Origin of the sequence: Oscillibacter sp. (assembly GCF_028693505.1) — a bacterium.
Classification (GTDB): Bacteria; Bacillota; Clostridia; order Oscillospirales; family Oscillospiraceae; genus Oscillibacter.
Map to the genome: position 1 here is coordinate 1 of NZ_JAQUVF010000015.1, position 57671 is coordinate 57671.

Annotated in this window: 47 protein-coding genes (1 of these 47 running past the window's edge); 25 read left to right on the forward strand and 22 right to left on the reverse strand. The window is 61.4% G+C overall.

Going from position 1 to position 57671, the window contains the following annotated elements; all coding sequences use genetic code 11:
* Window positions 1–175: 175 nt before the first annotated feature.
* From PHI30_RS06050 to PHI30_RS06090, 9 genes are all read right to left on the reverse strand, one after another.
* Entirely contained in the window at window positions 176–2521 is a 2346-nt protein-coding gene (locus PHI30_RS06050; RefSeq protein ID WP_300025307.1) for an S-layer homology domain-containing protein, read from the reverse strand.
* Between the two features lie 13 nt (window positions 2522–2534).
* A complete protein-coding gene (locus PHI30_RS06055; protein ID WP_300025310.1) occupies window positions 2535–3791 on the reverse strand; it encodes an ABC transporter permease in 1257 nt (418 codons plus the stop codon).
* Window positions 3788–4483: an ABC transporter ATP-binding protein gene (locus PHI30_RS06060; RefSeq protein ID WP_300025312.1), complete on the reverse strand. Its 696-nt coding sequence runs from the start codon at window positions 4481–4483 to the stop codon at window positions 3788–3790. The genes PHI30_RS06055 and PHI30_RS06060 overlap by 4 nt, the downstream gene beginning before the upstream one ends.
* Before the next feature lies 1 nt (window position 4484).
* Window positions 4485–5750 carry an efflux RND transporter periplasmic adaptor subunit gene (locus PHI30_RS06065; RefSeq protein ID WP_300025314.1) on the reverse strand — a complete coding sequence of 422 codons (1266 nt, stop codon included), beginning with the start codon at window positions 5748–5750 and terminating at the stop codon, window positions 4485–4487.
* Between the two features lie 211 nt (window positions 5751–5961).
* A complete protein-coding gene (locus PHI30_RS06070; protein WP_300025316.1) occupies window positions 5962–7929 on the reverse strand; it encodes a TRAP transporter permease in 1968 nt (655 codons plus the stop codon).
* A gap of 159 nt (window positions 7930–8088) precedes the next feature.
* Window positions 8089–9117: a TAXI family TRAP transporter solute-binding subunit gene (locus PHI30_RS06075; protein ID WP_300025319.1), complete on the reverse strand. Its 1029-nt coding sequence runs from the start codon at window positions 9115–9117 to the stop codon at window positions 8089–8091.
* Window positions 9118–9368: 251 nt separating this feature from the next.
* Window positions 9369–12785 (reverse strand): pyruvate carboxylase, encoded by a 3417-nt coding sequence (locus PHI30_RS06080; protein WP_300025322.1) that lies wholly within the window; start codon window positions 12783–12785, stop codon window positions 9369–9371.
* 278 nt (window positions 12786–13063) lie between these two features.
* The gene (gene thrS / locus PHI30_RS06085; protein WP_300025325.1) at window positions 13064–14824 is read right to left on the reverse strand and encodes a threonine--tRNA ligase; all 1761 of its coding nucleotides are present in this window, start codon (window positions 14822–14824) and stop codon (window positions 13064–13066) included.
* Between the two features lie 369 nt (window positions 14825–15193).
* On the reverse strand, window positions 15194–15562 hold the full coding sequence (locus tag PHI30_RS06090) for a DUF1294 domain-containing protein (RefSeq protein WP_300025328.1): 369 nt from the start codon (window positions 15560–15562) through the stop codon (window positions 15194–15196).
* A 189-nt stretch (window positions 15563–15751) separates the two neighbouring features.
* Between PHI30_RS06090 and PHI30_RS06095 the strand changes: the two genes are divergently transcribed.
* From PHI30_RS06095 to PHI30_RS06105, 3 genes are all read left to right on the forward strand, one after another.
* Window positions 15752–16570 (forward strand): hypothetical protein, encoded by an 819-nt coding sequence (locus tag PHI30_RS06095; protein ID WP_300025331.1) that lies wholly within the window; start codon window positions 15752–15754, stop codon window positions 16568–16570.
* 121 nt (window positions 16571–16691) lie between these two features.
* Window positions 16692–18086, forward strand: coding sequence for an asparagine--tRNA ligase (gene asnS, locus PHI30_RS06100; RefSeq protein WP_300025334.1), 1395 nt, complete (start codon window positions 16692–16694; stop codon window positions 18084–18086).
* Between the two features lie 221 nt (window positions 18087–18307).
* Window positions 18308–19981 (forward strand): formate--tetrahydrofolate ligase, encoded by a 1674-nt coding sequence (locus PHI30_RS06105; protein WP_300025337.1) that lies wholly within the window; start codon window positions 18308–18310, stop codon window positions 19979–19981.
* A gap of 96 nt (window positions 19982–20077) precedes the next feature.
* Here PHI30_RS06105 and pyk read toward each other — a convergent pair whose 3' ends face one another.
* Window positions 20078–21820, reverse strand: coding sequence for a pyruvate kinase (gene pyk / locus PHI30_RS06110; protein WP_300025340.1), 1743 nt, complete (start codon window positions 21818–21820; stop codon window positions 20078–20080).
* Window positions 21821–21944: 124 nt separating this feature from the next.
* Between pyk and PHI30_RS06115 the strand changes: the two genes are divergently transcribed.
* Window positions 21945–22124 (forward strand): hypothetical protein, encoded by a 180-nt coding sequence (locus PHI30_RS06115; protein WP_300025343.1) that lies wholly within the window; start codon window positions 21945–21947, stop codon window positions 22122–22124.
* A gap of 50 nt (window positions 22125–22174) precedes the next feature.
* On the opposite strand, the gene PHI30_RS06120 is transcribed toward PHI30_RS06115, so the two are convergent.
* The 6 genes from PHI30_RS06120 to PHI30_RS06145 all read right to left on the reverse strand — a co-directional run bounded on the left by PHI30_RS06120 (window position 22175) and on the right by PHI30_RS06145 (window position 29256).
* Complete coding sequence (locus PHI30_RS06120) at window positions 22175–23218, reverse strand: glycosyltransferase family 4 protein (RefSeq protein ID WP_300025345.1); 1044 nt, start codon at window positions 23216–23218, stop codon at window positions 22175–22177.
* 14 nt (window positions 23219–23232) lie between these two features.
* The gene (locus tag PHI30_RS06125) at window positions 23233–23820 is read right to left on the reverse strand and encodes a VTT domain-containing protein (protein ID WP_300025348.1); all 588 of its coding nucleotides are present in this window, start codon (window positions 23818–23820) and stop codon (window positions 23233–23235) included.
* Window positions 23817–24989, reverse strand: coding sequence for a glycosyltransferase family 4 protein (locus tag PHI30_RS06130; RefSeq protein ID WP_300025350.1), 1173 nt, complete (start codon window positions 24987–24989; stop codon window positions 23817–23819). The genes PHI30_RS06125 and PHI30_RS06130 overlap by 4 nt, the downstream gene beginning before the upstream one ends.
* A 296-nt stretch (window positions 24990–25285) precedes the next feature.
* Window positions 25286–26074, reverse strand: coding sequence for an aldolase/citrate lyase family protein (locus PHI30_RS06135; RefSeq protein ID WP_300025352.1), 789 nt, complete (start codon window positions 26072–26074; stop codon window positions 25286–25288).
* 105 nt (window positions 26075–26179) lie between these two features.
* On the reverse strand, window positions 26180–26605 hold the full coding sequence (locus PHI30_RS06140) for a signal peptidase II (RefSeq protein WP_300025355.1): 426 nt from the start codon (window positions 26603–26605) through the stop codon (window positions 26180–26182).
* A 2-nt stretch (window positions 26606–26607) separates the two neighbouring features.
* Window positions 26608–29256: a translation factor GTPase family protein gene (locus PHI30_RS06145; RefSeq protein ID WP_300025358.1), complete on the reverse strand. Its 2649-nt coding sequence runs from the start codon at window positions 29254–29256 to the stop codon at window positions 26608–26610.
* A 265-nt stretch (window positions 29257–29521) separates the two neighbouring features.
* On the opposite strand from PHI30_RS06145, the gene PHI30_RS06150 reads away from it, so the two are divergent.
* The gene (locus PHI30_RS06150) at window positions 29522–30532 is read left to right on the forward strand and encodes an ATP-dependent 6-phosphofructokinase (RefSeq protein WP_300025361.1); all 1011 of its coding nucleotides are present in this window, start codon (window positions 29522–29524) and stop codon (window positions 30530–30532) included.
* A 145-nt stretch (window positions 30533–30677) separates the two neighbouring features.
* On the opposite strand, the gene PHI30_RS06155 is transcribed toward PHI30_RS06150, so the two are convergent.
* From PHI30_RS06155 to trkA, 4 genes are all read right to left on the reverse strand, one after another.
* Entirely contained in the window at window positions 30678–31718 is a 1041-nt protein-coding gene (locus PHI30_RS06155; protein ID WP_300025364.1) for a hypothetical protein, read from the reverse strand.
* A 134-nt stretch (window positions 31719–31852) separates the two neighbouring features.
* Complete coding sequence (locus tag PHI30_RS06160) at window positions 31853–32527, reverse strand: class II aldolase/adducin family protein (protein WP_300025366.1); 675 nt, start codon at window positions 32525–32527, stop codon at window positions 31853–31855.
* Between the two features lie 57 nt (window positions 32528–32584).
* Window positions 32585–34048, reverse strand: coding sequence for a TrkH family potassium uptake protein (locus PHI30_RS06165; RefSeq protein WP_300025369.1), 1464 nt, complete (start codon window positions 34046–34048; stop codon window positions 32585–32587).
* Window positions 34049–34064: 16 nt separating this feature from the next.
* Window positions 34065–35426, reverse strand: coding sequence for a Trk system potassium transporter TrkA (gene trkA / locus PHI30_RS06170; protein ID WP_300025372.1), 1362 nt, complete (start codon window positions 35424–35426; stop codon window positions 34065–34067).
* A gap of 271 nt (window positions 35427–35697) precedes the next feature.
* Between trkA and acpP the strand changes: the two genes are divergently transcribed.
* The 13 genes from acpP (at window position 35698) to PHI30_RS06235 (ending at window position 46370) form a co-directional block, all read left to right on the forward strand.
* Window positions 35698–35928 carry an acyl carrier protein gene (gene acpP, locus PHI30_RS06175; RefSeq protein ID WP_300025375.1) on the forward strand — a complete coding sequence of 77 codons (231 nt, stop codon included), beginning with the start codon at window positions 35698–35700 and terminating at the stop codon, window positions 35926–35928.
* Window positions 35929–35997: 69 nt separating this feature from the next.
* Window positions 35998–36411: a biotin/lipoyl-containing protein gene (locus PHI30_RS06180; RefSeq protein ID WP_300025378.1), complete on the forward strand. Its 414-nt coding sequence runs from the start codon at window positions 35998–36000 to the stop codon at window positions 36409–36411.
* Complete coding sequence (accC, locus tag PHI30_RS06185; RefSeq protein WP_300025380.1) at window positions 36405–37796, forward strand: acetyl-CoA carboxylase biotin carboxylase subunit; 1392 nt, start codon at window positions 36405–36407, stop codon at window positions 37794–37796. Before PHI30_RS06180 ends, accC begins: the two co-directional genes overlap by 7 nt.
* Window positions 37793–38647: an acetyl-CoA carboxylase, carboxyltransferase subunit beta gene (accD, locus tag PHI30_RS06190; RefSeq protein ID WP_300025382.1), complete on the forward strand. Its 855-nt coding sequence runs from the start codon at window positions 37793–37795 to the stop codon at window positions 38645–38647. The genes accC and accD overlap by 4 nt, the downstream gene beginning before the upstream one ends.
* Entirely contained in the window at window positions 38644–39462 is an 819-nt protein-coding gene (locus PHI30_RS06195) for an acetyl-CoA carboxylase carboxyltransferase subunit alpha (protein ID WP_300025384.1), read from the forward strand. The genes accD and PHI30_RS06195 overlap by 4 nt, the downstream gene beginning before the upstream one ends.
* Window positions 39459–40406, forward strand: a complete 948-nt coding sequence (locus PHI30_RS06200) for a beta-ketoacyl-ACP synthase III (protein ID WP_300025386.1) — start codon at window positions 39459–39461, stop codon at window positions 40404–40406. Before PHI30_RS06195 ends, PHI30_RS06200 begins: the two co-directional genes overlap by 4 nt.
* A 13-nt stretch (window positions 40407–40419) precedes the next feature.
* Complete coding sequence (locus tag PHI30_RS06205) at window positions 40420–41361, forward strand: nitronate monooxygenase (protein WP_300025389.1); 942 nt, start codon at window positions 40420–40422, stop codon at window positions 41359–41361.
* Window positions 41352–42440, forward strand: coding sequence for a nitronate monooxygenase family protein (locus PHI30_RS06210; protein ID WP_300025392.1), 1089 nt, complete (start codon window positions 41352–41354; stop codon window positions 42438–42440). Before PHI30_RS06205 ends, PHI30_RS06210 begins: the two co-directional genes overlap by 10 nt.
* A complete protein-coding gene (gene fabD, locus PHI30_RS06215) occupies window positions 42437–43372 on the forward strand; it encodes an ACP S-malonyltransferase (protein ID WP_300025395.1) in 936 nt (311 codons plus the stop codon). Before PHI30_RS06210 ends, fabD begins: the two co-directional genes overlap by 4 nt.
* Entirely contained in the window at window positions 43369–44112 is a 744-nt protein-coding gene (fabG, locus tag PHI30_RS06220; protein ID WP_300025397.1) for a 3-oxoacyl-[acyl-carrier-protein] reductase, read from the forward strand. Before fabD ends, fabG begins: the two co-directional genes overlap by 4 nt.
* A gap of 45 nt (window positions 44113–44157) precedes the next feature.
* Window positions 44158–45399, forward strand: a complete 1242-nt coding sequence (gene fabF, locus PHI30_RS06225) for a beta-ketoacyl-ACP synthase II (protein WP_300025399.1) — start codon at window positions 44158–44160, stop codon at window positions 45397–45399.
* Window position 45400: 1 nt separating this feature from the next.
* A complete protein-coding gene (gene fabZ / locus PHI30_RS06230) occupies window positions 45401–45832 on the forward strand; it encodes a 3-hydroxyacyl-ACP dehydratase FabZ (protein WP_300025402.1) in 432 nt (143 codons plus the stop codon).
* Window positions 45833–45896: 64 nt separating this feature from the next.
* Window positions 45897–46370 carry a MarR family transcriptional regulator gene (locus tag PHI30_RS06235; protein ID WP_300025405.1) on the forward strand — a complete coding sequence of 158 codons (474 nt, stop codon included), beginning with the start codon at window positions 45897–45899 and terminating at the stop codon, window positions 46368–46370.
* Between the two features lie 195 nt (window positions 46371–46565).
* On the opposite strand, the gene PHI30_RS06240 is transcribed toward PHI30_RS06235, so the two are convergent.
* Together PHI30_RS06240 and gluQRS are read right to left on the reverse strand one after the other, a co-directional pair.
* Window positions 46566–47153: a hypothetical protein gene (locus PHI30_RS06240; RefSeq protein ID WP_300025408.1), complete on the reverse strand. Its 588-nt coding sequence runs from the start codon at window positions 47151–47153 to the stop codon at window positions 46566–46568.
* Window positions 47154–47754: 601 nt separating this feature from the next.
* The gene (gene gluQRS / locus PHI30_RS06245) at window positions 47755–48699 is read right to left on the reverse strand and encodes a tRNA glutamyl-Q(34) synthetase GluQRS (RefSeq protein WP_300025410.1); all 945 of its coding nucleotides are present in this window, start codon (window positions 48697–48699) and stop codon (window positions 47755–47757) included.
* A 270-nt stretch (window positions 48700–48969) separates the two neighbouring features.
* Between gluQRS and PHI30_RS06250 the strand changes: the two genes are divergently transcribed.
* From PHI30_RS06250 to gltB, 7 genes are all read left to right on the forward strand, one after another.
* Entirely contained in the window at window positions 48970–49572 is a 603-nt protein-coding gene (locus tag PHI30_RS06250; protein ID WP_300025413.1) for a hypothetical protein, read from the forward strand.
* A 149-nt stretch (window positions 49573–49721) separates the two neighbouring features.
* Window positions 49722–50918 (forward strand): Na+/H+ antiporter NhaC family protein, encoded by a 1197-nt coding sequence (locus PHI30_RS06255; RefSeq protein ID WP_367186343.1) that lies wholly within the window; start codon window positions 49722–49724, stop codon window positions 50916–50918.
* Window positions 50915–52078, forward strand: a complete 1164-nt coding sequence (locus tag PHI30_RS06260; protein WP_300025416.1) for a cation diffusion facilitator family transporter — start codon at window positions 50915–50917, stop codon at window positions 52076–52078. The genes PHI30_RS06255 and PHI30_RS06260 overlap by 4 nt, the downstream gene beginning before the upstream one ends.
* Window positions 52079–52175: 97 nt before the next feature.
* Complete coding sequence (gene spoVAD / locus PHI30_RS06265; protein ID WP_300025419.1) at window positions 52176–53192, forward strand: stage V sporulation protein AD; 1017 nt, start codon at window positions 52176–52178, stop codon at window positions 53190–53192.
* A 272-nt stretch (window positions 53193–53464) separates the two neighbouring features.
* Window positions 53465–54796: a type I glutamate--ammonia ligase gene (gene glnA, locus PHI30_RS06270; RefSeq protein WP_300025422.1), complete on the forward strand. Its 1332-nt coding sequence runs from the start codon at window positions 53465–53467 to the stop codon at window positions 54794–54796.
* Between the two features lie 61 nt (window positions 54797–54857).
* Entirely contained in the window at window positions 54858–55397 is a 540-nt protein-coding gene (locus PHI30_RS06275) for an ANTAR domain-containing response regulator (protein ID WP_300025425.1), read from the forward strand.
* Window positions 55398–55446: 49 nt separating this feature from the next.
* A protein-coding gene (gene gltB / locus PHI30_RS06280; protein WP_300025428.1) for a glutamate synthase large subunit crosses the window boundary here: on the forward strand, window positions 55447–57671 show its beginning. It continues 2308 nt past the right edge of the window; 2225 of the gene's 4533 nt are visible here — the first part of the coding sequence; the start codon lies at window positions 55447–55449; its stop codon lies beyond the right edge, outside the window.

The following is a 57671-nucleotide window of genomic DNA, read 5'->3' on the forward strand; positions in this document are numbered from 1 at the left end:
CGACCTGTGCGTAGGAGAAAACACTTTGCGCGAAGCGAGCGTCGAATGGTCCGCCAAAGGCGGGCATATGAGGCGCAGAGCGCAGCGAAACCCTTTGTCCAAAAAGCCCAACGGGCTTTTTGGACAGACTCGAAGAAGCTCCGGACTTTCGTCCGGAGCTTCTTCGCCTGTTTGCTCAGTGGCTGACTTCGATGACCCGCACAGCGCCGCCCGAAACATAGATGTTTGCCGTGCTGGCATAGGCATGCGCCGCGTCGAGAGAAATCCACGTGCCCGCGTCCTTGTTGTAGCAAGGCACGTCGCTGGCCACCGTATACGTCCGGCCACCAATGGTGACCGCACTTTGACCGCTCCAAGCACTGTTGGAAACGCCCTGCATTTTGTCCAGCGTCACCAAACTGGCGTAGCCGTTGCCGCTCTTATTCAGCGTCACCGCCACATAGTCGCCGTTACGCGCCGTGAAGCCGGTGGCGAAGGGACCCACGGACAAGCCGCTGCCGTAGTCCACTTCCAGCTTGGTCCGGGAGGTATAGCGGCCGTTGACGCCCTCCTCCTTCTCCGCGTTGGGACCGGCATCGTCGTTCCAGACCCAGATCTTCTGGCCGTCAACCGTCTCATAGTGACCGTTGACGCCGTCTCTCTTGGTCTCGTTGTCGCCCTTATCCGCGTTCCAGACCCACTCGTCATCCTCGTATTTGACCACTGCGCGGCCATAAATCACCGTGTCGGTGTTGGCAGCGCCGCCGAGGACGATCAGGTCCACCTGACCTGCCCAGTTGGTCCGGGCGTAGGTGATCTGGGAGGCGGGGAGGATGCCGCTGGTAAGCTGGGACAGCGCCACATCCTCTCCGTTGCGGAAAACCATCACGTTTTCACTCAGTGCAACACTGCCCAGCTTCCGGGTAGACACATTCAGCTCGCCGGAGGCGCCGCCGCTGAGGCGGGAGAGGGTAACGCCGCTCTTGCTGGCGGAGATGCGCACCAACTGCCCCTTGAAGGAGCCGGCGTTGGAGGCCTTTACCTCAATTTTGGCAGTGCCGCAAAGCATCTGCACCGTGCCGCTGGAGGAAACGATGCCCACGGCATTGCTCCGCGCGGCGTTTCCGCTGGCTTCCACCGCACCGGCTACCTGACCGCCCTCGGTCAAAAGCAGCGTCATCTGGTCGCCGGGCTTAAACTTGGAAAGGCTCTCCATGGCGGTGGGCAGCACGTCAAATTCCTGGCCCAGCGCCGTGATGGTGGTGGGCTCCTTGGGATTGGGCTTGCAGCTTTCGTAGTACACCGTCACCCGGGTGTCGCACACCCGAATGGAGTTGGTGGCGGCGGAGTAGATGGCAACGTCGTACTTGCGCAGATCGCCAAGACCCGCCGAAGCGCCGTTTTTATAGATGCTGTATCCGGTGATCCCGCCGGTGAGGGCGTCAAAGCCGGTGGCGGAATGGTCGTCATAAACCACCACGGCCGCCGTAGCGCTTCCGCCGCCGCCCACGAAGATGTATTCCACATTCCCGGAATCGCCAAGGTACAGTGTCAGCGCGGTTCCGGCGTGGACCCAGCTGGAGACGCTGCCCCAGGAGGTCTCTTCTCCGTTGTAGAAGCTCTTGGTGTCGCTCTTGACCGTGTACTTCACCCCGTTGCTATCCGTAATCTGCGTGGTGGTGCAGGTGGATAGCGTGATGACGCGGCTGGCGCCGGTGGAGTCCGGCACAAAGGTGACGGCCTGCCCATGGGCATTGACCACCATCGTCCCCCGCAGGCCGTTGAGCGAGCCGTTGGAGGTCTTGCCGGAGGCCAGCTGGTAAACGGTGCCGTCCGCGATCTGGAGGGCATTGTTTTTCCCGTCTGTCCCGGTGGCGGTGGCAGAGACCAGCATGGTGTTGGTCACGGGGGTCCCCAGCGTGGAAAGATAGCTGCCGCCCTCCCGCTTGTTGGCACGCAGCAGATTTAAGAACAGGCGCGCCGCCTGCCCCCGGGTCAGGGGCGCGTTGCCGTTGGACCCCACGCCGTCGGTAAGGCCCACTTGTGCGCCGACGGCCATGTAGCTGTCCGGCCACACGCCGCCCACATTTTCGTCCTTATATTCCAGCAGGCGCAGCAAAATGGTCACCGCCTGCCCCACCGTGACCGTCTGGTCGGGGTGGAACTTGCCGTCCGGATAACCGGCGATGATGCCCTTGCCCTTGGCGGCCATATTGATGTAGCCTGCCGCCCAGTGGGACGGTTTCACGTCCGGAAACACCGTGACGGTGGAGTAGCGCCCCAGCTGGTCCTCTCCCGCCATGGCATAGACCACCATTTTACAAAACTGTGCCCGGTTCAGCACACTGTCGGGGCGAAAGCTGCCGTCGCCATACCCGTCCAGCACACCCATCAGTCGCAATGTCTCCACGGCCACAGCGGTGGATTTGTCCGTCACATCGGCGAACGTCACAGTGCCTGCCCCGGCCGCCATCGCCGAAAGCGGCAGCATGGATACCGCCATGCACACCGCCGTCAGCCATGTCAAAATTCGTCTTTTCATATGCTTCTCCTTCTCATTCCGCCCGCAGCGCTTCCACAGGCTGGAGTTTGGACGCCTTGGCCGCGGGATAGATGCCGAACACAACGCCCAGCAGCACCGACAGCAAAAACGCTCCCACCGTGATGGCCGGCGACGGCCAGATATCCACATGGACCAGCAGTTTTCCCGCCACTCTCGTTGCCACGGTCCCCAGCGCCATACCGATCAATCCGCCGATGCCGCAGAGCATGGCCGCCTCAATGAGGAACTGGGTCACGATAGAGCTGCGCTCCGCGCCGATGGCCCGGCGGATGCCGATTTCTCTTGTCCGCTCGGTGACGGTGACCAGCATGATGTTCATAATGCCGATGCCGCCCACCAGCAGCGAGATGGCAGCAATACCGCCCAACACCAGACTCATCATGGTGGCCTGCTCGTTGACGGAATTTTGCCACTGGTTATTGCTGTTGGCATACCCGTTTCCGCTTTTTCCGTTGTTGGTCAATCCCGTTAAAAATCCGCTGATGCGGGAGGTGGCCTCCACAGCGGCCTCCGCCGAGGCGGCCTTCACCGTGAAGTCGTTCATGGTGGTGCCGGGCTGGATGAGACGGCTGACGGAATAGGGGAACACGATGACGTTGTCCATGGACCAATTGGAGTTCGGGTCCTTCTCCGCGTAGACCCCCACCACCGTGAACGGCAGGCCGTTGATCTGCATCGTCTGCCCCACAGGGTCCGCGTAGTTAAAAAAGTTCTGCGCCGCCCGGGCGCCCAGAATACAGACCTGCGCGTAGTTTTTGATGTCGATGGCGCTCAGGTCCCGCCCCCCGGCCAAGGTAAAGTTGTTGCAGACGCTGTACTGATCGCTTCCGTAATACAGATTGGGCGGCAGCGCCACATTGCCCTGATTTTGCTGAGAGCCGTCCATGCTCCACATATTTTCCTGATTTTTCTGCATGGCGGTGCTGCTTTTGGAGCCGTAGACCACCGTGGCGGAAGCGTTGCTGTTGGGCGTGACGCCCAGCACCAGATCGCTGCCCAGCGAATTGCAGTAATTATACAGCGCCTCAAAGGCGTTTTGTCCGTTATAGAGGTAGGCGGACACGTCGATGCGGTTGGTGCCCATGGCCTCCATCTGCTTGAGGTTTTGCTCATTCATGCCGTTGATGGTGGAAACGATGGTCATGACCGACGCGATGCCGATGATGATGCCCAGCATCGTCAGCATGGACCGGCCCTTGCTGCCAAGAATGGACTTGACGGCCATTTTGATGGCCTGACGAATATTCACAGCCAATCCACCTCCTGCGCCTGATCCTCCGTGATCCTGCCGTCCGCCAGCCGCACCACGCGGCGGGCGGTGGCGGCAATCCCGTTATCGTGGGTGATGAGGATCACGGTGCTGCCCTCTTTATTCAGTCTCTGGAGAAACCCCAGCACCTCGTGTCCCGTGTGGGAGTCCAACGCGCCGGTAGGCTCGTCGGCCATGATGATGGGCGGGTGGGTGGCGATGGCGCGGGCGATGGCCACGCGCTGCTGCTGGCCGCCGGACATCTCCGTGGGTTTATGCCGGACCCGGTCCGACAATCCCACCCGCTCCAGCGCCTCCATTGCCATATCCCGCCGATCGTCGGCGCCGATGCCCTGATAGATCAGCGGCAGCTCCACATTTTCCAACACGTTCAGATTCTGGATCAGGTTGTACTGCTGAAAAATAAACCCGATCTGCTTGTTGCGGATATGGGAAAGCTCCTTGTCCGTCAGCTCCCGGACGTCGGTCCCGTCCAGAAGATAGTCGCCCCGGGTGGGGATATCCAGACAGCCCAGCACGTTCATCATGGTGGACTTTCCGGAACCCGACTGACCTACCACCGCCACAAACTCGCCCCGGTCGATCTCCAGACTCACGCCGTCCAGCGCCCGGACCTCGCTTTCCATCCCTTCGCCGTAGATTTTATAAACGTCCTTCAGTTTTACCAGCATATCACATCCAGGAGCTTTCCGTCTGTACCTGTGTAAAGACTTCCGCTCCCTCCTCCACACCGGATTTGATCTCCACATTATAGTCGTCGGAAATACCGATCTCCACCGGCACCGCCCAGAAATCCTTGGGTACGCCGTCCACCGGCACCTCCAGATCCACGGCGTTGTCCGGGCGGCTGCCCTTGACAAAGACCACGCTGCCGGTGGTGCCGTCGGGCAGCGGAACGGTTTTCACGCACTGGATGGGAAGCAGCAGACAGTTGTCGTTTTCACTGGCCGCCAGAGAATAGTTGATGTAGCTTCCGGTCATCAAGGACCCGTCGGTATTGTCCACGGTGATGATCATGGGATAGCTGGCCACGCCGTTTTCCGCCTTGGAGTTGAGGCTGACGGTCTCCACCGTGCCCATAAACTGGGTGCCCCACTGGTCGATGGTCACCGTCATGCCGGGCTTCACATAGCTGACGTTCCGCTCGTCCACCGTGGCGTCCACGGTGATGGTGGAGGTATCGGCAATGGTGATGACCGCCGTATTGGCCGCCACCTCCTGCCCCTGCTGGAGCATCAGGCCGATGACTGTCCCGTCGATGGGCGCCACGGCGTTGCAGTTGTCCAGATTCTTCTGGGCGGTCTCCAGCGTCTTGCGGGCGTCCTCCAGACTCTGCTCCACGGTGAAGATCTCGCTCTCGCTGTCCTTGGTGATGGTGTCGCCGGGATTCAGCGTCACCACCTCCATCAGCTTTCCGGGATACCCGGCCGCCAGATTCAATCCGGCAATATCCTTACGGAGGGTGTTCAGCTTCTTCTCATACCCCTCCACGTCTTTTCTCGCTTTATCCGCAGCGGTGCGGGCCGCCTCGGACTCGATCACAAACAGCGGGTCTCCCGCAGTGACCTTCTGGCCCTCCGTGACCAGCACATCCTGCACCGTGCCGGCGGTGGTCAGCGTAATGGTCTCGCTGGTCTTGGCCTTGGTCAGACCGCTGCCCTCCACCGTGGAGGTAATGGCCCCGTACTGGACGGTATCCGTTACCACCTGCTCCGTGGAGGCCTTCTTCCCGCCCAGCGTCTTATACAAAATGCACCCAATGACCAGAAGCACCAGCAGAATAACGCCCCACCGAATGATCCGCCGCCGCTTTTTCCGGGGCATGGCCTTCCATTTCCCGCCAAGCGGTTTTCCGGACGCCTTGTCCGTTACCGGAACGGTCGGCGTGCTCTCCGGCTGCCCCTCGGGCAGGGTCTCTCTTTCCATGACTTCAGACATGTTTGCTTCTCCTCTTCTTTGTTGATCCGTCGCGAACTGTATGAAACAGGTTAATACAGTTCTCCCCTGAAAGCAACAACAAAACAGTTACAGATTCCTGCTTCTGGGGTCTTATATAGATATAGACGCGCCAAACCGGTAAATGGTTCCTAAAAAATTCAGATAAACAGAAAAGAAACCGCTCCCCGTTGGGGGAGCGGTATTCGGTGCGTCAAGCGACAGTGGAAAGCCGTTTGGCCGCAGCGCGCTGATAGAAGATGACGCCGCCGGCCATCACAAGGCCCAGCACATCGGTGAGGGTGCCCGGAATCATCATGCCCATGCCGCCCACTGCCAGCAAAATGCGCAGCAGGGGGTTAATTTTGCAGTACAAATAGCCGTTGAGGGCCGCCGCCACGCCGAAAAGGCCGATGAGGGAGCTGATGACGATCTGCACCACCTCGTACCACACGGTGTTGATGAAAAGCATGGAGGGGTTCAACGCGAAAATGTACGGCACAATAAACGCGGCGATGGCGAGTCTTGTGGCGTTGAGGGCCGTTTTCATGGGCGGCGCCTTGGCGATGGCGCTGCCGGCGTAGGCCGCAAGCGCAACCGGGGGCGTGATATCCGCCACGATGCCGAAATAGAACACGAAGAAGTGCGCCGCCATGGCGGGAACGCCGATGGCAGGATTCATCAAAATGGGGGCGCAGGTGGCCGCCATAATGCAATAGTTGGCCGTGGTGGGCACGCCCATGCCCAGCACAATGCAGCAGAGCATCGTCAGCACCAGCGCGATCATCATATGCCCGCCGGAAACGGAGACGATGGCGGTAATGAGCTTGGAGGCAAGACCGGTGACCGTAATGCAGCCGGCCACGATCCCCGCCATGGCGCAGGCGACAGCCACAGTGATGGTGCCCTTTCCGCCGGCTTCCAGCGCGTCAAAGAACTTGGTAACGGTCAGGCGGTCATCCTTGTTGATGATGCCCACCAGCACCGCCACGCCGATAGCCACAGCGGCGGAGAACTGCATGGTCTTGAGGTTCAGGGATACCATCACCACCAGCACCACCAGCGGCGAGAGCAGATAGAGCTTCTTCACGAGAACGCGCATCTTGGGCAGCTCTTCCTTGGGGATGCCCTTGAGACCCAGCTTCTGTGCTTCCAGATGCACGGAGATATAGATGCCGGTAAAATACAGCACGGCGGGCAAAATGGCGGTGACTGCCACGGTGGCATAGCTCACATTCATGTACTCCGCCATCAAAAAGGCGGCGGCGCCCATAATGGGGGGCATGATCTGTCCGCCGGTGGAGGCGGCCGCTTCCACCGCGCCCGCGAATTCCGCCTTGTAGCCCGTCTTTTTCATCATGGGGATGGTGACAGAGCCGGTGGTCACGGTGTTGCCCACGGAGGAGCCAGACACCATGCCGCAAAGGGCGGAGGAGATGACGGCCACCTTCGCAGGTCCGCCTGCGGAAGCGCCGGCAATGGAGTTTGCAAGACTGATAAAAAACTGCGCGATACCGGTCCGCTCCAGAAACGCGCCGAAGATGATGAACACCACGATATACTTGGCGCACACGTTGATGGGCGTGTTCATCACACCGGTGGTGGTGTAAAACAGATTGTAGATCACAAGCTTAGTCTGGACCTGGGTAAAGGTGTATACCAGCAGCGCACCCACCACGCACAAAATCGGCAGTCCCACACTGCGTCGGCACAGCTCGATCAAAGCGACAATGCCAATCACGCCCACGGTTAAAAGCACCGGGTCCTTGGCCGCCCGCAAAGAGAGCTTAATGATCCGCTCGGCGTTCAGGGCGTAATAGAAGAAAGCGCCCGCGCCGAGGATCATGATGGCCCAGTCGTACCACGGCATGGAATTGACCTTCACGTGGTGCTTCCGGGCGGGGAAATTCAAATAGCCCATGACCAGAATGGACGCCAAAAACACTGACAAGCGGACTTCCGGCAGGGCGGTAGAAAACAGTGTCACATAAATGCTGTACAAAGAAAACGCCACCATCAGATAGCGCACGATCTGTTTTGGTATGCCCTCCCACACGCGGACGTTGGATTCCCGGTCATACTTTTTCATAACCGTTTCCACATCGGCGGCGGTGCCGACACCGGTATCCTCAACGGGGGCGGTATTGACGGGCAGCTCTTTGTCTTTTTTCCCAAAGCGCATGCTGGTTTCCTCTCTTCCTTCATTTCTTCACTTCTTCGCGAAGCGCATGACTTTGCATCCTGTCACCGTGCAAACTCATCTGCCTCGTAAAACCGATAAGGGACTGCGGCGGGCTTTTTGCCCGCCGCAGCCTCTCGGATGGTTTCACCCGGGGGTTTTTTACTTGGTGGGGACGTCGTAGCCCTTCTCGGCAAAATACTTGGCAGCGCCGGCATGATAGGGCACGGAGGTCACGGAGGTGGCAAAGTCCAAGCTCAGCTCGCCGCCCTTGGCGTGGACGGCGGTGATGGCGTCGATATTTTCAAACACGCCGGAGACGAAGTTGTACACATCCTGCTCGCTGACATCGTCCCGGGCAATGATGACGGCGCTGACCGCCACGGTGGTGGTGTCAGACTCCAGACCGTACACATCGGCGGGGATGGTGTATTCGCTGTAATAGGGGGACTCGGCGCGCAGGGCGTCAATGTGCTCCTTATCCAGACTCACAAGATACGTGGGCTTGGAGTTGGACAGCTCCACAATGGCGGTGGTGGGAGCGCCGGCCACCACGAAGGCAGCGTCGATCTTGCCGTCCTTCAGCGCCTCAGCGCTGTCGCCGAAGCCCTGATAGGTGGGCTTAATGTCCTTTTCCACGTCCAGCCCGTAAGCGCCCAGCACGTCCACGGCGTTATAGTACACGCCGGAACCGGAGTCGCCCACAGAGACGTTCTTGCCCGCAAGGTCCGCCACGGTCTTGATGCTGGGGTCGCAGGTGACGATCTGGACCTGCTCCATATACAAAGCGGCCACGGTGGAGAAGCAGTCCACCTTGCCGGTTTCCGCGAAGAGGTTGGTGCCGTCATAGGCGTAGCTCATGACGTCGGACTGGACAAAGCCCAGCTGCGCGCCCTCCATATCCATCAGCTCCACGTTGCCCTGAGAGCCCTTGCCCTCCACGGCGGTGACCTTGGTGCCGGTGGAGCTGCTGACCTGACCGGCCAGCACGGAGCCGAACGCGAAGTAGGTTCCGGAAGAACCGCCGGTGGTGAAGGTCAAATTGCTGCCGGTGGAGGCGGGAGCCTGGGTCTCCCCCTGGGCGGGAGTGCCGGTATCGGCGGGCTTCTCCGCGGCCTTATCGCCGCCGCAGCCGGCCAGAACAGTAGCCATCATCGAAACGGCCATCAGCAAAGACAGAAACTTTTTCATCTTCAAATCCTCTTTCCTCTTTATTTTCATACTGGGTCCAACAATTACTTGCATATCATACCGTACCCGCCGTCATTTTTCAAGTTTTATTTTTCACATTTTCAATATTTTATGCAAGTCAGCGCCCATCGCCTTGCAATTCAGCGATTTTTTTGTCAATTCCTTATCTGTACATTTCTCCATCTCACAATCTTGCACAAAAAAAATTCCCCAGCGTTTTAGCCGATTGGCTAAAACGCTGGGGAAGCCATTTATTGGATCGTCAGCAGCAGCTGACCGCCCTTCACGGTGTCGCCCTCGCGGACCTCGATGGCAGCCACGGTGCCCGCCATGCGGGCAGTGACGGCTGTTTCCATCTTCATGGCCTCGATGGTCAAAAGGGTCTCGTTTTTCTCCACCCGGTCGCCCACCTTAACATTGATCTTGCTGACAGCGCCGGGGATGGACGCGCCCACCTGACTCTTGTCCTCCGGGTCCGCCATGGGCACCTTCACAATGTTCTTCTGGGCGGCCTCGTCAGGGACCTGCACATCCCGGCGGATGCCGTTGAGCTCAAAGCTGACGGTGCGCATGCCCTCTTTATCCACCTCGCCAAGGCCCAGATATTTGATGACCAGGGTCTTGCCGTCGGCGATGTTGACCTTGTTGGTCTCGCCCACCGCCAAACCGTGGAAGAACACATGGCTGCCAAGGCGCATGATATAGCCGTATTCCTTCCGGTTTTTGACGAATTCCTCCAAAACCTTGGGGTACAGGCAGTAGCTCAGCACCGCGCGCCAGCTGGGGTTCGGATCGAAGGCGGACATCTCCCGCTTCTTTTCCTCAAAGTCCACGCTCTCTAAAAGCTCGCCGGGGCGGCAGGTGATGGGGGCCTTGCCCTTGAGCACCACCCGCTGCAAGTCCTTGGGGAAACCGCCGGCAGGCTGGCCCATCATGCCGGAGAAGTAGCTCACGACGGAATCCGGGAAGGCCAGATTCTCGCCCTTTTCCACAATATCCTCCGGCGTCAGGCTGTTTTGGGTCATGAAGATCGCCATGTCGCCCACCATCTTGCTGGAGGGGGTGACCTTCACGATGTCCCCCAGCATCTCGTTGACCTTGCGGTAATTCTCCCGGACCTCCTCAAAGCGGCTGCCAAGGCCCAGAGATTCCACCTGCGGCTTCAGGTTCGTATACTGGCCGCCGGGGATCTCGTAGCGGTAGATATCCGTGGAGGAGCACTGGATGCCTGCCTCGAAGATATCATAGCGCTTGCGCACATCCTCCCAGTAGTCGGTGAGGGACTGGAGCCGTCCAAGGTCCAGACCGGTATCCCGCTCGGTCCCCTGCAAAGCTGCCACCACGGCGTTCAAAGAGGGCTGGCTGGTGAGAGAGGCCATGGAGGAGACGGCGCAGTCCACAATGTCCACGCCGGCCTCGGCGGCCATGAGGTAGGTCGCCACCTGGTTGCCGGAGGTATCGTGGGTGTGGAGCTGGATGGGGATCCCGACCTCCTGCTTGAGGGTGGAGACCAGCTTCTTGGCGGCGTAAGGCTTCAGCACGCCGGACATATCCTTGATGCACAGCACATGCGCGCCGCGGTGCTCCAGCTCCTTCGCCAGCTTCACATAGTACTCCAGCGGGTATTTGTCCCGCTTGGGGTCCAGAATGTCGCCGGTGTAGCAGATGGTGGCCTCGCAAATTTTATCCTGCTTGAGCACCTCGTCCATGGCGACTTCCATGCCCGGCACCCAGTTGAGGGAGTCGAACACCCGGAACACGTCCACGCCGGAGCGGGCGGCCTCCTTGATAAACTCCCGGATGACGTTATCGGGGTAGTTGGTGTAGCCCACGGCGTTGGCGCCCCGCAGCAGCATTTGCAGCAGGAGGTTGGGGGCCTTTTGCCGGATCATATCCAGCCGCTCCCACGGAGACTCGTGGAGGAAACGGTACGCCACATCGAAGGTCGCGCCGCCCCAGCACTCCAGAGAAAACGCGTCCGCCAGAATCTCGCTGGTGGCGTCCATGCCCTTGATGATATCCCGGGTGCGCACCCGGGTCGCCAGCAGGGACTGATGGGCGTCGCGGCAGGTGGTGTCGGTGATGAGCAGCTTTTTCTGGTCCCGCACCCAGTCGGAAACCGCCTTGGGGCCCTTGGCGTCCAGCATCTGCTTCAGGCCGTCCGGCCGCACGCCGGTGACCGCCGGGAACCGGGGCGCGTCGTAAAACTTGTGGCCCTCCCGCTCCTTCACCACGATATTGCCAATGTATTTGAGCATCTTGGTGGCCCGGTCCTGACTCTCGTCGATCTGGAACAGCTCCGGGGTCTCGTCAATAAATTTGGTGTGGCACTTGCCCGCCATAAAGGTGGGGTTTTTCAGGATGTTGGTGATAAAGGCGATGTTGGTCTTGACGCCCCGGACGTGGACCTCGTTGATGGCCCGGGCCGCCTTGCGGCACACGCCGGGGAAGGTATTGTCCCACGTGGTGATCTTCACCAGCAGGGAGTCATAATAGGGGGAGATCACCGCGCCGGTATAGGCGTTGCCGCCGTCCAGCCGGATGCCGAAGCCACCGGCGGAGCGATAAGCCGTGATCTTGCCGGTGTCGGGGGCGAAGTTGTGGGTGGGGTCCTCGGTGGTGACGCGGCACTGTATGGCATAGCCGTTTTGGCGCACGTCCGCCTGCGAAGTAATTCCAATTTCCGGATCGCTCAGCGGGCGGCCCTCCGCCACCAGAATCTGGGAGCGCACGAGGTCGATGCCCGTCACCATTTCCGTGACGGTGTGCTCCACCTGAATGCGGGGGTTCATTTCGATGAAGTAGTGATGGCCCTCTTTATCCACCAGAAATTCCAGCGTACCGGCATTCACATAGCCCACGTGCTTTGCGATCTTCACCGCGTCGTCGTACAGCGCCTCCCGGACGGACGCTTCCACGGAGAAGGCGGGCGTAAACTCCACCACCTTCTGATAGCGCCGCTGGAGGGAGCAGTCCCGCTCGTACAGGTGGACCACGTTGCCATACGCGTCGCCCAGGACCTGCACCTCAATGTGCTTCGGCTCCACCAAAAACTTTTCCATGAAGATGTCGTCGTTGCCAAAGGCCTTTTTCGCCTCCGCCTTCACCAGGTCAAAGTTGACGCCCACCTCTTCCACCGTGTCGCAGCGGCGCATGCCCCGTCCGCCGCCGCCTGCGGCAGCTTTCAAAATGACGGGGAAGCCGAAGGACTGGGCGAGACGCTGGGCCTCCTCCCGGCTCTTGAGCGGTTCCGTGGTGCCGGGGGTGGTGGAAACGCCGCAAGCCACCGCGATCTGCTTGGCGGAGAGCTTGTCGCCCATCATATCCAGCACCTTGGAGGAAGGCCCGATAAACTGGATGTCCGCCTCCTCGCAGGCCCGGGCAAGGTCGCCGTTTTCCGACAAAAAGCCGTAGCCGGGGTGGATGGCGTCCGCGCCGTGGAGCTTCGCCAGCTGGATGATGCGGGGAATATTCAAATAAGCGCCCAGAGGGCTTTCGTTCTCGCCAATGAGATAGGACTCGTCGGCAGCGGTCCGGAAGATACTGTACGTATCCTCGTTGGAGTAAATGGCAATGGTCTGCAAACCCAAATCGTGGCAGGCCCGGAAAATTCGCATGGCGATTTCTCCCCGGTTGGCCACCAGCACCTTTTTAAACGTTTTGTTCATTTGGTGTTGTCCTCCTCTTTCTATGGTTGTGGTTTTTCCCGAATTTTATACAGTATACTCTTCTCCCTTTGGCAGATGCAATGGCTTCTGCCACTACTTTTGCAAATTTAGAGAAGCGCCCAGTTTTTTTACGTAATTTTACTTCACCTTTTGTTCATTTCAGCACTGCTAATGGGCGCCATCACGAAACCAACGGGCGGGAAGTTTAGAAGCCGCAAAGAAAACAGGGCCTGCCGGATTTTATCCGACAGGCCCCTTGCCGTTTGTGTGTGCAGAACTTACTTTCTGTCCTTGGTATCCACGACGTTTTTGAGCAGCGCGGTAAACTCCGCTTTGCTCATCACGCCCAGATCGCCGTCCGCGCGATGGCGCACGGAGACGGTGCCGCTTTCGGCCTCCTTGTCGCCGATGACCAGCATATAGGGAATCTTCTCCAGCTGCGCTTCCCGGATCTTCTTGCCGATCTTCTCGTTGCGCAGGTCCGTTTCCACACGGTAGCCGGCGCTCTCCAGCTCGGCGGAAACCTCCTTGGCGTAGTCGGCGGCCCGGTCAGTGATGGGCAGCAGCTTTACCTGCACGGGAGAGAGCCACGTGGGGAACGCACCGGCAAAGTGCTCGGTGATGATGCCGATAAAGCGCTCGATGGAGCCGAACACCACCCGGTGGATCATGACGGGGCAGTGCTTTTCGCCGTCGGTCCCGGTATACTCCAGATGGAAGCGGCCGGGGAGCTGGTAATCCAGCTGGATGGTGCCGCACTGCCACGTGCGCCCCAGAGAGTCCTGAATGTGGAAGTCCAGCTTGGGGCCGTAGAACGCGCCGTCGCCGGGGTTGACCACGTATTCCTTGCCGATGCTGGTGATGGCCTCCGCCAGGGCATTGGTGGCCACGTCCCAGTCCTCCACGGAGCCGATATGGTCGTCCGGCATGGTGGAAAGCTCGATCTTATAGGGCAGACCGAAGAGGGAGTAAACCTCGTCGAAGAGGCGGGCGATGCGGATGACCTCGTCTTTGATCTGGTCCTTGGCCAGCAGGATATGGGCGTCGTCCTGCGTGAAGCAGCGCACGCGGAACATGCCGTGCAGCGCGCCGGAAAGCTCGTGGCGGTGAACCAGGCCCAGCTCGCCGTAGCGCAGGGGGAGGTCCCGGTAAGAGTGGGGCGCCAGATCATAGACCAGAATGCTGCCGGGGCAGTTCATGGGCTTGATGGCGAAATCCTCCTCGTCGATGACGGTGGTGTACATGTTGTCCTTATAGTGGTCCCAGTGGCCGGAGGTCTCCCACAGCGTCCGCTTCATAATCTGGGGCGTGGAAATTTCCAGATAGTCCCACTTCTTATGGACCTGCCGCCAATAGTCGATGAGGGTGTTTTTCAGCACCATGCCCTTGGGCAGGTAGAAGGGGAAGCCGGGGGCCTCGTCCCGGAAGGCGAAGAGGTCCAGCTCCTTGCCCAGCTTCCGGTGGTCCCGGCGCTTGGCCTCCTCAATGCGCGCAAGATACGCGTCCAGCTCTTCCTTCTTGGGGAAGGCCACGCCATAGATGCGCTGCAGGGTCTCCCGAGAAGAATCGCCCCGCCAGTAGGCGGCGTTGCAGGTGGTCAGCTTGATGCCATTGCCCTTGATGCGGCCGGTGGAGTCCAGATGGGGACCTGCGCAAAGGTCGGTGAACTCGCCCTGCTTATAAAAGCTGATGGCGGCGTCGGCGGGCAGGTCGTTGATGAGCTCCACCTTATAAGGCTCGCCCTTTTCCTCCATGAACGCAATGGCTTCCGCACGGGGCAGCTCAAAGCGCTCCAGCTTCAGCTTTTCCTTGCAGATCTTGCGCATCTCGGTCTCGATGCCCTCCATGATCTCCGGGGTGAAGGGGAAGGGAGAATCCAGATCGTAATAAAAGCCGTTTTCGATAGACGGGCCGATGGCCAGCTTCACCTCGGGATACAGCCGCTTGACGGCCTGCGCCAGCACGTGGGAGCAGGTATGCCAGTAAGTGTGGCGATACTCCTCATTTTCAAAGGTATACTGATTGTTTTCTTCAGACATGATTGCGTTCCTCCTTGTTCCGTTGAGGGGCGGAAATTAAAAAAATCCCACCCCTGACCAAAATCAGGGGTGAGATACGAAACTCGTATTCCACGGTTCCACCCTGCTTGCGTCCCGAAGGGCGCCGCTCGTGTCCTCTATAACGGGAGGTCCCGTCCCAGCCTACGTATCGGTGGGCAGCTCCAAGGCGGTAACCGGTTCCGGGTGCGGCAAGAGCCGCTTCCAGCCAGCGGCGGCTCCTCTCTGGTGTCTTTTCCGGACGGTGTCCTTTTCAATGCCTTTTTATAATTTATTATCATATCACCGGGAATTCTCCTTGTCAAGAAGCGGAAGTACCCATTTTTGCGTCATTTTTTGTCTCCGCCCCTTTTACCGGATGACGTTCCAGTAGAGGCACAGCCCCGCCGGAATGAGGATCTGCGCCAGCAAAATCAGGGGAACGCCGATGCGAAACGACCGGTGCAGCGTTTTATGGCGCCACACCCGCATCCCCAGCAGCGCGCCCACGCTGCCGCCCAGAGCGGCAAGCAGGAACAGCGTTTTCTCCGGCACCCGGCGGACGCTCTCGTGCTGCTGCTTTCGCTTTGCCTTCCACTTGTCCACGCCAAAGACGAAGAAGGTCACAAGATTGATCCCCACCAGCCAGCAGGCAAGCACTCCCCAGGGGGAGCCGACCACCGCCCAGACAAAATCATTCTGGGCCTGGGGCGCCACCGTCGTTTTCAGCAATTCCAGCATGTCTCTTCTCCTCCGTTCTCCGGCAGTCCCCGCCGCCCGCGCTGACTGCAAAAATTTCACCTATTAGTTTAACGGTCTCTATACAAAAGTCAACCGTCATTTTCACGCTTTGCCGGGTCTGCGGTCGTTCCCCTGCGGGAACAAATTTGCAGCTCTTCCCGTCCGAAGCAAAAAAGGAGGCGGCATCTTGTGAAAAAATGGTCTGTGTTTTCTCTTTTTCTGGCAGTTTATCTCTGCCTGTGCCTGCTGGCAGCCTGCGGCGCTGCGGGCGGCGGGGCAGCGCCGGAGAATCCTGCGGGCGGCGCGGCGGACAAGGGCGTTCAAAGCGCCGACGTCACCATGGTCTGCCGGGTAATCTCCGGCGGCGGAACGGACACGCTGCTGCTGGCAAAGCAGTCCGGCTCAAGCGGCGACGTCTACCGCCTGAAATGGGAGAACGGCGCGGACGGCGCGCTGCGGGACGGGGCGCTGGTGGAGATTGCTTTTAGCGGCGACATCCTGGAATCCTTCCCCGCCCAGCTGTGTCAGGTCTCCTCGCTTACGGTGCTGGAGGATGGCTTTGACGACCGCTGCGCGCTGTATTTCCGGGTGCTGAACGATCTCTGGACCGTGGACGAGGGGCTAAACAGTGATCTTACGGCGCTGGGGGTGGACCTCTCCGCCACCGGTCTTTCGGAGAGCGAACGCGCCGCCGTGGCGTGGGCCTTCAGTGAAGCCCACGGCATCGTCCCCGTTCAGGGCACCTTCGCGGAGCTGACGGAGCAGGGCTATATCACCGGAGAGCCTTTAGAAGGCAGCGATGCGCGGTTCTGGCAGTGGACGGACGGGTGCCTGTTCTCCATCACGGAAAAGCCCTCGGAAGGCACAACCAGCCTGAATATCGTCCGATTTGACGCCCAGAAGTGGCGCAGCGGCACCGGCGCTTACTACTTCGCGGACTGCACCGCCGTCCAGAGCGCCGACGGGGCATGGGACGGCTATCAGGTGGGCAGCGAGGCCATTTCCTGACCGCCATCTCAAAACTCACCGTTTGCTCTTGAAAAAAGGTTGAGAATAGAGTACAATAGTCAATTATTGTGCATACTTTTCCAATAAAAACAGTAAAAACAAGAAAAATGGGTGAACAGCAATGAGTACTACGAAAATCGCAGCGATTTTTGCCGACAGTGAGACGCTGTCCGGCAAGGAAGTCACCGTTGGCGGCTGGGTCCGCACCATTCGGGACCTCAAGGGCTTTGGCTTCATCGAATTGAACGACGGCTCCTGCTTTAAGAATTTGCAGGTCGTCATGGAGTCCGCCGCTCTGGAGAATTATAAGGAGATTGCCGCCCAGAATGTGGGTGCCGCCCTGCTCGTCACCGGCACGGTGACGTTGACTCCCGACGCCAAGCAGACTCTGGAGCTCAAGGCCACGCACATCGCCGTGGAGGGCGCCTCCACCCCCGATTACCCGCTGCAAAAGAAGCGGCACAGCTTGGAATTTTTGCGGACCATCCAGCATCTGCGGCCCCGGACGAATCTCTTCTCCGCCACCTTCCGGGTGCGCAGCGTGGCAGCTTACGCCATCCACGAATTTTTCCAGAGCCGCGGCTTCGTCTATGTCCACACCCCCCTCATCACCGCCAGCGACTGCGAGGGCGCGGGCGAGATGTTCCGCGTCACCACGCTGGACCCCAAAAACCCGCCGCTGACGGAGGACGGGCAGGTGGACTTCTCTCAGGACTTTTTCGGCAAGCCCGCAAACCTCACGGTGTCCGGCCAGCTGAACGCGGAAAACTTTGCCATGGCCTTTGGCGACGTGTATACCTTCGGCCCCACCTTCCGGGCGGAGAATTCCAACACGGCCCGCCATGCCGCCGAGTTTTGGATGATCGAGCCGGAGATGGCCTTCACCGACCTCAAGGGCTATATGGACACGGCGGAGGCCATGATCAAATTCGTCATCCGCCGGGTGATGGAGCGCTGCCCCGACGAGCTGCAATTTTTCAACAGCTTCGTGGACAAGGGCCTTTTGGAGCGGCTGGAGCATGTGGCCTCCTCCGATTTCGGCCGCATCACCTACACCGAGGCGGTGGAGATTCTGCAAGCGTGCAACGACAAGTTCGACTACAAGGTGTTTTGGGGCTGCGACCTCCAGACGGAGCACGAGCGCTATCTCACCGAGCAGGTCTATCATAAGCCGGTGTTCGTCACTGACTATCCCAAGGAGATCAAGGCCTTCTATATGCGCATGAACGACGACGGCAAGACCGTGGCCGCAGCGGACTGCCTGGTCCCCGGCATCGGCGAGATCATCGGCGGCAGCCAGCGCGAGGAGCGGCTGGAGAAGCTGGAGGATCGCATCCGGGAGCTGGGCATGAAGCCCGAGGACTACTGGTGGTACTGCGACCTGCGCCGCTACGGCAGCTGCAAGCACGCGGGCTTCGGCCTTGGATTTGAGCGTCTCGTCATGTATTTGACAGGCGTTTCCAACATCCGGGACGTCCTTCCCCACCCCAGAACCGTGGGCAGCGCAGACTTCTAAATACCCAACAGGACCGGACGGCAGCAGCCGTCCGGTCCTGTTATACGTCACAGACTTTTTTGCATCTATAAGTTCTGCTTATGGCTCTCTTGAGAAATTTGACTTACCGTAACCGCTTTTTTCCCTTCCCTTTCGCGCTCTTTCGTGGTATATTTTGAAGGCACGCAAAAGTAACACCTTTTATATACAACACACTGTTTACAAGATAGGGAGGCCACTGCATGAAGATTGTCACCGACATTGAGATCGCTCAGTCCTGCACCATGAAGCCCATCACGGAAATTGCCGAGACCGCCGGCGTAGACGCCAAATATCTGGAGTTTTACGGCAACTACAAGGCCAAGGTGGACTACCGTCTGCTGCGGGAAGTGAACAAGCCGGACGGCAAGCTGATTTTGGTCACCGCCATCAACCCCACGCCTGCGGGCGAGGGCAAGACCACCACCACCGTGGGTCTGGCGGACTCCATGCGCAAGCTGGGCAAAAAGACGCTGGTTGCCCTGCGGGAGCCGTCCCTTGGGCCGGTGTTCGGCGTCAAGGGCGGCGCGGCCGGCGGCGGCTATGCCCAGGTGGTGCCCATGGAGGACATCAATCTGCACTTCACCGGAGATTTCCACGCCATCGGCGCGGCCAACAATCTCTGCGCCGCCATGCTGGATAACCACATTCAGCAGGGCAATGCGCTGGGCATCGACGTCAAGCGCATCACGTGGAAGCGCTGCGTGGACATGAATGACCGGCAGCTGCGCAACATTGTGGACGGACTTGGCGGGCGGATGCAGGGCGTCCCCCGGGAGGACGGCTTTGACATCACGGTGGCCAGCGAGATCATGGCGGTGCTGTGCCTCTCCGCCGACATTCCCGATCTGAAGGTGCGCCTTGGCCGCATGGTGGTGGCATACTCTTACGACGGAACCCCCGTCACCGCCCACGATCTCAAGGCTGAGGGCGCCATGGCGGCCCTGCTCAAGGACGCGCTCAAGCCCAATCTGGTCCAGACGCTGGAGGGAACGCCCGCCTTCATCCACGGCGGCCCCTTCGCCAACATCGCCCACGGCTGTAACTCCGTGATGGCCACCCGGATGGCTATGCGCCTTTCCGACTATGCCGTCACCGAGGCAGGCTTCGGCGCGGACCTCGGCGCGGAAAAGTTTTTGGACATCAAGTGCCGTCTGGCGGGGCTTACCCCCTCCGCTGTGGTGGTGGTCGCCACGGTCCGGGCGCTGAAAAACCACGGCGGCGTCCCCAAGGCGGAGCTGAATCAGGAGAATCTGCCCGCGCTGGAGCGGGGACTGCCCAATCTGCTTCAGCACGTGGAAAACATCACGCAGGTATTCGGACTGCCCTGCGTGGTGGCCATCAACGCCTTCCCCACCGACACCGCCGCCGAGCTGCAGCTGGTGGAGGACAAGTGCCGGGCACTGGGCGTCAACGTGGCCCTCAGCGAGGTCTGGGCCAAGGGCGGCGAGGGCGGTCTTTCCCTTGCGGAGGAAGTCGTCCGCTTGTGCGAGCAGCCGGGAAGCTTCCGCTTCTCCTACGACACGGAGGACTCCATTGAAAAGAAGCTCAATGACATTGCCCGCCGGATCTATCACGCCGACGGCGCGGTTTTGACCGCCGGTGCGCAAAAGCAGGTGAAGGAGCTGGAGACGCTGGGCTTCGACAAGCTGCCCATCTGCATGGCCAAGACCCAGTATTCCTTCTCCGACGACGCCAGTAAGCTGGGTGCGCCCAAGGACTTCCAGATCACGGTGCGGAATCTGAAGGTCTCCGCCGGGGCCGGATTCTTGGTGGCGCTGACCGGCGACATCATGACCATGCCAGGGCTTCCCAAGGTGCCCGCCGCGGAGAAGATCGACGTGGACGAAAACGGAAAAATCACCGGACTGTTCTAATTACCCATCCACATGAAAAAACGGAAGCTCCCCCAAAGGGGAGCTTCCGTTTTGTTTTTCCCAAGAGCGCCCTTCCCGGGCGGGGACTCTCTCCGCTTACTGGGGCAGCGTCTGCACGGTGCCCCGGGCGCAGTCCACGGAAACCATCACGCCGTCCTTAAGCCGGTGGGTGACGTCCATGGCGCCCACAATGACCGGCTTATTCAGCGTGAGGCCCACCGTGGCGGCATGGCTGTCGCCGCTGGCCTCCTCGCTGATGACGGCGGCGGCCTGCCGGACATAGGGCAGCATCTCGTTGGTGGTGTAGGGCACCACCAGTACATCGCCGGGGCGGAATTTTTCCGTCACTTCGTCAAGACCCCGGCAAACGCACAGCGCTCCGCTGGCCTTCTGGTCGCCAATGCCCACGGCATTGACCAAAGAGCCGCCCACCTGATGGACCCGGATCATGTTGGTGGTCCCGGTGACGCCCACAGGCACCCCGGCGGTGACCACCACCAGATCGCTCTGTTTTACGATTCCGGCGTTTACCGACGTTTGCACCGCCAGCTCCACCAGTTCGTCGGTGCTGCCGGCGTAGGGCATGGTCAGCGGCTCCACGCCCCAGTAGAGCGCCATCTGCCGCTGGACCTGCGGGTCCAGCAGCAGCGCCACCACCGTGGTCTTGGGCCGGAAGCGGCTGACCATCTGGGCGGTGACGCCCCGCTGGCTGACGGTGAGAATGGCGTCCGCGCCGATATCCAGCGCGGTGGAGCAGGCGGCGTGGGCCGTGGCGGCGGTGACGGAAAGACGGGCCTTGCCCATCACCTTCAGCGGCCGCACCGTCTCGTCCATGGTGGCCTCGGTCTTGCGGGCGATGGCGTCCATCGTGCGCACCGCCTCCACCGGATACTTGCCCGCCGCCGTCTCGCCGGAGAGCATGATGGCGGAGGTGCCGTCGTAAATGGCGTTTGCAACGTCCGTGATCTCCGCCCGGGTGGGGCGGGGATTTTCCATCATGGAGTCCAGCATCTGGGTGGCGGTGATGACCGGCTTTCCGATGGCCACGCACTGGGCGATCATGTCCTTTTGCAGGACCGGAATCTCCGTGAAGTCGATCTCAACGCCCAGATCGCCCCGGGCCACCATGATGCCGTCCGCCACCGCCAGGATTTCAGGCAGATTGGAGATGCCCTCCTGATTTTCCACCTTGGCGATGATGCGGATATTGGAGCCGGCCCGGTCCAGCACGCTGCGGATCTCCCGCACGTCGGCGGCGGAGCGGACAAAGCTGGCGGCAATATAATCAAAGCCCTGCTCGGCGCCGAAGAGGAGATCCTCCCGGTCCCGCTGGCTCATATAAGACATGTTCAGCCGCACGCCGGGGACGTTTACGCCCTTTTTATCCTTCATCATGCCGTCGTTTTCCACACGGCAGCGGATGTTGGCGCCGGTGGTCTCCAGAACAGTCAATCGCACCAGCCCGTCGTCCAGCAAAATGGTGTCCCCCGCCTTCACGTCGCTCGGCAATTCGGAGTAGGTGATGGCGCAGCGATGCGCGTCGCCCTGCACGTCCTCCGTGGTCAGCGTAAATTCCGCCCCCGTCACCAGCTTCACAGATCCGGCTGCAAAGGTTTTCAGCCGGATCTCCGGCCCCTTTGTGTCCAGCATGGCCGCCACGGGACGCTTCAGCTCCTCCCGCAAAACCTTCAGCTTCTCCAGCCGGACCTTGTGCTCTTCATGGCTGCCGTGGGAAAAATTGAACCGGGCCACGTTCATGCCCGCGAGGACCATTTCCCGCAAAACGCCCTCCCGATCTGTGGACGGCCCCAGTGTGCAGACAATTTTCGTCTTTCTCATATGCAAACCCCTTTCTCAGGTAATCGTTTTCTTTCCGTGAATATTGTAACACAGTCCCGCAAAATTGTAAAACCCCCCGCAGGTAAAAATAGTGAAAAAATTTTGTTTTCCCAAATGTATTTCTTTGGCATCCGTTGTTTTCAGGCGGCACGCCTGCCCTTCGGGAGTCCGGCGGGAAGCGCTGGAAGCGCTCCTCCGTCACGAGGGTCAGCAGCTCTGGTACAGCCAGCTCATGACCACGCCCCAGACCATCGCCGATTTTTGCAGCCGGACCACTGGATGCAAACCTACGAGGTGCGCGTAGTATAACCCTTCTCGCCGCAAAAAATCGCACGGTTAACACCGTGCGATTTTTTATACATTGACCCGCCTTGGGGAAAGCGGCGCTGGCAGCGGCGGCAAAATGCGCTCCTGCCGGTAGATTTCCCGCAGCTGACGGCCCACGGCCTCCAGACTTCGCTCCGCCGCCACCTGCTCTCCCGCCGCCGTCAGGTCCGGCAGCGCTCCGTCCAGCAAACCTTCGACGAGGCGGCAAAAGCCGTCGGTGTCCGCAGCCTTGTAGACGTTCTTTCCGTCCTCCAGCCAGTCCTGATACACGGGGATGTCCCGCACCACGGTGGGAATGCCGCAGCTGAGCGCTTCCAGCACCACGATGCCCTCCGTCTCCTCATGGCTCAAAAAGGCGAACACATCCGCGCCGCAGTAAGCCTCCCGGAGCTGCCCACGGTCCACAAAGCCGGGGAAGCGCACGTTGGCGGGCGCTTGGTCCATGGCCTCCCTGATCGCGGCGGGGACCAGACGGGGGTCCGTCCAGCCAAACCAGAAAAATTGAGCCGCGGGCATCCGCCGGGCCATCTCCAGAAACTCCGGCAAGCCCTTTCGGGCGATGGTGTGGCCCACGGAGATGACCGCCTTTTCCCCGTCCCCAAGGCCGTACCGCCGCCGAAACGCCGCGCCCAGCGCCTTGTCCGGATGGAAAAAGGCCGTGTCCACCCCGTTGGACAACGGGTACACCGGCCGGCGCAGGCCGTAGGTTTTCAAAAGGTCGCGGGAGTATTCCGTGGGCGTGATGACCACGTCCCCCAGCCCGTAGCAAAACGTGATCCACCGCCGGAACAGCGGGGCGAGCAGGTTGGAGCCTTTGAAGGAATCCCGGAAATCCTCCATGGTGGAGTGGCCGTACCAGACCACCTTCTTCCCCCGCAGTTTGGCCCCCAGCGCCGCCGCCACAGAGTCCGGCAGCACGGTGTTGACGTGGATGGCGCCCACGTCCTGCGCCCAGTGGTCCGCCGGGGAGATCCCCGCCCGATGCAGCGACTCTCTTTGGTGCTGCATGGCCTGTCCCACACCGCTCTTGCCCACAAGCTTCTCGCCGCCGCGATAAATGTAAATGCGCATGGAAGCTGCCTCCTTTATTTGACCAATGCCTGCCAGATGACCGTGAGTCCCAGACTGTACAGGGCAATGGCAAACGGTTTTCCCAAAAGAATGATGGTGGTGTACCGCCGCCAGCTCATCTCGGTGGTCCCCGCCAGATAGCACAAAAAGTCGTCCGGCGCCACTGGCAAAAAGATCGCCAGTGCAAACAGCCGGGAAAAGCGGGCCTTCTCCCGGGTCCACCGGCTGTATTTTTCAATGGTCCGCTGGGAAAAGAGCAGGGGCAGCAGGGGCTTTCCGCAGTTGCGCGCCACGGCGAAGGCCAGCAGCGACCCAATGCAGATGCCCACATAATTGTAAACAAATCCCCACATGGGGCCAAACAGCAACACCCCCGCAAGGCAGCCAAGGCCACCCGGCAGCACGGGGACCACCACCTGCACCGCCTGAAACGCGGTGAACAGCAGCGCCCCCGCCGCGCCCGCGCCCGCCACCAGTGCGGCCAAGCGCTCCTGAGAGGTCAGGATGCCGGTCTGCCAGCCCCACAGGGCCACCAGAATGCAAATGGCAAGTCCCGCCAGAGAGACCACCCGCAAAACGGTTCGTTCAATGGGCTGCGTCATGCGGACACCTCCTTGCAGCTGTGTCGGGCCATCTGCCGACAATAAATTTCTTCCGCTCTTGCGGCAAAGGTCTCCGCGGAAAATTCCCCGGCGCTTTCCCGCGCCGCCGCGGACAGCGCCTGTCTCCGGTGGGGCTGGGCGGAAAACAAATCCAGCTTTTCCTGAAAATCCGCCCCGGTGCGGTACTGCCAGCCGTTTTCCCCGTCCCGGATGACGCCCTGGAGACAGGGGTCCTCCCGGCACAGCGCCGGGACCCCGGCCGCCAGCGCCTCCGCGTAAGTAAGGCCCTGTGTCTCGCTGGTGGAGGCGGAGACAAACAGGTCCCCCAGCTGATACCAGTCCGCCACCTGCTCCGGCGGCACCTGCCCGGCAAACACCACGTCCGGCGCATGAAGCCCCAGCTCCTCGGTCAGCTTCTCCAGCGCGGCGCGGTGGGGTCCGTCCCCCACCAGAAGCAGCGTGAGCGCACCGTGGCCCATGGCCGCGCGCAGCCGCAGCAGCTCCTCCACGTTTTTTTCTTCCGCCAGACGGCCCACGCTCACCAGCACCAGCCGGTCCTCCGGAATATGCAGGCTCGCCTTCAGCACCGCCGTCCGCCACGGGTCCGCCTCCCGGCAAAAGCGCCTGAGGTCAATGCCCGACGGCACCACAAACACCGGCTGGCGCACGCCGTAGCCCTTTAGCAGCTGCCGCACCTTCGCCGTGGGGGCGATCAGCGCGTCCGTCTGCCCGGCTACCCAGCGGGAAAACACCGCCACCGCCTTCTTCCCGAAGCGGACGCTGGGGGAAAAGTAATGGGTATAGTCCTCGTAGACGGTGTGGTACGTATGGATCAAGGGAATATCCAGCTCCTCCGCAATGCGGCGGGCCAGAAAGAACGTGGAAAACTCGCACTGGGAATGGACCACGTCCGGATGCCACGCCACCAGATCCCGCACATAGCTTCCCGCCAGCGCCGTGCGCAGGCGGGCGCCGGGATAGATGAGTCCCGCAGCCACGGAGCCGAGATAGGTGACGCCGTTTTTCTCCCCGGAGCGCGTGGTCTGGGAAAGCGTCAGCACCCGCACCTCGTGCCCCCGACGCTCCAGCTCCTGCCGGAGATTCTTCACCGACGTGACCACACCGTTCACTGCCGGCAGATACCAATCCGTCGTAATTAAAATTTTCATTCTCGGTTCCTCTTTTCCTTGCTTCTCTTTCTATAACGATGCAAACGCCCGTTTTGCTTCAACAGTTTGTCTGCACTCTGTATCATTGTACTAGCGTATTAGTAATAATAGTACAGTTAACACAGTTTGTCAAGTATCCGAACCCAGTATATTTATTTTTTGTGAAGGGTTCCTTCGTTTTCCTGTAAAATCCATAAAAAATTATGCTCACCGGCGCAGTCGGTGGTTTTCCTCCGCAAAAAAGGAGTCCCCCGGACCGATGGTCCGGGGGACTCCTTTTTTTTAAGTCTCTTCAATTATTTGGAGAAGCTTTCCACATCCGCCTTGGCGCCCTGCATGAAGATGTAGGTGTCGCAGGCGTAGCCGATGAACTTGACGCCCAGATCGCGCCACTTCTTGCCGCCCTCCACGGAGTCGGCAAAGCAGCCAACCTTCACGCCCTTGGCGGCGGCCTTGGCGATAATCACCTTGATGGCGTCGGTGACGGCGGGGTGGTCGATCTGGCCCACGAGGCCCAGAGAGCTGGAGAGGTCGTAGGGTCCAACGAACACCACGTCGATGCCGGGGACATCCAGAATCTCGTCCAGATTGTCCACAGCCTTCTTGCCCTCGGCCTGCACGATGACCATGGTATCCTGCGCCTTGGCGAAGTAGTCCTTGCCGGCAATGGCGCCAAACCCGGCGGAGCGGACGAAGCGGCAGGTACCCCGGGTGCCCACGGGGGAGAACTTGGCGGCAGACACGGCGGCCCGGGCCTGCTCGGCGGTGTCGATCTGGGGGATCATCACCGCGCCGGCGCCCACGTCCAGCGCCTGATCGATCCAAATGTCGCTGCCGCGGGGCACGCGGACCACGGGGCAAACGCCGGCCACGTTGGCGGCGCGGATCAGATTGGGCAGCGTCTGGAAGGTGGTGGTGCCGTGCTCCATATCCAGCAGCACGAAATCATATCCGGCGTAACCGGCAGCCTCTACAAACGCGGGGTCGGTCCCGATCATGAAGGGGCCGAGAGCGCCCTTGTCGGAATCCATTGCGGCCTTAAAACGGGTGATGCTGTCCATCGTCGGCATTTTGCTTACATCCATAATTGATTCTCCTTTTCTTTTCGGCGTCCGCGCCGTTCATTCCATATTGCGGAAAACTCTTCCGCGTTTCAACACCTACACTATACGCGCCGCCTTAGCGGTTTGTCAACGCTTTCCCCGCACTTTTCGGCGCTTTCCCAGCAGTACGGCCCCGGTGAAAATAAACAGGTCCGCCAGATTGTACACATACCGGTTGAGCGGGCGGGGCGCTTTGGGGAACTGCAGGTAATCGTACACCCGCCCCCGGCGCAGACGCTCCAGCAGATTGCTGACTCCCCCGCCCAGAATCAGCGCGGTCCCGGCACCGCTCTTGCGGCGCAGGCAAAAAAGCGCGGAGAGCGCCAGCAGGGAAAGCGCAATCAATCCGCCCTTTGGCAGTGGCAATCCAAAGGCGGCCCCCTCGTTCCAAAGCGTCCGCAGGCGGACCCATCCCCCGGCATACGTGCGCTCCCCGCGGCTGGTGCGGTCCAGATACCAGCGTGCGGCGGTGCAAAGTGCCAGCACCGCGCCCGATACAAGCAGGATTCCCATGATCACACCTTTCCGGCCTTGGCGGCCTTTTCCATGGCGGTGCGCATGGCGCCGCTCCTCGTTTTCTGGTTGTTTTTCGCCAGCGCGGCGGCGATCTGCCCCTGCACCCGCTCCACTTCCTCATGGAAACCGGACGCGGAAACGCGCAGCGCGCCGTGGCCCAGAATGATCAGCTGCTCCGGCCCGTCGGAGGTGGCCACCCGCACCCGGTGGCGGCGATCAATTTCGTAGGTGGCCTTTTCAATGTAGGCGTCCGCCGTCTCCGCCTCTTTCGTGTAGACCACATGGATGTTGTGGTATTTCTCCACTGACCCCTGCCCGCCCTTGACGCGATAGGCGTCAAACACCAAAATGACGTGGCAGTGCTGATAGCCCTGGTAATTGCACAGCAGGTCGCACAGCATTTTCCGGGCGGCGTCCAGATTGTCCCGGGCCACCGTCTTGAGCTCGTCCCACGCAAAGAGGATGTTGTATCCGTCCACCAGCAGGTACTCCTCTCCCGAAAAGGCTTCCCGCACGGCCTGACCCGCTTGCGCATCGTCGGTGCTGGGGCGGCGGGGTTCTCGGGGCGGCTGGAAGGCGGGGGAGCGGACGGGACCGTAGGTCCGCTCAAAAATGGCCTGCAATTCCCGATCCTGCTCCACCGTTCCGGCGTAGGTCGAGGGACGCCGGGGGCGATATGCTTCCGTCTCCCGCTCCTGCGGCTTCCCTAGCCGCAGTCCGCTGTCCACATGGGCAAGGGCGGAAACCTGATCCCACTTCACCGTGTACCCGCCGCCGTGGGCGCAGAACACGGAGTCCGCCGGGTTGTCCGCGTCCCGCTCCGGGTCGTAGCCCGACGCGGCGGCAATGCGCGCCCCCTCCGGGCAGGGACGGTAGCCCGCCGGGGTGCAGAGAAGCCTTCCCCGGCCCCGGGTATAGGCCGTTACCTCCCGGGCATAGTCCCGCAGCGCCGCCACCGGTGCAGCTCCCGTGAGCACCGTCTCCTCCCCCGCCGTCTCCGGCGGATTCTGCTGCCCGTTCATGCGCTGGAGATCGCTCATGGCCCGCCCCACCTGCTCGGAGGGCAGCTCCAGCCGGAAATCATACCATGGCTCCAGCAAAACGCTTTGCGCCTGCATCAGTCCCTGCCGCAGCGCCCGGAAAGCGGCCTGACGGAAATCGCCGCCCTCCGTGTGCTTTTCGTGAGCCCTCCCCGCCACCAGCGTGACCCGCAGGTCCGTGACCGGCGCGCCGGTCAGCACGCCGGGATGCTCCCAAAGGGCAAGCTGCCCAAGAATCAATCGCTGCCAGTGGCCCTCCAGCTGGTCCTCCGGACAGGCGGACCCCAGCGTCAGTCCGCTGCCCGGCTCCCCCGGCTCCAGCAGGAGATGGACCTCCGCATAATGGCGTAGCGGCTCAAAGTGGCCGATGCCCTCCACGGGAGCGGTGATCGTCTCCCGGTAGAGGATCGCCCCCGCGCCAAACGTCGCTTCCATGGAAAAGCGCTCCCGCAGGATGCGCTGCAAGATCTCCAAGTGCACCTCGCCCATGAGCTGCATGCGGATCTCCCGGTGTACCTCGTTCCAAACCACGTGAAGCTGGGGGTCTTCCTCTTCCAGCAGCCGCAGCTGGGGCAGCGCGGTGTGGGGGTCCGTCCCCTCCGGCAGCTCCACCCGATAGGCGAGGACCGGCTCCAGCAGCGGGCTGGTCCAGTCGGACTCAAAGCCCAGCCCCATGCCCGGCACCGTGTGGCTCAGGCCCGTCACCGCGCACACCGTGCCGGCGCTCGCTTCCTCAATGAGACGAAATTTCGTCCCGGAATACAAGCGCAGCTGGTCCGCCTTTTCCTCCCACGCCGTCTCGCCGTCCGCGCCGCAGGCGGTGAGCATTTCCTTTACCCGCAGCGTGCCCCCCGTGACCTTCAAGTAGGTGAGCCGGGCGCCCTGCCCGTCCCGGGCGATTTTGAACACCCGGGCGCCAAAGGACTGGGGATAGTCGGGCAGGGGCGCATAGCGTGCAAGGCCCGCCGCCAGCGCGTCCACCCCCTCCAGCTTCAGCGCGGAGCCAAAATAGCAGGGGAACAGCGCCCGCCGGGAAATCATGCCCCGCACGTCCCCGTCGGGGAGGACGCCGCGCTCCAAATACCGCTCCAGCACCGCTTCGTCGCACACGGCGGCCTCCTCCGCCAGGGTCTCCGCCGCGCCGAAATCCACGCAGCCGCCGGAGAGCCGCCGCTTGAGCTCGGCAAGCACCTTCTCCCGGTCCGCGCCCGCCAAATCCATTTTATTGATAAAGAGGAACACCGGCACCTCGTACCGTTTCAGCAGCTGCCAGAGCGTCCGGGTGTGGGCCTGCACGCCGTCCGTCCCGCTCACCACCAGCACGGCGCAGTCCAGCACCCGGAGCGTCCGCTCCGTCTCCGCCGAAAAATCCACATGGCCCGGCGTATCCAGCAGGGTGATCTCCCGCTCTCCCGCGGAAAATACCGCCTGCTTGGAAAAAATCGTAATGCCCCGCTCCCGCTCCATGGGGTCCGTATCCAAAAAGGCGTCCTGATGGTCCACCCGCCCCAGCTTGCGCAGCGCGCCGCTTTCGTAAAGCAGCGCCTCGGAAAGCGTGGTCTTTCCCGCGTCCACATGGGCCAGTATGCCAACGACCAGCTTCTTCATGCCAGCCCTCCCGCTTCTTTTTATCGTGGCTCGATCATATCATTTTTCCCGGCCGTCCGCAAGTCGGGCGGCGGTCTCGTTGTGTTCCTTCACATATTTTTCGTGCTTAGTTAATCGTTTTCTACAAAATTTAATCATTTTCGCAGAAAGAATCTTGACAGCAAAGTTTGAGAATTGTATAGTCGATGAAAAAGGCTTTTCGGTCGGTGTCTTTTTCGCAGCGGTTGAAAATCGCACCAGAGCAGCAAGGCAAGGAGGACTCAGCATGGATCATCAGGTAAAACGAATCGGCGTTCTGACCAGCGGCGGCGACGCCCCCGGCATGAACGCGGCTGTCCGCGCCGTTGTGCGGACGGCGATTGGCAGCGGCATTGAGTGCATCGGCATCCGCCGGGGCTGGAGCGGCCTCATCAACAGCGACTTCTTCCCTATGGACACCGGCAGCGTCAGCCATATCATTGACAAGGGCGGCACGATTCTCTACACCGCCCGCAGCGAGGAATTCTTAGGCGCTCCCGGCCGTGACAAGGCCTTGGCAACGTGCAAGCTGCTGGGGCTGGACGGCATCGTGGCCATCGGCGGAGACGGCACCTTCCGGGGCGCTTTGGCGCTGTCTCGTCAGGCGCAAGAAGCCGGGCACCGGCTGCAGGTGGTGGGTATCCCCGCCACCATCGACAACGACATCGGCTGTTCCAACTATACCATTGGCTTCGATACCGCCTGCAACACCGCCATTGAGTGCGTCGACAAGCTGCGGGATACCATGCAGTCTCACGAGCGCTGCTCCGTGGTGGAGGTTATGGGCCGCCACGCGGGATATCTTGCCCTGTACGTGGGTATTTCCGTGGGCGCCACCGCCGTTTTGATCCCCGAGCGGGAGGTGGATTTTGACCGGGACATCGTGGAGAAAATCCGCCGGGCACGTCTCATGGGCACCACCCATTACATGGTCGTGGTGGCGGAGGGCGCCGGCAGCGCCGTGGACATCGGCCGCCTGATCCACGACGAGATCGGCATCGACCCCCGGGTCACCGTACTGGGACATATCCAGCGGGGCGGCTCCCCCACCGCCCGGGACCGGGAGACCGCCAGCCGCATGGGCTACGAGGCGGTGATGTCGCTGTGCGCCGGCAAGGGCAACCGCATCATCGCCACGCAGGAAGGCCGCATGGTGGATTTGGACATGGAGGAAGCGCTCCAAATGACCAAGCCCTTCCAGATGGACCGCTATCAGATTCTGGAGGCGCTGACCAGCACCGGAAGATTCCCTCTGTAACAAAATAGGAACCATGCCCCCGCTTTGGGCGGGTGTCCGCAGAGTAAAAACGATCCGAACCGGGTTCACCCGGTTCGGATCGTTTTCTGCCTTATATATTCCGCCGCCCGGAAAACGGGAGGCTACCCTTTCTTTCTCTTCCGCTTCAAGGCTTTGCAGACATACGAAACGTCTGGGCAACGCCCCATACCACGCTGCCATATCCGATTTCTGCCTCGTTGGGATAATCCTGACGCACCGTATAGGCGGTATCCCCGTACTGGTAGTAATAGATCGTCAGGCACCGGCTGTCATTGACCTGCCTGAATACAGGATGATCTGTGCGCTCCAGCGCGGCGTCCGGCTCTGCTGCCTGCACCGCCGCAAAAAGTGCATCCTCGGAAACACGCCCCAGCCCCGGCCAGACACGGACGCTCAGCGTGGCCAGTTTCTGTTCCTCCATGGTCCAGATGACCTCGTTGTTTTCCGGGCGGACCGTTTCGCTCCAGCCCTCGCTGGGGATATACAGGGTATAGCCGTTTCCGGTATACAGTCTCCCCGGCAGTTCCCCGCCGGAAAGCGCAATGGTTCCTTGCTCCGGCAGCGCCGGGAGCGTCCCGGTTTCCAGCGTTTCGGCAATCGCTTTTACCAGCGCGCCAAATCCTTCCACAGCCTCGGCAGGATACTGCCCCCAGATGGCGCATCCACACTCCCCGTCATACAGCATCCGGGCAAGAGCCTCCGTTCCTGTGGCTTTGTCCGTGAAATACGACCAGTCGCGCTCCTCCAGACCGGGGCTGGAAAATCCGGGATTTTTCACCAGAAAGAACTCCTGAAAAATCATGGGCGTCCCGCCTTCGGCAATCCAAACCTCAAAGAAAACCTTTGGATTGACGGTGGAAACCCACCTGTTGGAATCAGGTTCCTTCTGCCAGCCCTCATTCGGGATGTAGAGTGAAAAACTGCTATTCGCGTTTTCCCGAACGGAGTCGTGCAGCGGCATGACGGTCTCATACAGCGTGGCGGGCACAGTCTCCTTTTCTCCCTCCAAAAAAACAGTGATCTGGGACGCGGCCTCCCGGCCGGATCCTGTGGCGGCGTGCGAAGCATCCGCTCCGGCGGCGCCGGGGGCAGGCGGTGTTGGCCCGCAGACAGACATGGCCAGTGAAAGTGCAAAAACGGTCAGCGTTCTAAAGAATGATACCATCAGCAGATTCCTCCCAGCTTTTGTTTTTGGTTTTTCCCATGAAATGGTATCATATTAAATCAAAAATGACAAGGGCGCACCGGTAAACCATACCGGCTGATGGACGCCGCCATTTGCGCGGTACGCTTCCTACTTTAGGGCGTTTGCGGTTCATCGGCGCGCTTCTCCGACTGGCCGTAGGTTTGAAAGCGGTTCATGGCGGCGTCCATCTGGTCCTTCGTGAGCACGTTGGGCGTCCCCACCGCCATGGCCCGCCACTGAAGCTCCGCCACAAATTCCAGATCCCGGGCCAGCCCATAGGCCCCCGGCAGACTCTCCCCCCAGGCAACCAAGCCGTGGTTGCCCAGCAGCACCGCCCGCCCCTCGCCGCAGGCTTCCACCGCCTCCCGAGCAAGGGCCTCCGTGCCGAAGAGACAGTAGGGCGCGCAGGGCACCTCCGCCGCTCCGGCGGCAGCGATGGCATAGTGGACGGCCCGAAGGGGCTGTCCCAGCACCGCCAGCGTGGTGCAGTACACGGAATGGGTGTGGACCACCGCCCGGGCCGCCGGGTGTCGGCGGTAAAGCTGGGTATGCAGCGCCCACTCGCTGGAGGGCTTTCTCTCCCCCTCCACCACGTGGGCCTCCAGATCCGTCACCACGATGTCCGCCGGGGTTATGGAAAAATAGTCGAGTCCCGACGGCGTAATGGCCATCAGGCACTCCTGTGGGTCGTAGACGCTCAGGTTTCCGCTGGTGCCGGTGCTCAACCCCGCGGCGCTCATCTGCCGCCCGCACTCCGCCAGCTGCGCTCGAATCTCCTGCAATTTCATAGGCGTTCTCCTTTCTTATTTCAAAAAAGGCCGCCCGACGGGCGGCCTTTTTGCAGTTCAGGGAGCGATCTTTCGGCTGAGCAGCCGCCGCTTCCAGATGGAGGGGGCGAACAGCAGCAGCGTGGGGAAAATTTCCAGACGGCCCACCAGCATGTTGAAGGAAAGCAGGAGCTTGCTCCAGGGGGAGAATGCCGCAAAGTTCCCCATGGGACCCACCAATTCAAGGCCCGGGCCGATGTTGTTGATGCAGGCGGTCAGCGCCGTAAAGGTGGTGATCAGGTCAAACTGCTCCAGCGACAGCAGCAGGAAGGAGACCGTAAACACCAGAATGTAAACCGTGAGAAACAGATGGACGCTGCGCAGGTTCCGGTCCGTCAGGGGCTTGCCCTCAAACCGCACCGTGGACACCGCGTTGGGATGCAGCATCCGCCGCATGTCGCCGTAGGACGCCTTGATCAAAATGACCACCCGCGCCACCTTGATACCGCCGCCGGTGGACCCGGCGCAGGCGCCGACGAACATCAGCACCACCAAAATTGCCTTGGAAAAGGTGGGCCAGGTGTTGAAATCCACCGAGGAATAGCCGGTGGTGGTGATGATGGAGGACACCTGAAAGAAGGCGTGGCGCAAACTGGTGGCGGCGGAGCCGTAAATGTGGACGATGTCCACGGCAATGGCAACCACCGCGGCGGTGACGATCAGGAGGTAGCTGCGCAGCTCCTCGGAGTGGAACACGTCCCGGAACCGCCGGATCAGCAGGAAATAGTACAAATTGAAATTCACGCCGAAAAGGAGCATGAAGATGCCGATGACAATGTCGAAATAAGGGCTGTTGTAGGCGCCCACGCTGAGGTTGCGGCAGCTGAAGCCGCCGGTGCCGGCGGAGCCGAAGGCATGGATGCACGAATCAAACAGCGGCATCCCACCCAGAAGCAGCAGCACGATCTCGATGACCGTCATCACAAAATAGATGCCGTAGAGAATTTTGGCGGTGTCGCTCATGCGGCTGACCAGCTTGCCCACGGAGGGGCCGGGTACCTCCGCCCGCAAAAGGTGCATCCCGTGTCCGTCCGACATGGGCAAAATGGCCATCACGAACACCAGCACGCCCATGCCGCCCACCCAGTGGGTGAAGCTGCGCCAGAACAAGCCGCCCCGGCTGAGGGGTTCCACCGCCGTGAGGATGCTTGCGCCGGTGGTGGTGAAGCCGGATACCGTTTCAAAAAAAGCGTCCACATAGGACGGGATATCCCCGGAGAGGACGAAGGGCACCGCGCCGAAGGCGGACACGGCGATCCACGCCAGCGCCACCACCGCAAGGCCGTCCCGGGCGTACAGCGCCGTGCGCTTGGGCTGGCGAAAGCTCAGCGCCAGACCCGTCAGAACCAGCGCCGCAATGGGAATCAGGAACGGCACCGCCGACTCACCGTACAGCAGCGCCACCACCATGGGCAGCGCCAAAAGCGCCGCCTCTGTCAGCAGGATTCGGCCGTTGACGTAGCCGATCATTTGATAATTCAACTTGATTCCTCCGCCTTCACTGCAGGATGTCGTGGATGTCCTGGAGCGTCGTATCCGTGGTCACCACAATCACATCGTCGTTTTCATGCAGGACATCGTTGCCGGAGGGGATGACAATCTGGCCGCTTTGCCGGACGATTCCCGCCAGTAGAATGCCGCTTCTGAGCGTCAGGTCCTTGAGCGGCACGCCGATAAAGGGCACATCCGCGCTCACGCCGAATTCCAGCGCCTCCACCGCGCCGTCCACCAGACGGTGCAGCGTCTTGACCTTTGCGCCGGAGGCGCTTTGCATGGCCCGGACATACTGGACGATCAGCTCGGTGGTCACCGAGGCGGCGGAGACCACGCTGTCGATCATGTGCTCCGCCGACACCAGATCCACCAGTGGCTTGCGGTTGATCTTCGCCACCACCTTGCAGTCTCCGGACTGCTTGGCGGCGCTCATGGACATCAGGATATTGGCCTCGTCCAGACCGGTGATCGCCACGAAGGCGTCCGTCTGCTCGATTCCCTCCTCATGCAAAAGCTCGCTGTTGGTTCCGTCTCCCACAATGACCAGCGCCCGGGGCAGCATCTCCCCCATCTGGACGCAGCGCTGCTCGTTCTGGTCGATGATCTTCACGGACATGCCCATCTCCAAAAGTTCCGAGGCAAGGTAGTAGCACATCTTGCTGGCGCCCACGATCATCACGGAGGACGCCCGGCTGCGGAACACGCCCAGATGCCGGAAGAACTGGGAGAGCTGCTCCGGCGAGGCGGTGAGATAAATCTTGTCCCCGGCGTGCAGCACAAATTCGCCCGTGGGGATGATGGTCTCCCCCTTGCGGGCAACGGCACAGATCAGCACGCGCACGCGGATGTTGCGGTATAGGTCCGCCAAAAGCATCCCGTCCAGCGCGGAGTTTTCGCTCAGGCGGTATTCCACCAGCTCCAGCCGGCCCTTGGAAAAGGACTCCAGCTTCATGGCCGCCGGGAAGCGCAGCACCCGGGCAACTTCCCGGGCGGTGGCCTTTTCCGGGTTGATGGCCATGGAAAGGCCCAGCTCCTCCCGCATGAACCGCAGCTGCGTCTCATACTCGGGGTTGCGGATGCGGGCGATGGTATGTTCAACTCCCAGCTTCTTGGCCACAAGACACGCCAAGATATTGATCTCGTCGCTGGAAGCGGTGGCGATCAACAGCTCGGCCTTTTCGGCCTCCGCCTCTTTTTGCACCTCATAACTGGCTCCGTTGCCGCAAACACCCATCACATCATAGATATTGATGATGTTGTCGATCAGTTGGGAATTCTGGTCGATGACGGTCACACGGTTTTCCACAGAGAGCTGCTGCGTCAGCGCCAGTCCCACCTTTCCAGCGCCCACGATGATGATTCTCATAATCTCTCCTCGTTCCAAATCGTCTCCCGGCCTGAAAAGGCCGGGAGGTAGTAAGTGAATTATACTGGATAATTCCTGAAAAGGGAATACCTTTCACAGGGGTTTGGCGGAAATTTTATATTCTCCGGTCGTCCCTTTTTTTCTTTTTATCCGCGTCTCTATTTTTTTCTTGACAAATCCCCCGCACTTGCATAAAATGTGCTTAAATTATTTTAGTTAAATATTTTTAATTAAAATAACTAAAATTTAAAAATATCAAAGGAGTACCCCCATGGAATTTGAAAAGGTACGTGACATCATTGTGGAGACCATCGGCTGCGACGCCGAGCAGGTGACGCTGACCGCCACGCTGGCGGAGGACCTGGGCGCCGACTCTCTGGCTTCTGTGGAGCTGGTGATGGCGCTGGAAGAGGCCGCCGGCATTTCCATCGACGATGGGGATGTTGCCGCGCTCAAAACGGTGGGCAACATCATGAACTACCTCGCTTCCCACAAGGCCTGACCACTCTTCGGCGAGGGACGGCATCCCCGTTCCTCGCCGGAACCAGCTTTCCGCTGAGAAAGGAACTCCATGACCAATCAGGAACTTTACGATTTGATTGCCTGCTTTGAGCGCAGCTCCCTTGGGACGCTGAAGCTCTCCCGGCAGGATTTTTCCATAGAGCTGAGCCGGGGCGGCGGCACCGCCCCCGCAGGAAACGCCCCCATCCCGGCAGGCGTTTCCGCCGCGCCCGCCCCGGTGGAATCCCCCGCCGTCACAGCGCCTCTGGTGGGTGCTTTTTACACCGCCCCCGCCCCGGATCAGCCGCCCTTCGCACCGGTGGGCGCGCATATCAAAAAGGGGCAGACGGTCTGTCTCATTGAGGCCATGAAAATGATGAGCGAGGTACTCGCCCCCTGCGACTGCGTGATCGAAGCGGTATTGAAGGCTGACGGAGAGCTGGCGGCCTTCGGGGAGCCGCTTTTGCGCTACCAGCCATGCTGAAGCGGGTTTTGATCGCGAACCGGGGCGAGATCGCGCTGCGCATCCTGCGCGCCTGCCGAGAGCTGGATATGGAGACGGTGGCCGTTTATTCCACGGCGGACGCGGAGGCCCTCCACGTCCAGCTGGCCACCCGGTCTGTGTGCATTGGCCCTGCCAAGGCCGCCGAGAGCTACCTCAATCAGGACGCGCTTTTGACGGCGGCCCGCCTGACCGGCTGCGACGCCGTCCACCCCGGCTACGGCTTCCTTTCGGAAAACGCCGACTTTGCGGACGCCTGCAAAGCGGCGGGGCTGGTTTTTATCGGCCCCTCCGGAGACGCCATCCGCATGGCGGGGTCCAAATCCGCCGCCCGGGACCGGATGAAGGCGGCGGGCGTCCCGGTGACCCCCGGCTCCGAGGGTGCGGTAAATACCGTGGAAGATGCCCTGCGCGCGGCGGAGGCCGTGGGCTACCCCGTGCTGCTCAAGGCCAGCGCCGGTGGCGGCGGACGGGGCATCCGCCGCTGCAACAGCTTATCTGAGCTTCCCGCCGCCTACGCCGAGGCAAAGGCCGAGGCCACCGCCTGCTTTGGCGACGGGGAGATGTATCTTGAAAAGTTGGTGCTCCACCCCCGGCACATTGAGTTTCAAATTCTGGCGGACCGCTTCGGCCACACCCTCCATCTGGGGGACCGGGACTGCTCCGTCCAGCGGAGAAACCAAAAGCTCATTGAGGAAGCGCCCGCCAAATGCCTCACCCCGGCGCTGCGGGAGGCCATGGGCGCCGCCGCCGTCCGGGCAGCCCAGGCCGTGGGCTACGAAGGCGCGGGCACCGTGGAATTTTTGCTGGATGCCGACGGGCAGCACTTCTATTTTATGGAGATGAACACCCGCATTCAGGTGGAGCACGGCGTCACGGAGCTGGTGACCGGCGTGGATCTGGTGCGGGAACAGCTGCGCATCGCCTCGGGTCTTGCGCTGGACTTCACGCAGGAGCAGGTGCTAATGGCGGGCCACGCTATCGAGTGCCGCATCAACGCGGAGGACCCGGCAAAAAACTTTCAGCCCTGCCCGGGGGAGGTGGCCTTTTTGCACTTTCCCGGCGGCGCGGGGGTCCGGGTGGATTCCTGTTTGTATCAGGGCTGCGCCCTCTCCCCCTACTACGATTCCATGGCCGCCAAGCTGCTGGTCCACGCGCCCACCCGGCTGGAGGCCATCCGAAAGATGCGCCGGTGTCTGGAGGAATTCACGTTGGAGGGCTTTCCCACCAACGCGGAGCTCTCCTACCAGATTCTCTACCATCCCGTTTTTGTCCGAGGCGGCTGCACCACAGCCTTTCTGGATGAGCGCCTGCCCGAGCTGCTGGACTTCAGCCGCCGGGTGGCGGCGTGTGAGGAGGACGTATGAACAGCATGTTTGCCAAGCGCCGGGCCCGGCTTCTGGCCATGAAGGCCATCCGGGACAACTATATCCCCGGCGACCGCCTGACGGAGTGCCCCAGCTGCCATGGGGAAAACACCCGCAAGGCGGTGGCCGAAGGGCTTTCCGTGTGCCCCAAGTGCGGCTATCACTGGCCCATCGGCGGCTACTACCGGCTCAGCACCATTTTGGACCCCGGCTCCTTCCGGGAGCTGAATGAGAAGTACCCGGCGGCGGACCCACTTTCCTTTCCGGACTACCCGGAAAAGCTCGCCGCCGCCCAGCGCAAAACCGGCCTCAGTGAGGCCGCCGTCACCGCCACCGGTTCCATCGGGGGACGCAAATGCGTGGTGGGCGTGCTGGACAGCCGCTTTTTCATGGGCAGCATGAGCGCCGCCGTGGGGGAAAAGATCACGCTGGCCATTGAGTATGCGGGAAAGAACAAGCTGCCCCTCATCCTCTTTTCCGCCAGCGGCGGGGCCCGGATGCAGGAGGGCATTCTCTCCCTCATGCAGATGGCGAAAACCAGCGCCGCGCTGGCCCGGTTTTCGGAAAAAGGGCTGCTCTACATCTCCGTTTTGACGGACCCCACCACCGGCGGCGTCACCGCCAGCTTCGCTTCCCTTGGCGACGTCATTTTGGCGGAGCCCGGCGCGCTCATCGGCTTTGCCGGTCCCCGGGTGATCCAGCAGACCATCGGCGAGACGCTGCCGGAGGGCTTTCAGCGCGCGGAGTACCAGCTCTCCCACGGCTTTGTGGACGCCGTGGTTCCCCGGGGGCAGCTGCGGGAGACGCTTTCCCGTCTCCTGCATCTCCACGAGAAAGGAGGCCGCCTATGAGCGCGCTCACCGCCGCGGAGCGGGTGGCTATGGCCCGGCACCCCCAGCGGCCCAACATCACTGACTATATCGACGGCCTCTTCACCGACTTTTTCGAGCAAAAGGGCGACCGTCTTTGCGGCGAGGACGAAGCGATTCTGGGCGGCGTCGCCCTCTATCACGGGCAGAGCGTCACCGTCATCGGCACCCGGAAGGGCAAAACGCTGGAGGAAAACCTCCGGTGCAATTTCGGCATGCCGAACCCGGAGGGCTACCGCAAGGCCCTGCGGCTGATGCGTCAGGCGGAAAAATTTCGCCGGCCCGTCCTCACCTTTATTGATACCGCCGGGGCATACCCCGGTCTGGAGGCCGAGGCCCACGGGCAGGGCGAGGCCATCGCCCGAAACCTCTTGGAGATGAGCCGCCTTACGGTTCCTGTGGTGGCGGTCATCACCGGAGAGGGCAACAGCGGCGGCGCGCTGGCGCTGGGCGTTGCCAACCGGATCTTGATGCAGGAGAACGCCGTGTACGCCATCCTCTCGCCGGAGGGCTTTGCCTCCATTTTGTGGAAGGACGCCGCGCGCAGCGCGGAAGCCAGTGAACTGATGCGCCTCACCGCACCGGAGCTTTTGCGCCTCGGCATCATTGACGACATCATCCCGGAGCCGGAGGGCGGCGCGCACTGCGACGCCGCGCAGGCCATCCGCGAGGTGGATCGCGCCCTGCGCCGCCACCTCTCCTCCCTCTGTAAGGAAAGCGGCGCGGCGCTGGCGGAGGATCGCTACCAGAAATTTCGAAAAATGGGAGTGGCCGCTCCCGGGAAAGAGGCGCTATGAGCGGAATCAAAATTCGCGGCACCGGACGCTGCGTCCCGGAAAAAGTCGTCACCAACGACGATCTTGCAAAAATCGTGGACACCAACGACGCGTGGATCGCCTCCCGCACGGGCATCCGCCGTCGCCGCCACTGCGCCGGAGAGACCCACACCGCCCTTTGCGTGGGGGCCGCCCGGGCGGCGCTGGAAAAATCCGGCATCGCGCCGGAGGAGATCGGCGTTTGCATCGTGGCAACGCTGACGCCGGACCATCTGGTCCCCGCCGCCGCGTGCCTTTTGCAGCGGGAGCTGGGCCTTGCGGAGGATACGCTATGCTTTGACCTCAACGCCGCCTGCACCGGGTTTCTCTTCGCGCTGCACACCATGGAATGTCTTTTAGCCGCCGCGCCCCGGAAATACGGCCTTGTCATCGGGGCAGAGGTCCTCAGCCGCATTCTGGATTGGACCGACCGGGGCACCTGCATCCTCTTCGGGGACGGGGCCGGGGCCGCCGTGGTGGAATGGCGGGAGGGCTGGACATCCATCGGCGCGGTGCTGGGCACCCGTGGCGACGACGCGCTTTTGCGGGTAGCGGGGGCGGAGACGGGGGAGCGAAGCTTCATCCGCATGGACGGCACCAAGGTCTTTAAATTTGCTGTGGAGACCGTGCCCCGCTGCATGGATCAGGTGCTGGAAAAGGCAGGCATGACCGCCGACGACGTGGACTTTTTCGTCTTTCATCAGGCCAACGCCCGCATCATCGATCTGGCGGTACGCAAATACCGCATCCCGCCGGAAAAGTACTATAAAAACATTGAAGAATACGGCAACACCTCCGCCGCCAGCATTCCCTTGGTCTTAAGCGAATTGCAGGACCTCCAGAAGGTCCATAGCGGCAGCCGGGTTTTGGTTGTAGGCTTTGGCGGCGGGCTGACCTGGGGCGGCGCGCTGGTGGAATTTGCATGAGAAAGGACTCCCTATGACAAAGCTGAACGAACTGCTGGGAACCGAATTTCCCATTATTCAGGGTGGAATGGCGAACATCGCCACCGGGGCCTTTGCCGCCGCCTGCTCCAACGCGGGTGCGCTGGGCGTGATCGCCACCGGCGGCATGCTGGACTCCGCGCTTTTGCGCGAGCAGATCCGCATTTGCAAAAGCCTGACCGACAAGCCCTTCGGCGTCAACTTGATGCTGATGAACCCCTGCGCCGGGGAGATGGCGAGAATCGTCATGGAGGAAGGCGTGCCGGTGGTCACCACCGGCGCGGGCAATCCCGGCGCGTACATCCCCGCGTGGAAGGCGGCGGGCGTGAAGGTTTTGCCGGTGGTGGCGGCCAGCATCCTTGCAAAGCGGCTGGCCCGGGCCGGGGCCGACGCCATCATCGCCGAGGGCACCGAGTCCGGCGGCCACGTGGGCGAGATGACCACCATGGCGCTTTTGCCCCAGGTGATCGACGCGGTGGATGTTCCGGTGATCGCCGCAGGCGGCATTGCCGACGGTCGGCAGATGGCCGCCGCCTTCGCCCTGGGCGCCTGCGGCGCACAGGTGGGCACCTGCCTGCTGGCAAGCGCGGAGTGCCCCATCCACGAAAACTACAAGCAGGCCCTTTTAAAGGCCAAGGACTCCGACACCACCGTTACGGGCCGGTCCGTGGGCGGGCCGGTGCGGGTACTGAAAAACCGGATGGCCCGGGAGTATCTGGCCCTCGAAAAGCGGGGGGCCACGCTGGAGGAGCTGGAGCACGTGACGCTGGGCGGACTGCGCCGGGCGGTATTTGATGGCGACACGGACCGGGGCAGCGTGATGGCGGGACAGGTGGCCGGAATGCTCCACGAGATTCGACCCCTGCGCCAGATTTTTGAAGAGCTGTATGCGGGCGGCATCGCCGCCCTCGGCGAGGCGAATCAGAGATGGCGGTGACGATTCGGGGGAAGTGCCTCCCCCTCCCCATCTTACAGGGCGGCATGGGCGTGGGCGTGAGTCTGGAGCGCCTTGCCGGGGCGGTAGCGGCGTGTGGCGGCATGGGCACCATCTCCACGGCCCTGTGCGGCTTTCGGGAGCCGGACTTTACCGTCGACCCCAAGGGGGCCAACCTCCGGGCGCTGGAGAGGCAGGTCCGGCGGGCCAAGGCCCTTGCCAGAGGCGCGGGGCTGGTGGCGGTGAACGCCATGGTCGCCACCACCCAGTATGCCGAGAGCATCCGCACCGCCCTGCGGGCCGGGGTGGACGCGGTGGTGTGCGGCGCGGGCCTTCCCCGGGACCTGCCCGCCATTGCAGCGGAGGTGCCGGAAAGCGACGCCGCCATCGCGCCCATCGTCAGCAGCGGACGGGCGGCGGCGCTTTTGTGCCGCCTGTGGGATAAGCACTACCACCGCGTGCCGGATTTCGTCGTGGTGGAAGGCCCCCTCGCCGGGGGACATCTGGGTTTTTCTCCGGAGGAGGCCCACAGGGCGCAATCCGGGTCCCCCATCCCCCTCTCCGCCCTGCTTGAGGAGGTGCTGGAGGCACTGGCCCCCTTCCGGGACCGGTACGGCCGGGACATTCCGGTGTTTGTGGCAGGCGGCATCAAAGACGGCGGCGAGATGCGCCGGTACACGGACAAAGGCGCCGCCGGGGCGCAGTTTGCCACCCGGTTCATCGCAACAGAGGAATGCGACGCCTCGGCGGACTATAAACGGGCGTTGCTGGGCGGGGGCACGGAAGATGTGGAGATCGTGCAAAGCCCCGTGGGCATGCCGGGCCGCGCCCTGCGCAGCCCCCTCATCCAGCGGGTGGAGGCGGGCACGCAGCCGCCGATCGCGCGCTGCGTCCGCTGTCTTTCCGCCTGCGATCCAAAAACCGCGCCCTACTGCATTTCCAAGGCGCTGATCGCGGCGGCCAACGGGGACTGGGAAAACGGGCTGTTCTTCTGCGGCGCTTCCGTGGGAGAGGTCAATGCCCTTTCCACCGTCCAAGCGCAAATGGACCAAATCATGAACGAATGGAGGGCCGCGCCATGAAGCTCGGTTTTTTGTACGCCGGACAGGGCAGCCAGCACCCCGGAATGGGGGCGGACCTGTACGAAGCCTTTCCCGCCTTCCGCGCTGTGATCGACCGCGCGGAGGTGGACTTTGACTTAAAGGAGGTCTCCTTTACCGACGCCCACGGCGTTTTGAACGAGACCCGCTACACCCAGCCCTGCATGGTGGCCTTCGCCGCCGGACTCACCGCCGTATTAAAAGAGGCGGGCATTACACCCGCCGCCGTGGCGGGCCTTTCTCTGGGAGAATATTCCGCGCTTCACGCCGCCGGGGTGTTTGATGCCGCCGAAGCCGTAAAGCTCGCAGCCTTTCGTGGAAAGGCCATGGAGCGCGCCGCCGAGGGACACGAGAGCGCCATGGTGGCGGTTTTGGGCCTTGCGCGGGATGCTTTGGAGGGCTGCTGCCGCGACAGTGCGGAATACGGCTGCGTGGTCATTGCCAACTACAACTGCCCCGGCCAAATGGTGCTGGGCGGAGACAAGGCGGCGGTGGAACGCGCCGCCGCCCTCGCGAAAGAGCGGGGCGCACGGCGCTGCCTTCCTCTGAAGGTCAGCGGCCCCTTCCACACCCCCCTGATGGCCCCCGCCGGGGAGGCCCTCCGCAAGTATTTCGAGGGCGTTTCCTTCGGCGAGCCGTCCATTCCCGTGCTCTTCAACTGTCTGGGCGGCGAAAAAAGCCCCACGGACACCGTGGCGCAGCTGCTGGTCCGGCAGGTCCAAAGCAGCGTCTACATGGAGGATTCCATCCGGAAGATGGCCTCCATGGGGCTGGACGCACTGGTGGAGATCGGCCCAGGGAAGGCGCTGAGCGGCTTTGTGAAAAAAACGGCCCCGGAACTGCCCGTCTACGCCGTGGAGACCGTGGCGGACGTGGCATCCCTCATCCAACTGATAAAGGAGCAGACAACATGAATTTTTGCGGAAAGACCGCCGTGGTCACCGGCGGCAGCCGGGGACTGGGCCGGGCCATCTCCCTGGAGCTTGCAAAGGGCGGCGCGAACGTAGTTCTTTGCTACGCCGGGAACGAAAGCGCCGCCGAGGAAACCGTCCAAAGCTGCGAGGCGCTGGGCGGGAAGGCGCTGGCCATCCGGTGCGACGTTTCCCAAAGTGACGAGGTCAAGGCCCTCATGGACGCGGCGCTCACGGCCTTTGGCCGCATCGACATTCTGGTGAACAACGCCGGCATCACCCGGGACGCACTGCTGATGACCATGAAGGAAGCGGATTTTGACGCCGTGACGGCCACCAATCTCAAGGGCACCTTCCTTTGCATGAAGGCGGTGGCCCGGCAGATGATGCGCCAGAAGTACGGGCGCATCGTGAATCTCTCCTCCGTGGTGGGGCTGCACGGCAACGCCGGACAGGTGAACTACGCCGCCAGCAAGGCCGGCGTCATCGGCATGACCAAATCCCTCGCCAAGGAGCTTGCCTCCCGGAACGTCACCGTCAACGCCGTGGCGCCGGGATTCATCGATACCGACATGACCGCCGCCCTGCCGGAAGCGGCTAAGACCGCCATGCTCTCCGCCATTCCGGTGGGACGGGCGGGGCGTACGGAGGATGTGGCCCGGGCCGTGGCATTTCTCGCCGGGGACGAGACCGGATACATCACCGGGCAGGTGCTGTCTGTGGACGGCGGGATGTCCATGTGAGCGTCCCTTCCACCCCACACTTCAACTGACATGAGGAGGTACATTATGGAACGACGCAGAGTCGTCATCACCGGTCTCGGGGCCGTCACCCCCATTGGCCTCACCGCGCCGGAAAGCTGGCAGGCCGTGCAAAACGGCGTGTGCGGCGTGGCGCCCATCACCCAGTTTGACGCCGAAGCCATGAAGGTCAAGCTGGCGGCGGAGGTCAAGGGCTTTGACCCCGAGACCCTGCTGGGCCGGCAGGAGAGTCGGCGCATGGGCCGCTTTACCCAGTTTGCCGTGGTCTCCGCCCGGGAAGCGCTTGCCGACGCGGCCTTTTCCATGCAGGAAACCGACCCCGACCGCTGCGGCGTCATCCTCTCCAGCGGCATCGGCGGTCTTTCCATCACGGAAGCGGAGCACGAACGGGGCAAGGAAAAGGGCTGGGACCGGGTCTCTCCCTTCTACATTCCCACCGGCATCTGCAACATGGCGGCGGGACAGGTGGCCATTGACGCCGGGTTTCGCGGCATGTGCTCCTGCCCCGTCACCGCCTGCGCCGGGGGCACCAACGCCGTGGGCGACGCCTTCCATTACATTCGGGACGGCTACGCCGACGTGATGCTCTGCGGCGGCACGGAAGCCTGCGTCACGCCGCTGGCCATCGGCGGCTTCACCTCCATGAAGGCGCTATCCCAGACGGAGGACCCCCTGCGGGCCTCCATCCCCTTTGACAAGGAGCGCAGCGGGTTCGTTTTGGGCGAGGGCGCGGGCATGCTGCTGCTGGAGGAGCTGGAGAGCGCGCTATCCCGGGGCGCGAAGATCTACGCGGAAATCGCGGGCTACGGCGCCACCTGCGACGCCTATCACATGACCGCCCCCCGCCCTGACGGCAGCGGCGGGGCCAAGGCCATGGCTCTGGCGCTGGCGGACGGCGGCGTGAGCGCGGGAGAGGTGGGCTACATCAATGCCCACGGCACCTCCACCCATCTCAACGACGCCGGGGAGACCGCCGCCGTCAAGGCGGTGTTCGGCCCCCATGCCTACACGCTGGCCATGAGCTCCACCAAGTCCATGACCGGCCACATGCTGGGCGCGGCAGGCGCGGTGGAGGCCATCTTCACGGCGCTCTCCCTGCAAAACGGCTTCCTGCCCGCCACCATCCACTACCAATGCCCCGACGAGGAATGCGATCTGGACGTGGTGCCCGGCGTGGGCCGCCGGGCCGACATCCGCTGCGCCATGTCCAACTCTCTGGGCTTTGGCGGGCACAACGGCAGCCTTTTGCTGAAGAAATGGGAGGCGTGAGATGGAGCTTGATTCCAACCAGATCCTCAAAATCCTGCCCCACCGCTATCCCTTCCTTCTGGTGGACCGCGTCACGGACTATGCCCCCGGCCAGTGGGCCAAGGGCATCAAATGCGTCAGCATGGGGGAGGGCGTATTTTGCGGTCACTTTCCCACGCAGCACGTTCTGCCCGGCGTGCTGATTCTGGAGGCGCTTGCGCAGGTGGGCGCCATCGCCATTCTCTCCCTGCCGGAAAACGAGGGAAAAATTGCCCTGTTCGGCGGCGTGAAAAACGCCCGCTTCAAGCGCATGGTCGTGCCCGGAGACGTTTTAGAGCTGGAATGCCAGCTGACAAAGCGCCGGGGGCCGGTGGGCATCGGGACGTGCAAGGCCACCGTAAACGGAGAGGTCGCCTGCACCGCGGAGCTGACCTTTGCCATTCGTGGAGAATGACTTGCCGTTTTCCCGCAATCTTGTTATACTGGGCAGGAAGATCACAGGGAGGCGGGAAACGCAGATGTTGAAATATGCTTTTTTTAACGTGTATACCAAGTTCAAGCTGCATTTTTATCAGGAGATTTTTCGGCGCTTTCAGGACCGAGAGGCAAGTCTCACCACGGTGGAGACCTTTTGCATGGAGACCATTCAGGCACTGGGCAGTCCCACGGTGAACGAGTTCGCCTCCTTCATGCGCATCTCTCCGCCCAACGCCGCCTACAAGGTCAACAGTCTGGTGAAGAAGGGGTATGTCCGCCGGGTCCAGTCCCCGGAGGACCGGCGGGAATATCATCTGGAGGCCACCCAGAAGTATATCGACTACTACAATATCTCCACTAGCTACATGGTGGAGGTCATGGACCGCATTGCCCGGCGTTTTACGCCGGAGGAGTGCGTCAAGCTGGAGGAGATGCTCGCCGTCGTCAGCCGGGAGCTGATGCCGGAGGTGCATATTCCGGAGGTCCGGATGCCGGAGCCTCCCGCCGCCAACTGAAAAAGGAGCACAGTACTTTGGCGCTCCTCAAACGAAATCGCAAGAAGGCGTCACCGTTTAAAACGGTGACGCCTTCTGTTTTTTTAATGTTTGTAAACCGCCCGGCAAACGGGACGTTGTAAGCACGCTTTAGGGCAAGAAGGCGAAGCAAGCCGGAGAAACAGGAATTTGTCTGCCCTACTGATAATGATTCCCTTAGTTCCCTCCGAAAGTTCCGCGGCCAAGTTCGATTCTGGTCAGCAATATCTGAGCATTGCCTGTGTATTTGGGGAAAGCTTGTCGGGCGGTTTCCACTACCTGTGCAAATTCATCTGTAAGCCCATGGGTTTTATCCGTTTGACCAATCATTTCGCAAATATATTCGGCCGCCGGCACCTTTCCTTGTCCGGTCAATTCAACAGTTTGTTCACCCATCAAGCTGCAATATGACAGAACAGCATTTGGTGCCTCCAAAAATCTCTGATACAGTTCCTCATATGCCTCTTCACTGAGAGTGTCCGCCGACAGGCAAAATGCAATCAGCTTATCCAGCGGTGCACCTGCAGGATTGCCTCCAACTTCAACAAAAGCAGGGTTTTCAAGTCCACCCTGCATACCGAAATCTTCTGCTGTGACGCTTACAATCTCCCATTGCGTATCTTCCAGCTCAGGGATGGGTTCAATTGCAGACTCTGCATTAGATGATACGGTTACTTCCGACGATGATGATTGAACATTTTTAGAACTGCATCCACACAGGGATATGAGTCCAATTACAAGCAGAACCATGTTTAGTTTTTTCATGTTAATCCCCCAATCATATCCCAATATATCAGGCTGTCCTCTACCACGTCTCAGCCGCCTATTGCGTCTTAGGGCAAGAAGGCGAAGCAGTTTGCATCTGCGTTGCGCCGTTGGTACAGGGAAAGATGCCGCTTTGCGGCAGAATCCGGCCCCCGCTTTTCTTTGTCGCGGCAAAGAAAAGTCGCCGCCGGAGCGGTGGAAAAGAAACCGTTTTGGGAGTTTTGTCTTCTGCAAACCTTTGGTGCATCCAGTAGACGCGAAGCTACTCCTTTGCAAAAATCCGGGGCAAAAAATCGCATCGTCTCTGCTTGTGCGCCGCTGCCGCTCACGGGTCAAAATTAGGCTAGCGGCAGCGAAAACAGCGGCACAGGCCATCCGACAACTTCCCCCAGCTTGCGGAAGATCAATTCACCGCGTCTACTGGATGCACTGAAGCTTCGTAGGAGACAAAACCCTTAAGCGCCTTTCTTTTGTACCGTGCACGGCACGTTTTCTTTGCGCAAGAGCAAAGAAAATGTGGGGTGCATTCTTGACGGCAAAGCCGCCGTCCCCGCCCAAGGCGCAGGTATTTCTGCTTGCCGCTTTGCGCCTGCGTCCCCTTTTAAAACAACTTCTCCGGCAGACGGATGTCGGTTTTTGGCACCTTCTCCCAGTCAAAATCCAGCAGCAGCGCCTGGGGCGCTTTCGGCTCCGCCGAGGGATTGAACCCCGCAAGGTACGCAAGCTTTCCCAGCACCTCTTCCGGCGCGACCTTATCCCGCAAGGCGTCCAGCCCCGCGTCCGCGTCCCGCTTGGAAAGCCGCCGCCCGGACGGTGAGAGCAGCAGCGGAAAGTGGTAAAACGCCGGAGGCGTCAGCCCCAGAAGGTGGTATAAATACAGCTGGCGCGGCGTGGAGGCAAGCAGGTCCGCCCCCCGCACCACCTCCGTCACCCCCATGGCGGCGTCGTCCACCACCACCGCCAGCTGATAGGCAAACATGCCGTCGGACCGGCGCAGGAGAAAGTCCCCGCACTCCCGGGAAAGCACTTCCCGGTAAGAACCCAGATGCCCGTCGGCAACGCCCCACGTCTCCTCCGGCACCCGCAGCCGGAGCGCGGGGGACCGGGTTTTTGCCTTTTGGGCGATCTCCGCCGCTGTCAAATTCCGACAGGCGCCGCCGTAGATCGTCTGCCCATCCTCCCGGTGGGGCGCGCTGGACGCGTGAAGCTCCGAGCGGGTACAAAAGCAGGGGTACACCAGCCCCTGTCCCTCCAGCTTTTCCAGCGCGGAGCGATAGAGCGCGGTGCGCCGACTTTGAACATACGGCCCCCTAGCCCCGCCCACAGTGGGACCCTCGTCCCAGAAAAGGCCCAGCCACCGCAGGTCCTTCTCCATTTGATCGGCATAGCGCCGGGGACAGCGGGCGGTGTCCAGATCCTCGATGCGCAGCACCACCCGTCCGCCCTTTTGCCGGGCGGAGAGCCATGCCAGCAGGCAGCAAAGAATGTTGCCCAGATGGATGCGTCCGCTGGGCGAGGGGGCAAAACGCCCGGTCACCGATTCCATTGTGCGCTCCCCCCTTCCTGTTTTCCCCATTATATCCACAGCGGGGCGAAAGCGCAAGCGCCATCAGATTAGCTCCCGCAAACGGCTGTACAACCGTTTTTTTTAGTGGTATAATGGCCGCAAAGCGGCTATTATACGCGCATTCGCCCGCCGCGCGGGCAGGCGCTTGGATTTTAGGTCCCGCCGCTGGAGGCGGCGCGTGGCCACACGATACCACAGCTTGGCGGTTGTGGTATCCTGTATTTTCTGAAAGAAAACGAGGTGTTTGGAATGCAGACGGAAATGCGGACCTTTGGATATCTTTGTCCCCAGTGCGGCAAGCCGGTGATGGGGAGCCGTTCCGTGTTCGCGCTGGAGGCCGCCGACGCGGAGATTGCCTGCGAGTGCGGCGAGAGCGTTCTGCGGACGGAATTTGACGGGCAGAAGTACCGGATCGACGTCCCCTGTGGAATCTGCGGGCAGACCCATGTGGCGGTCTGTGACCCGGAGCGGGTGCTCAAGGGCGCTACCGCCCTTGGCTGCGCGGATACAAAGCAATTTTGCTGCTTTATCGGGCCGGAGGGCACCGTGGAAAAAAACCTGCGGGAGCTTTCCGTTCTCGTGGAGAAGGAAAAGCAGCAAGCGGACTCCCCCGAGGTGTTTGCGGACAACGTCATCATGTACGAGATCCTCTCTGAGCTTAAGGACATTGCCGCCCGCCCCGGCGGCATCACCTGCGGCTGCGGCAGCAGCCACTACGGCATGGAAATTGCCCGCTCCGCCGTGGACCTTATCTGCCGGGAGTGCGGCGCGAAGCTGCGCATCCCTGCGGCAACGGACCGGGATCTGGACGACTTGTGCTGCCACATCAAGCTCCTGATCCCCGGGAAGTAACCGTGCTTTCCTGCTTTCTTCTCTTTTTGGCAGGCGTGGTATTCTGCCTAAGCACCGGGCATACGCTTTTGTGGGCGCTGACGCTGGGGTTGGGGCTGTTTTTCGCGCTTGGCCTCCGGCGGGGCTTTTCTCCCCGTGCTCTTTTTTCCATGGCATGGCAAAAGGGGCGGGAGTCTTTGATCGTGGTGCCTGTCTTTTTGCTCATCGGCGTGGTCACGGCCCTTTGGAGAGCCTCCGGCACCATTTCTTTTTTCCTCTACTACGGCCTTCAGGGGATCTCTCCGGCGTTTTTTGTGCTGATGGCGTTTTTGCTCTCCGCCCTGCTCTCCTTCGCCCTTGGCACCAGCTTTGGCGTGGTGGGGACGGCGGGCCTGGTTTTAATTACGCTGGGGCGCTCCGGCGGCGTGGATCTGGCGGTAACGGCGGGCGCCATTCTCTCCGGCGCCTATTTTGGCGACCGCTGCTCCCCCATGTCCTCGTGTGCGTCGCTGGTGGCGGCCTGCACAGGGACGGAGCTTTACGCCAACGTCCGGGAAATGCTGAAAACCGGCGCCTTGCCCACGGCATTGACGGCGGCGGTATTCGCCGTGCTCTCGGTTTTAAACCCCATTACCTCCGTGGATGCGGCGGTGCTCCGCGCGCTTTCCGAAAATTTTTCCCTGCATCCCATCGTGCTTCTCCCCGCCGTGGCGATGCTGGCGCTGCCGCTTTTGAAGGTTCCCGTCAAGCGGGCCATGGCGGTCAGCGCGGCCGCCGCTTTTTTATTGGCGGTGTTTTTGCAGGGTCTGCCGGCGCGCCATGCCGCTCTGGCGGCGATTTTCGGCTACGTCCCGGCCCAGGGTGCGTTGCGCGCCATTCTCTCTGGCGGTGGCCTTGTATCCATGCTGCTGAGCGCGGCGGTGGTGTTTCTCACCAGCCTCTACGCCGGGATTCTGGAGGGCATTGACGCGCTTGGCCCTGCCAAAGCGTGGACGGAGCGTCTGGCGGCGCGTCTGGGCCTGTTTCCCGCCATGTGCATTGTCAGCGCTGTTTTGGTGGCGGTTTTTTGCAACCAGAGCGTCATGGTGCTGATGGATGAGCAGCTTCTCGCGGACGCTTACCGCCGCCGCGGCGCTTCGCAAATGGAGCTTGCCATGGACATTGCCAACTCCGGCGTCCTCCTCGCGGGGCTGATCCCGTGGAGCATTGCCATCACCGTCCCCCTTCGGACGCTGGACGTGGGGCTGGAGGCGATGCCCTACTGCGTGCTGCTGTACGCCATTCCCATATGTTATCTCTTTACAAAACGGTATTTCCGGGCGGGGCAAAACCCGCCTGTGTCCACGGAAAGGGAGGAATCCTTATGATCACTCTGCTGTCCCGGATTTTTCTCCGGAGCGACGGCAAGTCGGAAGCGGAGCTTCGCACCGCCTACGGCGTTCTTTGCGGCGCGGTGGGGATCGGGCTGAATCTTCTGCTGTTTTTGGGGAAATTTTTTGCCGGGACGATTTCCGGCTCCATCGCCATCACCGCCGACGCCTTCAACAACCTCTCCGACGCGGGCAGCTCCTTTGTGACGCTGCTGGGCTTTCATCTGGCGGGGCAAAAGGCGGATATCCAGCACCCATTCGGTCACGGACGTATCGAATACCTCTCCGGTCTGGCGGTTTCCGTCCTGATTTTACTGATGGGCCTTGAGCTGATCAAATCCTCCGTCGGCAAGATTTTAAACCCCGCTCCCATCGTCTCCGGCCCGCTGGTGATTGTGATTTTATGCGTGTCCATCGGGGTAAAGCTGTACATGACCTTCTACAACCGGCGCATCGGCGCCAAGCTGAACGCCCCCGCCATGCATGCCACCGCCATGGACTCTCTCAGCGACAGCGTGGCAACCTCCGCCGTGCTGATCGCCACGTTGGTGGGGCAGTTCTCCGGTCTCATGATCGACGGCTGGTGTGGCCTTCTGGTGGCGGTTTTCATCCTCTGGTCCGGTTACAACGCCGCCCGGGACACGGTGGACCCTCTGCTGGGCAAACCGCCCACCCACGAATTTGTATCCCAGATCCGTGCGCTGGTCATGGCCCACCCCTCCATCATCGGGGTCCACGATCTCATCGTACACGACTACGGCCCCGGCCGGGTGATGATCTCTCTCCACGCGGAGGTCTCCGCTTCCGAAAACGTGCTGGAGCTGCATGACGAGATCGACAATGTGGAAAAAGAGCTGCGGGAAAAGCTGGGCTGCGACACCGTGATCCACATGGACCCCGTCGTCACGGACGACGGCGTCACCGAGGAGACCCGTTTGCGGGTGGCGGCGCTGGTCCACTGCATTGACGACGCCATCAACATCCACGATTTCCGGATGGTAGCGGGACCCACCCACACCAATGTGATTTTCGACGCGGTGGTCCCCTTCCGCTTCCGCCTGAGCGACAGCGAGGTGGAATCCAAAATCAAGACCGCCATTCGCGCGCTGGACGGCAACTATTACGCCGTGGTCAACGTGGAGCGGTCCTATACATGAAAAAATGTCCGGCGGTGCTCTTTGCACCGCCGGACATTCATATTTATGGGCGTTTGGGACAACCTATGGAAAATCCGTCAAAACGAGGTGACTTTCAGTGAATGACAAACGTGTGGGCAAGCGGACCATTGCGCTCTCGCATCCGCCCTCCGTCCTTTCCTTTGCCAATATCGGCGGGAAATTCGAGGGGCAGGGTCCGCTCTCGGAGTACTTCGACGAGCTGAGCGACGACGCCTTCTTCGGGGAAAAGACCTGGGAGAAAGCGGAATCCATTATGCAAAAGCGTGTTCTGGAGCGGGCGCTGGACCGGGCAAAGCTAAAGCCCGGCGACCTTGATTACGTGCTGGCAGGCGATCTTTTGAACCAGTGCATCGGCTCCTCCTTCGGCCTGCGGGATTTCGGCATTCCCTTCTACGGGCTTTACGGCGCCTGTTCCACTATGGGAGAGTCGCTGTCCCTGGCCGCGCTTTTGATCGACGGCGGCTACGCCGACCGCGCCGCGGCCCTGACCAGCTCTCATTTCTGCACTGCCGAGCGGCAATACCGCATGCCGGTGCCTTACGGCAGCCAGCGCACCCCCACCGCCCAGTGGACCGCCACCGCCTCCGGCTGCACCATTCTCGCAAGCGACGGCCCCGGCCCCTATGTGACCCACATCACCTGCGGCAAAATCGTGGACAAGGGCATTGCCGACGCCAACAACATGGGCGCCGCCATGGCTCCCGCCGCTTACGACACCCTCGCCGCCTTTTTCCGGGACACCGGGACCAAACCCGACGATTACGACCTTGTGATCACCGGCGATCTGGGAGAGCTGGGCCACGCCATCGTCCGGGACTTCTTCTCCCGGGACGGTGTGAAACTTGGGGCAAACTTTCAGGACTGCGGCTTGCTCCTCTACGACCGCGAGCAGCAGGACATGCACGCCGGCGCCTCCGGCTGCGGCTGCTCCGCGTCCGTGTTGAACGGCTACCTGCTCTCCCAGCTGCAAAAGGGCGTCTGGCAGCGGATCGTCTTTGCCCCCACCGGCGCGCTGCTCTCCCCCACTTCCAGCTTTCAGGGGGAGTCCATTCCCTCCGTGTGCCACGCGGTGTGTCTCTCCCGCACGAAGTAATGTTTTCCGCCGAGAAACAGCCGCAAGCCGTATAGAAAGTGCACAAAGGTTTTTTTTCAGAAAGTCCCGGTTTTAGAAGAGTTTCCGAAATCCGCCAAAAGCTCGCTCTGTCAGTGCTAAAACCATTGACAGGACGGGCTTTTGGCTCGTATAATCCAAAAAGAGAGAGCAAGGGCGCCCCCTCTCGGGCCGCCCCTGCTCATTTTTTGTTTCTTAAATTCTTACACTTTAAAGTAGTAAATCGCAGCTTTGTGCTGAAAGGAGACCTTGCCATGGGCAGATATTCCAAGGAGGAGATCATCCGTCTGGTGGAGGACGGGGATATTCAGTTTATTCGGATGCAGTTCACCGATATTTTCGGGCAGATGAAAAACGTGGCCATTACCGCCTCCCAGATCCGGCGGGCCGTCAACAACGAGATCATGATGGACGGCAGCTCCATCGAGGGCTTTGTCCGCATTGAGGAGTCCGACCAGTATTTGTGGCCGGATCTGGACACCTTCGCGGTGCTGCCGTGGCGACCGCAGTACGGCAAGGTGGCGCGGCTGATCTGCGACGTGCACAATCCCGATGGCACGCCCTTCATGGGCGATCCCCGCAACGTCCTGCGGCAGGCACTTTCCCGGGCGGAGCGCATGGGATACACCTTCCACGTGGGGCCGGAGCTGGAGTTTTTCCTCTTCCAGACGGACGACAACGGAAAGCCCACCGCCCAGACGGCGGACGAAGCCAGCTACTTTGACCTGGGGCCTCTGGACCACGGGGAGAGCACCCGCCGGGAGGTGGCGCTGGCGCTGGAGCAGATGGGCATGGAGGTGGAGGCCAGCCACCACGAAATTGCCGCCGGGCAGCACGAGATCGATTTGAAGTATACCGAGGCGCTGCGCGCCGCGGACAATATCATGACCTGCAAGCTGGCGGTGAAAACGCTGGCGCAGAAAAACGGCCTCCACGCCACCTTCATGCCAAAGCCCATCACCGGCGCCGCTGGCAGCGGGATGCACCTGAACATGTCCCTGTTCCACGGCGGAAAGAACCTCTTTTTCGACGAGCACACCCGCAATCAGCTCTCCGCCACGGCCACCGCGTTTATTGCGGGGCTGCTGACCCACGTGCGGGGCCTGTGCGCCGTCACCAATCCGCTGGTCAACTCCTATAAGCGGCTGGTCCCGGGCTATGAGGCCCCCTGCTACCTCGCGTGGTCCTCCTCCAACCGCTCCTCGCTGGTGCGCATTCCCGCCCCCCGGGGGCAGGCCACCCGGGTGGAGCTGCGCAATCCGGACCCCTCCTGCAACCCGTATCTCGCCATGGCGGTGTGTCTGGCGGCGGGCTTAGACGGCATCGAGCGAAAGCTGACGCCGCCGCCGGAGGTTGCGGAAAACATTTACGCCATGACGCCGGAGACTCGGGCCGCCCACGGCATTGAAAGTCTCCCCGGCACGCTCTTTGCCGCCCTCCGCGCCATGGAGCAGGACACGGTGGTGACGGATACCCTTGGCCCCCACGTCACCGCCCACTATATCGGCGGCAAGCAGCGGGAATGGACGGAGTATCAGTCGCAGGTCTCCCAGTGGGAGCTGGAGCGGTATCTCGTGGCATATTGACCGGCGTTTGACGGCGCGGGCCTTTTACAAAATCCGGTTTTTCAGGAAGGGAGGCGGGCTTATGGACAGGATCGTGGTGGCGTTTTCCAACGAGGAGGCGCAGCGCCGCATTCTACATCTGCTGGAAAACGGCGGCTATGCCCCGGCGCTTTGCTGCTGCAGCGGCGCGGAGGCCATCCGGGCCGTGCGCAAGCTGGGCAGCGCCACGGTGGTGTGCGGCTTCAAGCTGCGGGACATGACCGCAGAAAACCTTGCCGCCGACCTCCGGGGGACCGCCGTGCTGCTGGTGATCTCCTCCGCCGTGAATCTGGACCTGTGTGAGGGGGAAAACCTCTACAAGCTCTCCACCCCCGTCCTCCGGGCCGACTTTTTCGCCACCATGGACCTTCTGCGGCAATTGGAGGAAAAATCGCTGCACCACCCGCCTCCCAAGCGGAGGGACGAAGAGCAGCTGGTGGTCCAACGGGCCAAGGAACTTTTGATGGATGTCCACCGCATGACGGAGGGCGAGGCCCACCGCTTTTTGCAAAAACGCAGCATGAACGCGGGCTGGAAGATGGCGGAGACCGCCCAGTTCATTCTTGATTCCTACACCCACTGACCTCTCTCCGGGCAAGCCCGGAATTCTTGAAAAGATCGGAGGGATTCCCATGAAGGAACCCGACCAGCAAGGCAACCCATTTTATTCCCCCGCCTTTGAGCACGACGCCTGCGGCATCGGCGCCGTGGTCAATCTGCGGGGAACAAAGAGCGCCCGCACCGTGGATGACGCGCTGAAAATCGTGGAAAAGCTGGAGCATCGCGCCGGGAAGGACGCCTCCGGCGAGACCGGCGACGGCGTGGGCGTGATGCTGCAAGTGCCCCACAAGCTGATGGCGAGGTCCGCCGCGGAGGAGGGCATCTTTCTGGGGGACGAGCGGGACTACGGCGTGGGGATGTTCTTCTTCCCCACGGACCCTCTGAAGCGGGCGCAGGCCAAAAAGCTGCTGGAGATCATTGTGGCAAAGGAGGGCATGGAATTTTTGGGCTGGCGCAGCGTCCCCACCCATCCGGAGGTGCTGGGCGAAAAGGCCCGGACGTGTATGCCCTGCATCTGCCAGTGCTTCGTGAGGCGGCCCACAAACTGCCCGCCGGGTCTCAGCTTCGACCGGAAGCTGTATGTGGTGCGCCGGGTCTTTGAGCAGTCCAATGTCAACACCTATATTCCCTCCTTTTCCAGCCGGACCATCGTCTATAAGGGCATGTTTCTGGTGGGGCAGCTGCGCAAGTTTTACGCCGACTTGACGGACCCCGCCTGCGAAAGCGCCATCGCGCTGGTCCACTCCCGGTTTTCCACCAACACCAATCCCAGCTGGGAGCGCGCCCACCCCAACCGCTATATCCTCCACAACGGCGAGATCAACACCATTCGCGGCAACGTGGACCGGATGCTGGCCCGGGAGGAGACCATGTCCTCCGCGCTGATGGAGGGCGACATGGATAAGATTTTGCCCGTGGTGGACCAGAGCGGCTCGGACAGCTCCATGCTGGATAACACGCTGGAATTTTTGATGATGAACGGCATGGATCTTCCCCAGGCGGTGATGCTGTGCCTTCCGGAGCCGTGGGCGGGCGACAAGAAAATGGATCGGGAGAAGCGGGATTTTTACCACTATTACGCCACCATGATGGAGCCGTGGGACGGCCCCGCCGCCATCGTCTTTTCCGACGGCGACACCGTGGGCGCGGTGCTGGACCGGAACGGTCTGCGGCCCTGCCGCTGGTATCTCACGGAGGATGAGACGCTGATCCTCTCCTCCGAGGTGGGCGTTTTGGACCTTCCGCCGGAGAGAATCGTGAAGAAATCCCGTCTCCAGCCCGGCAAAATGCTGCTGGCAGACCTGCGGCAGGGCCGGCTCATCGACGACGAGGAGCTTAAGCGCCGCTATGCCCGCCAGCAGCCCTACGGCGAGTGGCTGGACCGGCATCTAGTGTCCCTCAGTGATCTCCCCATTCCCAACAAGCGGGTGGAGACCCACCCGCAGGAGCTGCGGGACCGGCTGTACAAGGCGTTCGGCTACACCTACGAGGAGGTGAAGGACTCCATCCTCCCCATGGCCCGGGACGGCGCGGAGCCAACCACCGCCATGGGCGTGGACACGCCGCTGGCGGTGCTCTCGGAAAAGCACCAGCCGCTTTTCAATTACTTCAAGCAGCTTTTTGCGCAGGTGACCAATCCGCCCATGGACGCCATCCGGGAGGAGATCGTCACGGACACCACCGTTTACGTGGGCGCGGGCGGAAACCTTTTGCAGGAACAGGCGGAAAACTGCACCGTGCTCCAAATTCACAATCCCATCCTCACCGATCTGGACCTCATGAAGCTGCGGTACATGAATAAGCCGGGCTTCCACGTGGAGACCATCTCCCTGCTCTACTACAAGTCCATGCCCTTGGCCCACGCGCTGGACCGATTGTTCGTGAACGTGGACCGGGCCTATAAAAACGGGGCCAACATCCTGATCCTCTCCGACCGGGGGGTGGACGAAAACCACGTGGCCATTCCCTCGCTGCTGGCTGTCAGCGCGCTGGAGCAGTATCTGGTGCGCACGAAAAAGCGCACCGCCGTCTCCATGATTCTCGAGAGCGCGGAGCCACGGGACGTCCATCACTTCGCAACCCTTCTCGGCTACGGCGCGCAGGCCATCAACCCCTACCTCGCGCAGGAGTGCGTGGCGGAGCTGGTGTCTTTGGGTCTACTTGACAAGGACCCCGGCGCGGCTGTCAACGATTTCAACAGCGCCATTCTCCACGGCATCGTGAAAATCGCCTCCAAAATGGGCATCTCCACCATCCAGTCCTACCAGTCCGCCCAGATTTTTGAGTGCATCGGCAT

Coding starts and splice junctions, on each gene's coding strand:
- PHI30_RS06050 (WP_300025307.1), bottom strand. CDS start 2,521: ATGAAAAGACGAATTTTGACATGGCTGACGGCGGTGTGCATGGCGGTA.
- PHI30_RS06060 (WP_300025312.1), bottom strand. CDS start 4,483: ATGCTGGTAAAACTGAAGGACGTTTATAAAATCTACGGCGAAGGGATG.
- PHI30_RS06065 (WP_300025314.1), bottom strand. CDS start 5,750: ATGTCTGAAGTCATGGAAAGAGAGACCCTGCCCGAGGGGCAGCCGGAG.
- PHI30_RS06070 (WP_300025316.1), bottom strand. CDS start 7,929: ATGCGCTTTGGGAAAAAAGACAAAGAGCTGCCCGTCAATACCGCCCCC.
- PHI30_RS06075 (WP_300025319.1), bottom strand. CDS start 9,117: ATGAAAAAGTTTCTGTCTTTGCTGATGGCCGTTTCGATGATGGCTACT.
- PHI30_RS06080 (WP_300025322.1), bottom strand. CDS start 12,785: ATGAACAAAACGTTTAAAAAGGTGCTGGTGGCCAACCGGGGAGAAATC.
- thrS (WP_300025325.1), bottom strand. CDS start 14,824: ATGTCTGAAGAAAACAATCAGTATACCTTTGAAAATGAGGAGTATCGC.
- PHI30_RS06090 (WP_300025328.1), bottom strand. CDS start 15,562: ATGCTGGAATTGCTGAAAACGACGGTGGCGCCCCAGGCCCAGAATGAT.
- asnS (WP_300025334.1), top strand. CDS start 16,692: ATGAGTACTACGAAAATCGCAGCGATTTTTGCCGACAGTGAGACGCTG.
- PHI30_RS06105 (WP_300025337.1), top strand. CDS start 18,308: ATGAAGATTGTCACCGACATTGAGATCGCTCAGTCCTGCACCATGAAG.
- pyk (WP_300025340.1), bottom strand. CDS start 21,820: ATGAGAAAGACGAAAATTGTCTGCACACTGGGGCCGTCCACAGATCGG.
- PHI30_RS06120 (WP_300025345.1), bottom strand. CDS start 23,218: ATGCGCATTTACATTTATCGCGGCGGCGAGAAGCTTGTGGGCAAGAGC.
- PHI30_RS06125 (WP_300025348.1), bottom strand. CDS start 23,820: ATGACGCAGCCCATTGAACGAACCGTTTTGCGGGTGGTCTCTCTGGCG.
- PHI30_RS06130 (WP_300025350.1), bottom strand. CDS start 24,989: ATGAAAATTTTAATTACGACGGATTGGTATCTGCCGGCAGTGAACGGT.
- PHI30_RS06135 (WP_300025352.1), bottom strand. CDS start 26,074: ATGGATGTAAGCAAAATGCCGACGATGGACAGCATCACCCGTTTTAAG.
- PHI30_RS06140 (WP_300025355.1), bottom strand. CDS start 26,605: ATGGGAATCCTGCTTGTATCGGGCGCGGTGCTGGCACTTTGCACCGCC.
- PHI30_RS06145 (WP_300025358.1), bottom strand. CDS start 29,256: ATGAAGAAGCTGGTCGTTGGCATACTGGCCCATGTGGACGCGGGAAAG.
- PHI30_RS06150 (WP_300025361.1), top strand. CDS start 29,522: ATGGATCATCAGGTAAAACGAATCGGCGTTCTGACCAGCGGCGGCGAC.
- PHI30_RS06155 (WP_300025364.1), bottom strand. CDS start 31,718: ATGGTATCATTCTTTAGAACGCTGACCGTTTTTGCACTTTCACTGGCC.
- PHI30_RS06160 (WP_300025366.1), bottom strand. CDS start 32,527: ATGAAATTGCAGGAGATTCGAGCGCAGCTGGCGGAGTGCGGGCGGCAG.
- trkA (WP_300025372.1), bottom strand. CDS start 35,426: ATGAGAATCATCATCGTGGGCGCTGGAAAGGTGGGACTGGCGCTGACG.
- acpP (WP_300025375.1), top strand. CDS start 35,698: ATGGAATTTGAAAAGGTACGTGACATCATTGTGGAGACCATCGGCTGC.
- PHI30_RS06180 (WP_300025378.1), top strand. CDS start 35,998: ATGACCAATCAGGAACTTTACGATTTGATTGCCTGCTTTGAGCGCAGC.
- accC (WP_300025380.1), top strand. CDS start 36,405: ATGCTGAAGCGGGTTTTGATCGCGAACCGGGGCGAGATCGCGCTGCGC.
- accD (WP_300025382.1), top strand. CDS start 37,793: ATGAACAGCATGTTTGCCAAGCGCCGGGCCCGGCTTCTGGCCATGAAG.
- PHI30_RS06195 (WP_300025384.1), top strand. CDS start 38,644: ATGAGCGCGCTCACCGCCGCGGAGCGGGTGGCTATGGCCCGGCACCCC.
- PHI30_RS06200 (WP_300025386.1), top strand. CDS start 39,459: ATGAGCGGAATCAAAATTCGCGGCACCGGACGCTGCGTCCCGGAAAAA.
- PHI30_RS06205 (WP_300025389.1), top strand. CDS start 40,420: ATGACAAAGCTGAACGAACTGCTGGGAACCGAATTTCCCATTATTCAG.
- PHI30_RS06210 (WP_300025392.1), top strand. CDS start 41,352: ATGGCGGTGACGATTCGGGGGAAGTGCCTCCCCCTCCCCATCTTACAG.
- fabD (WP_300025395.1), top strand. CDS start 42,437: ATGAAGCTCGGTTTTTTGTACGCCGGACAGGGCAGCCAGCACCCCGGA.
- fabG (WP_300025397.1), top strand. CDS start 43,369: ATGAATTTTTGCGGAAAGACCGCCGTGGTCACCGGCGGCAGCCGGGGA.
- fabF (WP_300025399.1), top strand. CDS start 44,158: ATGGAACGACGCAGAGTCGTCATCACCGGTCTCGGGGCCGTCACCCCC.
- fabZ (WP_300025402.1), top strand. CDS start 45,401: ATGGAGCTTGATTCCAACCAGATCCTCAAAATCCTGCCCCACCGCTAT.
- PHI30_RS06235 (WP_300025405.1), top strand. CDS start 45,897: ATGTTGAAATATGCTTTTTTTAACGTGTATACCAAGTTCAAGCTGCAT.
- PHI30_RS06240 (WP_300025408.1), bottom strand. CDS start 47,153: ATGAAAAAACTAAACATGGTTCTGCTTGTAATTGGACTCATATCCCTG.
- gluQRS (WP_300025410.1), bottom strand. CDS start 48,699: ATGGAATCGGTGACCGGGCGTTTTGCCCCCTCGCCCAGCGGACGCATC.
- PHI30_RS06250 (WP_300025413.1), top strand. CDS start 48,970: ATGCAGACGGAAATGCGGACCTTTGGATATCTTTGTCCCCAGTGCGGC.
- PHI30_RS06255 (WP_367186343.1), top strand. CDS start 49,722: ATGGCATGGCAAAAGGGGCGGGAGTCTTTGATCGTGGTGCCTGTCTTT.
- PHI30_RS06260 (WP_300025416.1), top strand. CDS start 50,915: ATGATCACTCTGCTGTCCCGGATTTTTCTCCGGAGCGACGGCAAGTCG.
- glnA (WP_300025422.1), top strand. CDS start 53,465: ATGGGCAGATATTCCAAGGAGGAGATCATCCGTCTGGTGGAGGACGGG.
- PHI30_RS06275 (WP_300025425.1), top strand. CDS start 54,858: ATGGACAGGATCGTGGTGGCGTTTTCCAACGAGGAGGCGCAGCGCCGC.